The sequence below is a fragment of the Sphingomonas sp. Leaf38 genome (assembly GCF_001421825.1).
In the GTDB taxonomy this organism is placed as follows: Bacteria; Pseudomonadota; Alphaproteobacteria; order Sphingomonadales; family Sphingomonadaceae; genus Sphingomonas.
On sequence record NZ_LMLD01000009.1, the window covers coordinates 174,609 to 232,279 of the forward strand.

51 protein-coding genes (1 of these 51 only partly in view) are annotated in these 57,671 nt (G+C 66.1%); 19 read left to right on the top strand and 32 right to left on the bottom strand.

The window, feature by feature from the left end; all coding sequences use genetic code 11:
- On the bottom strand, positions 1-1,085 hold a 1,085-nt coding region (locus ASE88_RS03130), incomplete at its 3' end, for an NADH:flavin oxidoreductase/NADH oxidase (RefSeq protein ID WP_056476306.1).
- Positions 1,086-1,260: 175 nt separating this feature from the next.
- Here ASE88_RS03130 and glgX point away from each other — a divergent pair.
- From glgX to treY, 4 genes are read left to right on the top strand one after another with little or no spacing between them, the layout of a single operon-like run.
- On the top strand, positions 1,261-3,363 hold the full coding sequence (gene glgX / locus ASE88_RS03135) for a glycogen debranching protein GlgX (protein ID WP_235527787.1): 2,103 nt from the start codon (positions 1,261-1,263) through the stop codon (positions 3,361-3,363).
- Positions 3,360-5,066 (top strand): malto-oligosyltrehalose trehalohydrolase, encoded by a 1,707-nt coding sequence (treZ, locus tag ASE88_RS03140; protein ID WP_056475351.1) that lies wholly within the window; start codon positions 3,360-3,362, stop codon positions 5,064-5,066. Before glgX ends, treZ begins: the two co-directional genes overlap by 4 nt.
- Complete coding sequence (gene malQ / locus ASE88_RS03145) at positions 5,063-7,036, top strand: 4-alpha-glucanotransferase (RefSeq protein ID WP_056475354.1); 1,974 nt, start codon at positions 5,063-5,065, stop codon at positions 7,034-7,036. The genes treZ and malQ overlap by 4 nt, the downstream gene beginning before the upstream one ends.
- On the top strand, positions 7,033-9,474 hold the full coding sequence (gene treY, locus ASE88_RS03150) for a malto-oligosyltrehalose synthase (protein WP_056475357.1): 2,442 nt from the start codon (positions 7,033-7,035) through the stop codon (positions 9,472-9,474). The genes malQ and treY overlap by 4 nt, the downstream gene beginning before the upstream one ends.
- A gap of 106 nt (positions 9,475-9,580) precedes the next feature.
- Here treY and ASE88_RS03155 read toward each other — a convergent pair whose 3' ends face one another.
- The 7 genes from ASE88_RS03155 to aroQ all read right to left on the bottom strand — a co-directional run bounded on the left by ASE88_RS03155 (position 9,581) and on the right by aroQ (position 16,296).
- Positions 9,581-11,176: an isocitrate lyase gene (locus ASE88_RS03155; protein WP_056475359.1), complete on the bottom strand. Its 1,596-nt coding sequence runs from the start codon at positions 11,174-11,176 to the stop codon at positions 9,581-9,583.
- 299 nt (positions 11,177-11,475) lie between these two features.
- A complete protein-coding gene (gene glnA, locus ASE88_RS03160) occupies positions 11,476-12,888 on the bottom strand; it encodes a type I glutamate--ammonia ligase (RefSeq protein ID WP_056475362.1) in 1,413 nt (470 codons plus the stop codon).
- 157 nt (positions 12,889-13,045) lie between these two features.
- Positions 13,046-13,384 (bottom strand): P-II family nitrogen regulator, encoded by a 339-nt coding sequence (locus ASE88_RS03165; RefSeq protein WP_055875939.1) that lies wholly within the window; start codon positions 13,382-13,384, stop codon positions 13,046-13,048.
- Positions 13,385-13,568: 184 nt separating this feature from the next.
- A complete protein-coding gene (locus ASE88_RS03170) occupies positions 13,569-13,904 on the bottom strand; it encodes an arsenate reductase family protein (RefSeq protein ID WP_056475364.1) in 336 nt (111 codons plus the stop codon).
- A gap of 102 nt (positions 13,905-14,006) precedes the next feature.
- Complete coding sequence (gene accC, locus ASE88_RS03175) at positions 14,007-15,359, bottom strand: acetyl-CoA carboxylase biotin carboxylase subunit (protein WP_056475366.1); 1,353 nt, start codon at positions 15,357-15,359, stop codon at positions 14,007-14,009.
- Entirely contained in the window at positions 15,359-15,847 is a 489-nt protein-coding gene (gene accB, locus ASE88_RS03180; RefSeq protein WP_056475369.1) for an acetyl-CoA carboxylase biotin carboxyl carrier protein, read from the bottom strand. The genes accC and accB overlap by 1 nt, the downstream gene beginning before the upstream one ends.
- 14 nt (positions 15,848-15,861) lie before the next feature.
- Positions 15,862-16,296 (bottom strand): type II 3-dehydroquinate dehydratase, encoded by a 435-nt coding sequence (gene aroQ, locus ASE88_RS03185; protein WP_056475371.1) that lies wholly within the window; start codon positions 16,294-16,296, stop codon positions 15,862-15,864.
- A gap of 121 nt (positions 16,297-16,417) precedes the next feature.
- Between aroQ and thiS the strand changes: the two genes are divergently transcribed.
- The 3 genes from thiS to ASE88_RS03200 all read left to right on the top strand — a co-directional run bounded on the left by thiS (position 16,418) and on the right by ASE88_RS03200 (position 18,608).
- The gene (gene thiS / locus ASE88_RS03190; protein ID WP_082466160.1) at positions 16,418-17,410 is read left to right on the top strand and encodes a sulfur carrier protein ThiS; all 993 of its coding nucleotides are present in this window, start codon (positions 16,418-16,420) and stop codon (positions 17,408-17,410) included.
- A 122-nt stretch (positions 17,411-17,532) separates the two neighbouring features.
- Positions 17,533-17,715 (top strand): CsbD family protein, encoded by a 183-nt coding sequence (locus tag ASE88_RS03195; RefSeq protein WP_055875955.1) that lies wholly within the window; start codon positions 17,533-17,535, stop codon positions 17,713-17,715.
- 239 nt (positions 17,716-17,954) lie between these two features.
- Entirely contained in the window at positions 17,955-18,608 is a 654-nt protein-coding gene (locus ASE88_RS03200) for an HAD-IA family hydrolase (RefSeq protein WP_055875957.1), read from the top strand.
- 120 nt (positions 18,609-18,728) lie between these two features.
- Here the strand turns inward: ASE88_RS03200 and ASE88_RS03205 are convergent, their stop codons facing one another.
- Positions 18,729-20,399 carry a formate--tetrahydrofolate ligase gene (locus tag ASE88_RS03205; RefSeq protein WP_056475374.1) on the bottom strand — a complete coding sequence of 557 codons (1,671 nt, stop codon included), beginning with the start codon at positions 20,397-20,399 and terminating at the stop codon, positions 18,729-18,731.
- An 83-nt stretch (positions 20,400-20,482) separates the two neighbouring features.
- Between ASE88_RS03205 and ASE88_RS03210 the strand changes: the two genes are divergently transcribed.
- Positions 20,483-21,700 (top strand): MFS transporter, encoded by a 1,218-nt coding sequence (locus ASE88_RS03210; protein ID WP_056475377.1) that lies wholly within the window; start codon positions 20,483-20,485, stop codon positions 21,698-21,700.
- Here the strand turns inward: ASE88_RS03210 and ASE88_RS03215 are convergent.
- The 3 genes from ASE88_RS03215 to ASE88_RS03225 are packed head-to-tail and all read right to left on the bottom strand — an operon-like array spanning position 21,676 to position 25,924.
- Complete coding sequence (locus tag ASE88_RS03215) at positions 21,676-22,725, bottom strand: lipocalin-like domain-containing protein (RefSeq protein WP_235527791.1); 1,050 nt, start codon at positions 22,723-22,725, stop codon at positions 21,676-21,678. The two genes, ASE88_RS03210 and ASE88_RS03215, sit on opposite strands and share 25 nt — an antisense overlap.
- A gap of 11 nt (positions 22,726-22,736) precedes the next feature.
- A complete protein-coding gene (locus ASE88_RS03220) occupies positions 22,737-25,241 on the bottom strand; it encodes an FtsX-like permease family protein (RefSeq protein ID WP_056475380.1) in 2,505 nt (834 codons plus the stop codon).
- Entirely contained in the window at positions 25,238-25,924 is a 687-nt protein-coding gene (locus ASE88_RS03225) for an ABC transporter ATP-binding protein (RefSeq protein ID WP_055875969.1), read from the bottom strand. The genes ASE88_RS03220 and ASE88_RS03225 overlap by 4 nt, the downstream gene beginning before the upstream one ends.
- A 272-nt stretch (positions 25,925-26,196) precedes the next feature.
- Here ASE88_RS03225 and mazG point away from each other — a divergent pair, with 272 nt between their 5' ends.
- Positions 26,197-26,931: a nucleoside triphosphate pyrophosphohydrolase gene (gene mazG, locus ASE88_RS03230; RefSeq protein WP_055877079.1), complete on the top strand. Its 735-nt coding sequence runs from the start codon at positions 26,197-26,199 to the stop codon at positions 26,929-26,931.
- Here mazG and hflX read toward each other — a convergent pair.
- The 7 genes from hflX to dusB form a co-directional block, all read right to left on the bottom strand.
- Positions 26,912-28,204 carry a GTPase HflX gene (hflX, locus tag ASE88_RS03235; RefSeq protein ID WP_055875973.1) on the bottom strand — a complete coding sequence of 431 codons (1,293 nt, stop codon included), beginning with the start codon at positions 28,202-28,204 and terminating at the stop codon, positions 26,912-26,914. The genes mazG and hflX overlap by 20 nt on opposite strands.
- A complete protein-coding gene (gene hfq, locus ASE88_RS03240) occupies positions 28,201-28,746 on the bottom strand; it encodes an RNA chaperone Hfq (protein ID WP_082463259.1) in 546 nt (181 codons plus the stop codon). The genes hflX and hfq overlap by 4 nt, the downstream gene beginning before the upstream one ends.
- A 103-nt stretch (positions 28,747-28,849) precedes the next feature.
- Positions 28,850-30,226, bottom strand: coding sequence for a sigma-54-dependent transcriptional regulator (locus ASE88_RS03245; protein ID WP_055875978.1), 1,377 nt, complete (start codon positions 30,224-30,226; stop codon positions 28,850-28,852).
- A 4-nt stretch (positions 30,227-30,230) separates the two neighbouring features.
- Positions 30,231-32,501, bottom strand: coding sequence for an ATP-binding protein (locus tag ASE88_RS03250; RefSeq protein WP_056475383.1), 2,271 nt, complete (start codon positions 32,499-32,501; stop codon positions 30,231-30,233).
- A 52-nt stretch (positions 32,502-32,553) separates the two neighbouring features.
- Positions 32,554-34,005 carry a nitrogen regulation protein NR(I) gene (ntrC, locus tag ASE88_RS03255; protein WP_056475385.1) on the bottom strand — a complete coding sequence of 484 codons (1,452 nt, stop codon included), beginning with the start codon at positions 34,003-34,005 and terminating at the stop codon, positions 32,554-32,556.
- Complete coding sequence (locus tag ASE88_RS03260) at positions 34,002-35,066, bottom strand: two-component system sensor histidine kinase NtrB (protein ID WP_235527793.1); 1,065 nt, start codon at positions 35,064-35,066, stop codon at positions 34,002-34,004. Before ASE88_RS03260 ends, ntrC begins: the two co-directional genes overlap by 4 nt.
- Entirely contained in the window at positions 35,053-36,051 is a 999-nt protein-coding gene (gene dusB, locus ASE88_RS03265) for a tRNA dihydrouridine synthase DusB (RefSeq protein WP_056475391.1), read from the bottom strand. Before dusB ends, ASE88_RS03260 begins: the two co-directional genes overlap by 14 nt.
- A gap of 91 nt (positions 36,052-36,142) precedes the next feature.
- Between dusB and ASE88_RS03270 the strand changes: the two genes are divergently transcribed.
- Genes ASE88_RS03270 through ASE88_RS03280 form a run of 3 tightly spaced genes read left to right on the top strand, consistent with a single transcriptional unit; the run spans position 36,143 to position 38,342 of the window.
- Positions 36,143-37,306: a bifunctional 2-C-methyl-D-erythritol 4-phosphate cytidylyltransferase/2-C-methyl-D-erythritol 2,4-cyclodiphosphate synthase gene (locus tag ASE88_RS03270; RefSeq protein ID WP_056475394.1), complete on the top strand. Its 1,164-nt coding sequence runs from the start codon at positions 36,143-36,145 to the stop codon at positions 37,304-37,306.
- On the top strand, positions 37,303-37,827 hold the full coding sequence (locus ASE88_RS03275) for a hypothetical protein (protein WP_055875994.1): 525 nt from the start codon (positions 37,303-37,305) through the stop codon (positions 37,825-37,827). The genes ASE88_RS03270 and ASE88_RS03275 overlap by 4 nt, the downstream gene beginning before the upstream one ends.
- Positions 37,827-38,342: a CinA family protein gene (locus ASE88_RS03280; protein WP_056476312.1), complete on the top strand. Its 516-nt coding sequence runs from the start codon at positions 37,827-37,829 to the stop codon at positions 38,340-38,342. Before ASE88_RS03275 ends, ASE88_RS03280 begins: the two co-directional genes overlap by 1 nt.
- Here the strand turns inward: ASE88_RS03280 and ASE88_RS03285 are convergent.
- A complete protein-coding gene (locus ASE88_RS03285; RefSeq protein WP_055876000.1) occupies positions 38,288-38,761 on the bottom strand; it encodes a type II toxin-antitoxin system RatA family toxin in 474 nt (157 codons plus the stop codon). The genes ASE88_RS03280 and ASE88_RS03285 overlap by 55 nt on opposite strands.
- Positions 38,761-39,687 (bottom strand): lipoyl synthase, encoded by a 927-nt coding sequence (gene lipA / locus ASE88_RS03290; RefSeq protein ID WP_055876003.1) that lies wholly within the window; start codon positions 39,685-39,687, stop codon positions 38,761-38,763. Before lipA ends, ASE88_RS03285 begins: the two co-directional genes overlap by 1 nt.
- A gap of 110 nt (positions 39,688-39,797) precedes the next feature.
- Here lipA and ASE88_RS03295 point away from each other — a divergent pair, with 110 nt between their 5' ends.
- Entirely contained in the window at positions 39,798-40,508 is a 711-nt protein-coding gene (locus tag ASE88_RS03295; protein ID WP_055876006.1) for a carbonic anhydrase, read from the top strand.
- A gap of 4 nt (positions 40,509-40,512) precedes the next feature.
- On the opposite strand, the gene ASE88_RS03300 is transcribed toward ASE88_RS03295, so the two are convergent.
- The 3 genes from ASE88_RS03300 to aspS form a co-directional block, all read right to left on the bottom strand.
- Positions 40,513-41,289 carry a polyphosphate kinase 2 family protein gene (locus ASE88_RS03300; protein ID WP_055876009.1) on the bottom strand — a complete coding sequence of 259 codons (777 nt, stop codon included), beginning with the start codon at positions 41,287-41,289 and terminating at the stop codon, positions 40,513-40,515.
- Positions 41,286-42,695, bottom strand: coding sequence for an APC family permease (locus ASE88_RS03305; protein ID WP_235527795.1), 1,410 nt, complete (start codon positions 42,693-42,695; stop codon positions 41,286-41,288). Before ASE88_RS03305 ends, ASE88_RS03300 begins: the two co-directional genes overlap by 4 nt.
- A gap of 212 nt (positions 42,696-42,907) precedes the next feature.
- Positions 42,908-44,731, bottom strand: coding sequence for an aspartate--tRNA ligase (gene aspS / locus ASE88_RS03310; RefSeq protein ID WP_200910137.1), 1,824 nt, complete (start codon positions 44,729-44,731; stop codon positions 42,908-42,910).
- Between the two features lie 91 nt (positions 44,732-44,822).
- On the opposite strand from aspS, the gene rnd reads away from it, so the two are divergent.
- Entirely contained in the window at positions 44,823-45,998 is a 1,176-nt protein-coding gene (gene rnd / locus ASE88_RS03315) for a ribonuclease D (protein WP_056415007.1), read from the top strand.
- Complete coding sequence (locus ASE88_RS03320) at positions 45,995-46,291, top strand: I78 family peptidase inhibitor (RefSeq protein WP_055876015.1); 297 nt, start codon at positions 45,995-45,997, stop codon at positions 46,289-46,291. Before rnd ends, ASE88_RS03320 begins: the two co-directional genes overlap by 4 nt.
- 148 nt (positions 46,292-46,439) lie before the next feature.
- Here ASE88_RS03320 and ASE88_RS03325 read toward each other — a convergent pair whose 3' ends face one another.
- From ASE88_RS03325 to ASE88_RS03340, 4 genes are read right to left on the bottom strand one after another with little or no spacing between them, the layout of a single operon-like run.
- A complete protein-coding gene (locus tag ASE88_RS03325; RefSeq protein ID WP_056475396.1) occupies positions 46,440-47,951 on the bottom strand; it encodes a Ppx/GppA family phosphatase in 1,512 nt (503 codons plus the stop codon).
- A complete protein-coding gene (locus ASE88_RS03330; protein ID WP_055876021.1) occupies positions 47,948-50,113 on the bottom strand; it encodes an RNA degradosome polyphosphate kinase in 2,166 nt (721 codons plus the stop codon). Before ASE88_RS03330 ends, ASE88_RS03325 begins: the two co-directional genes overlap by 4 nt.
- A gap of 16 nt (positions 50,114-50,129) precedes the next feature.
- Positions 50,130-50,774 (bottom strand): HdaA/DnaA family protein, encoded by a 645-nt coding sequence (locus ASE88_RS03335; RefSeq protein ID WP_056476321.1) that lies wholly within the window; start codon positions 50,772-50,774, stop codon positions 50,130-50,132.
- Positions 50,775-50,785: 11 nt separating this feature from the next.
- On the bottom strand, positions 50,786-52,030 hold the full coding sequence (locus ASE88_RS03340; protein WP_056476324.1) for a heavy-metal-associated domain-containing protein: 1,245 nt from the start codon (positions 52,028-52,030) through the stop codon (positions 50,786-50,788).
- 64 nt (positions 52,031-52,094) lie between these two features.
- On the opposite strand from ASE88_RS03340, the gene purM reads away from it, so the two are divergent.
- The 4 genes from purM to ASE88_RS03360 are packed head-to-tail and all read left to right on the top strand — an operon-like array spanning position 52,095 to position 54,766.
- Positions 52,095-53,231: a phosphoribosylformylglycinamidine cyclo-ligase gene (purM, locus tag ASE88_RS03345; RefSeq protein WP_082466268.1), complete on the top strand. Its 1,137-nt coding sequence runs from the start codon at positions 52,095-52,097 to the stop codon at positions 53,229-53,231.
- Positions 53,224-53,796, top strand: a complete 573-nt coding sequence (gene purN, locus ASE88_RS03350) for a phosphoribosylglycinamide formyltransferase (RefSeq protein WP_056475399.1) — start codon at positions 53,224-53,226, stop codon at positions 53,794-53,796. The genes purM and purN overlap by 8 nt, the downstream gene beginning before the upstream one ends.
- Positions 53,793-54,158 (top strand): MmcQ/YjbR family DNA-binding protein, encoded by a 366-nt coding sequence (locus ASE88_RS03355; RefSeq protein WP_235527797.1) that lies wholly within the window; start codon positions 53,793-53,795, stop codon positions 54,156-54,158. Before purN ends, ASE88_RS03355 begins: the two co-directional genes overlap by 4 nt.
- Positions 54,155-54,766: a hypothetical protein gene (locus ASE88_RS03360; protein WP_056475402.1), complete on the top strand. Its 612-nt coding sequence runs from the start codon at positions 54,155-54,157 to the stop codon at positions 54,764-54,766. Before ASE88_RS03355 ends, ASE88_RS03360 begins: the two co-directional genes overlap by 4 nt.
- Before the next feature lie 160 nt (positions 54,767-54,926).
- Here the strand turns inward: ASE88_RS03360 and ASE88_RS03365 are convergent, their stop codons facing one another.
- From ASE88_RS03365 to ASE88_RS03380, 4 genes are all read right to left on the bottom strand, one after another.
- Positions 54,927-55,445, bottom strand: coding sequence for a GNAT family N-acetyltransferase (locus ASE88_RS03365; RefSeq protein ID WP_056475406.1), 519 nt, complete (start codon positions 55,443-55,445; stop codon positions 54,927-54,929).
- A complete protein-coding gene (gene ndk, locus ASE88_RS03370) occupies positions 55,445-55,867 on the bottom strand; it encodes a nucleoside-diphosphate kinase (protein WP_056058698.1) in 423 nt (140 codons plus the stop codon). Before ndk ends, ASE88_RS03365 begins: the two co-directional genes overlap by 1 nt.
- Before the next feature lie 72 nt (positions 55,868-55,939).
- Entirely contained in the window at positions 55,940-56,377 is a 438-nt protein-coding gene (locus ASE88_RS03375; RefSeq protein ID WP_056476332.1) for a DNA polymerase III subunit chi, read from the bottom strand.
- A 136-nt stretch (positions 56,378-56,513) separates the two neighbouring features.
- Positions 56,514-57,671 carry the 3' portion of a leucyl aminopeptidase gene (locus ASE88_RS03380; protein ID WP_056475408.1) on the bottom strand. The gene runs 318 nt beyond the window's last position, so only the last 1,158 of its 1,476 coding nucleotides appear in the window; its start codon lies off the right edge, out of view; the stop codon is at positions 56,514-56,516.

Here is a 57,671-nt window from a genome sequence, read left to right on the forward strand (position 1 = left end):
TTAAATTGCCGCGGCTGCGATCGCAGATACTGGTTAGGCGCCTTGACCTTCCCGCCAAGGTGCGCCGCCGCATGCCAGGGCCAGCGCGGGTCGTACAAGATGGTCCGGGCGAGCGCGATCATGTCCGCATCGCCCGTCCCGATGATCGCTTCGGCCTGCTCGAAGTCGGTGATCAGCCCGACCGCCACGACCGGGATCGACACCGCCTGCTTCACCGCGCGCGCCAGTGGCACCTGATAGCTCGGCCCGACCGGGATCTGCTGCGCCGGCGTGATCCCGCCGCTCGACACATGGATCGCGCTGCACCCGCGCGCTTCCAGCGCCTTGGCAAACGCGACCGTCTGGTCGGAGTCCCAGCCGCCCTCGGCCCAGTCGGTCCCCGATACGCGCATCGTCACCGCGCGCTCTGCTGGAAACGCAGCCCGAACCGCATCGAACACTTCGAGTGGGAAGCGCATCCGGTTTTCGAGGCTGCCGCCATACGCGTCCTCGCGGCGGTTCGAGAGCGGCGAGAGGAATTCATGCAGCAGATAGCCATGCGCCGCATGCAACTGCACCGCATCGATCCCGAGCCGTGCCGCGCGCACCGCCGCCGCCACGAACGCGTCGCGCACCCGCGCCAGTCCCTCGGCGTCGAGCGCGACCGGCGCATTCTCCTCCGGCAGGAACGGCACGGTCGAGGGGCCCTCGGTCTGCCAGCCGTTCGGCGCGCCCGGCGCGATCTGCGCGCCCCCCTTCCACGGCACCTCGCACGAGGCTTTGCGCCCGGCATGCGACAGCTGGATCGCGATCGGCATGTCCGACCAGCGCCGGATGCTCTCGATCACCCCCGCCATCGCCGCCTCGGTCGCATCGTCGTACAACCCGACATCGCCGTACGTGATACGCCCCTCGGGCAGCACCGCGCTCGCCTCGATCGTCAGCAGCGCCGCGCCCGACAGCGCGAGCTGGCCAAGATGGATCTGGTGCCAGTCATTCATGCAGCCATTGATCGCCGAATATTGGCACATCGGCGCGATGACGATCCGGTTGGCCAGCGTCAGGTTGCCGACCCTGAGCGGCGCGAACAGTTTGGGCCCGCTCATGCGGCGATCGATCGGAAAGTGGAAGGCATGCGGATGTCCCTTGATGCGTGATGCGAGTGCGTAGAAAACTCGCTGTCCGGTGCGGAACATAGGAACCGGCGGACGGGTTTCACGCCAAGGAATGCTGCACCGCGATAAAGTCGCGACCGCAGCGCTAAAACTAGGGGTCTTCGCCTTGCATCTACTGCCCGACACGCTTGACGCCGGCTCCGCCTATCCGCTAGGCGCGACCTTCGATGGCCTGGGCGTCAATTTCGCGGTTTACTCGGCCAACGCCGAGAAGATCGAGCTGTGCGTCTATGACGAGACCGGCCGCCGCGAGCTGAAACGCTATGCGCTTCCCGAATGGACCGACGAGGTCTGGCACGGCTACCTCCCCGACGCGCAGCCCGGTCTAGTCTACGGCTATCGCGCGCATGGCCGCTACGCCCCCGAGGAAGGCCACCGCTTCAACCCGAACAAGCTGCTGCTCGACCCCTATGCCAAGCAGATGATCGGCGAACTGCGCTGGACCGACGCGATGTACGGCTATCAGGTGAAGTCGCCCCGCGCAGACCTAAGCTTCGACAAGCGCGACAGCGCGCTGACGATGCCCAAAGGCGTCGTAACCGACAGCCATTTCGACTGGTCGCGCGACGTTCGGCCAAACACGCCCTGGTCGGAGACGGTGATCTACGAGGCGCATACCAAGGGCCTCACCAAGCTGTTCGACGAGGTTCAGCCTTCCGAACGCGGCACCTTCGCCGCCCTCGGCAACCCCAAGGTCATCGATCATCTCAAACGGCTCGGCGTCACCGCGATCGAGCTGCTGCCGATCCACACGTACATCCAGGATCGCTTCCTCCAGGAAAAGGGGCTGCGCAATTACTGGGGGTACAACACCCTCAACTTCTTTACGCCCGAGCGCTCGTTCTTCGCGACCGATAGTCATAACGAACTGCGCCGCTCGATCCGCCGCCTGCATGCCGCCGGGATCGAGGTGATCCTCGACGTCGTCTATAACCACACCTGCGAGGGCTCGGAACAGGGGCCAACGCTGTCGTGGCGCGGGCTCGACAATGCGAGCTACTACCGACTGGTCAAGGACGATCCGCGCTTCTCGATCAACGACACCGGCACCGGCAACACGCTCAATCTCACCAAGGCGCGCGTGCTCCAGATGGTCGCGGATTCGCTGCGCTACTGGGCGACCAGTTTCGGCATCGACGGCTTCCGCTTTGACCTCGGGCTGACGCTGGGCCGGACGGATACCGGCTTCGATCCCGGTGCAGGGTTCTTTGACGTGCTGCGCCAGGATCCAGTGCTCGGACGCCTGAAGCTCATCACCGAGCCGTGGGACATCGGCCCGGGCGGCTATCAGCTCGGCAACTTCCCCCCCGGCTTTGCAGAGTGGAACGACAAGTACCGCGATACGGTGCGCAAGTTCTGGCGCGGCGATCATGCGCAACGCGCCGATCTCGCCGCCCGCCTGACCGGCTCGGCCGATCTGTTCGACCGCCGTGCGCGCCGCCCCTGGGCCAGCGTCAACCTGCTTGGCGCGCATGACGGCTACACGCTCGCCGACACCGTCGCGTACGAAGAGCGCCACAACGAGGCGAACGGCGAGGACAATAACGACGGCCATTCGAACAATTGCTCGCGCAACTGGGGCGTCGAGGGCCCGACCGAAGACGCCGCGATCTTGGAGACGCGGTCGCGCGTGATGCGCTCGATGCTGACGACATTGTTCGCATCGCTGGGCACGCCGATGCTGGTTGCGGGCGACGAGTTCGGTCGCACGCAGAACGGCAACAACAACGCCTATTGCCAGGACAACGAAATCAGCTGGCTCGACTGGGAGAAGGCGAAGTCCCCCGAGGGTAACGCGCTGATCGACTTCACCGCGCGCCTGATCGCGCTGCGTCGCGACTATCCGATGCTCCGCGCGGGCAACTTCCTCTACGGTGAGGACACGCCGGCCGAGGGCCTAAAGGACATCGAATGGTGGGACGAACGTGGCCTGCAACTCACGCCCGAGGACTGGGAGAACACCAACGGCCGCGCGCTGGTCATGCGCCGAGCGTGCGAGCTGGAGTCCGGTGAAGTGCAGGTGATATCGCTCCTGCTCAACGCCTCGGAAGGCCCGCTGACCTTCCACATGCCCCCCCCGGCAGAGGTCGAGCGCACCGTGCTGATCGACAGCAGCAAACCCGAGCAGCCCGCCACGTCGATCAGGGACAGCTACGAGCTCCCCCCGCAGGGCGCGGCGTTGCTGTCCTGGACGATCGCAGCGGCATGATTTGGGGACCGACGCTCGCCAACGACGGCGCGACCTTCCGCTTATGGGCACCAGACCGCGACCGCGTGACGCTTGAGATCGCCGATGGCGATGCGGTCCCCATGACCCGCGACCCGGAAGGCTGGTTCGAGGCGACCGCTTCGGTGGGCGTCGGCGCCCGCTACCGGTTCCGGCTGGCGGACGATCTGACCGTACCCGACCCGGCCGCGCGGGCGCAAGATGGCGGCGTTCACGGCTGGAGCATGGTGGTCGATCACGATGCCTATGCATGGCGCATCGCGGACTGGCGCGGTCGTCCTTGGGAAGAGATGGTCATCCAGGAGGTCCATGTCGGCACGCTCGGTGGTTTCACCGGCGTCGCGGACCAGCTTCCGGCAATCGCCGCGCTCGGCATCACCGCGATCGAACTCATGCCCGTCAACGCGTTCGGCGGCATGCGCAACTGGGGCTATGACGGCGTGCTGCCCTACGCCCCCGCCGAGAGCTACGGCACGCCCGACGAGCTCAAGGCGCTGGTCGATCGCGCGCATGAGCTCGGCCTCGCGATGTTCCTCGACGTCGTGTACAATCACTTCGGGCCCGACGGAAACTATCTCGGCGCCTATGCGAAGGGCTTCTTCCACGCCGACGTCGATACCCCCTGGGGCGGCGCGGTCGCGGTCGATCAGGCGCCGGTCCACCACTATTTCGTCGACAACGCGCTGATGTGGCTCAACGCCTACAGGTTCGACGGCCTCCGCTTCGATGCGGTCCACGCGATCGAGAACGACGCCTTTCTCGACGCGATGGCGGCCGAACTACGCGAGAAGACCGCAGGGCGCCACGTCCACCTCGTACTCGAAAACGAAGGCAACGACGCTGACCGGCTTCACCCGGCCGCGTTCGACGCGCAGTGGAACGACGACTTCCACAACGTCCTCCACGTCCTGCTCACCGGCGAGACCAGCGCCTATTACGCCGACTTCGCCGACCGCCCCGCCGAACGCCTCGCGCGCTGCCTCGGCGAAGGCTTCATCTACCAGGGGGAGGGCTCCCCCAACCATGACGGCAAGCCGCGCGGCAAGCCCAGCGCGCATCTGTCGCCGACCGCGTTCGTCGCGTTCCTCCAGAACCACGACCAGGTCGGCAATCGCGCAATGGGCGAGCGGCTGACGCTGCTCGCCGACCGCCAGGCGCTGCGTGCCGCCACCGCGTTGCTGTTGCTCGGCCCGCAGATCCCGTTGCTGTTCATCGGCGACGATCACGGCAGCGAGAGCCCGTTCCTGTTCTTCACCGACTTCCACGACGACCTCGCCGATGCGGTGCGTGAAGGCCGCCGCAAGGAGTTCGCCAAGTTCGCCGCCTTCGCCGACCCGGAGGCGCGTGAGGCGATCCCCGACCCCAACGCGCAGGAAACCTTCGAGCGATCACGCGCGCGCGGTGGCCCCGATGCCGCCGATTGGCAGGACCTGTACCGGACGCTGCTGACGATCCGCCACGCGCAGATCATCCCCCGTTTACGCGGCACGACCGCGATCGGCGCCGAAGCGATCGGTGAGGGGGCGGTGGTCGCGCGCTGGACGATGGGAGACGGCGCGATCCTCACCATCGCGCTCAATCTCGGCAAGGAACCTGTTGATTTTCCTGACATAGGGGTCTTGCCGATCTTCAGCGACGGCGAGCCCGGACATGCCGCCAGCGTGGCAGTCTGGCTGGATCGATGAGCAGCCTCCGAAACCTTGCTATCGCCGCGGGCCTGCAACCCGAATGGCAGGACGCGGCAGGCTCGCGTCAGACGGTCCCCGACGATGCGCTGCAGGCGATCCTCGACCGCCTCGGGCACCCGTCCGCCAGCGAGAAGCAGATCGGCGACAGCCTTGCCGCGATCGAAGCGCGAAACGCGCGGAGCCCCCGTTTCGTATCGGTCGACATGGGCGACCCGATCCCACTCGCCACGACGGTATCGGGCAACGCCGAACTCATGCTGGAAGACGGCACGACCCAGTCGGTCGCAATCGATCGCGGCATGGTGAGTCCGATAAACAAGAGCGGCTACCATCGCCTTGAAATGCAGGGCGAAGTGATCGACCTGCTCGTTGCGCCACGTCGCTGTTATACCGTCGTCGATGCGTTACCGGGCCGCAAACTCTGGGCGCCCGTCGTCCAGATTCCGAGCCTCCGCACCGACGCGCCAAACGCGTTCGGCGACTTCGCCTCGCTTGCCGAAGCCGCCCGCGCGTTCGGCGCACGCGGTGCCGACGCGCTTGCGATCAGCCCGACGCACGCGCTGTTCCCCGCCGATGCCAGCCGGTACAGCCCCTACGCACCCTCGAGCCGTCAGTTCCTCAACGGCCTGTACGGCGACCCGTCTGCGTTCGGCGTCGTGTCCGACGATCCTGCGCCCGATCTCATCGCGTGGCAGAGTGCAATCCCGGCAAAGCTCGCACGCTTTCGCAGAGCCTTTTCGGAAGTCTTTGCAGAACTTGCCGAAATGCTGGCAGCGTTCCGCCGCGAGGGCGGTGACGCCCTCGAACGCCACGCCGAGTTCGACGCGCTCCACGCGCATTTCTTCGCCACCACCGGCGCCAAGGGGTGGCAGCACTGGCCGGCCGACTATCACGATCCCGCAAGCCCCACCGTCCGCAGCTTTGTCGCGGAGCACGCCGAAGACGTCACCTTCTACGTCTTCCTCCAGTGGCTCGCCCGCCGCGACCTCGACGTTGCGCAACGTGCGGCCAACGACGCCGGCATGGCGATCGGCCTCATCGCCGATCTCGCGGTCGGCATGGACCCCGGCGGCAGCCACGGCTGGAGCCGCCGCGGCGACCTGCTGACCGGCCTGTCGATCGGCGCGCCCCCCGATCCGCTCGGTCCCGATGGTCAGAACTGGGGCATCACCGGCTTCGACCCGCAAGGCCTGCGGGAGTCCGGTTTCGCCCCCTTCATCGCGACGATCCGCGCCGCGCTCGCGCATGCCGGCGGAATCCGCATCGATCATGCGTTCGGGCTCCGCCGCCTGTGGGTCGTCCCCGAAGGCGCATCTGCTGCGGACGGCGCGTATCTCGACATGCCGTTCGACGACCTGATGCGGATCATCGCGATGGAGTCGCAGCGCGCGAAGGCGATCGTCATCGGCGAAGACCTCGGCACCGTCCCCGACGGGTTCCGCGAGGCGATGGACGCGCGCGCCATGCTCGGCATGCGCGTGCTGTGGTTCGAGCGCGACGCGGACGGCTTCGTTCCCCCCGCCAGATGGTCGCCCGACGCGGTCGCGATGACCGGTACCCACGACCTCGCCACCGTCGCCGGCTGGTGGAGCGGCCGCGATATCGGCTGGACCTGGGATCTCGGCCGCAAGTCCGAAGCGCCCGACGAAGCCGCCGATCGTGCCAGGCGCGCCGAAGATCGTGCTGCGCTCTGGTCCGCCATCGACACGGACACGCCGCAACCCGCGCCCGACGATACCGCCCCCGTCGTCGACGCCGCGATCGCGCATGTCGCCAGCACGCCCTGCGCGCTCGCGATCCTCCCGATCGAAGATCTCGCCGGCCTTATCGAGCAGCCCAATCTCCCCGGCACGATCGACGAGCACCCCAATTGGCGCCGCCGCATGCCCGACACGACCGAGGCGCTGCTGACCCGCCCCGACGTCGCCGCCCGAATCGACACGCTCAACGCCACGAGACCCGCATGATCGCCCCCCATACGCCTCGCGCTACCTACCGCTTCCAGTTCCACAAGGACTTCACCTTCGCCGACGCGGAGGCGCTGGTGCCGTATCTCGACGATCTCGGCATCAGCCACCTCTACGCCTCGCCGATCACCACCGCGCGCCGCGGCTCCACGCACGGCTACGACGTCGTCGACCCGACCCGGATCAACCCCGAGCTCGGTGGCGAGTCCGCCTTTCGCAGCCTTGTCGCGGCGCTCCGCACGCGCGGGATGGGCGTCATCATCGATATCGTCCCGAACCATATGGGTGTCGCCGGCGGCGAGAACGCGTGGTGGAACGACGTCCTCGCCCGCGGCCAGGCCAGCGCGTTCGCGCGCTATTTCGACATCGACTGGCGCGAGAAGCTGGTTCTCCCGATCCTCGGCGATCCGCTCGCCGAAACGCTCGCGAGCGGTGCGCTCAAGGTCGAGCAGGTCGACGGCCGCTATGTCCTCGAAGCCTATGGCGAGCACCGCCTGCCGATCCGCGACGAGGACCAGGCGACGGCCGCCACCGACGACATCGCCGCACTCCTCCACCACCAGCACTACCGCCTGGCGTCATGGCGCGTCGCGAACGACGAACTCAACTGGCGGCGCTTCTTCACGATCAACGACCTCGCCGGGCTCCGCGCCGAGGACTCTGTTGTGTTCGACGCCACGCACGCGCTGTATTTTCGTCTCTATGCCGAGGGTCTGATCGACGGCGTCCGCGTCGATCACGTCGACGGCCTGACCGATCCCGCCGGCTATTGCCGTCAGCTCCGCGCGAGGCTCGATGCGATCGAACGTCCCGCCGATGCGCCGCCCGGCCCGGCCTACATCGTCGTCGAGAAGATCCTCGCCGATGGCGAACCGCTCAGCACCGACTGGGGCGTCGACGGCACCAGCGGCTACGACTTCATGGAACAGGTCACCGCGTTGCTGCACGCCCCGGCCGGCGCCGAACCGCTCGCCGAACTGTGGGCGGACGTCAGTGGACGCTCCGCCGACTTCGCACCCGAAGAACTGCGGGCCCGCCAGGAGCTGCTCGCATGGCAGTTCGACGCGCAACATCGCCGCTGCGTCGAGGCCTTCGTCGCGTTGGCACGGTCCGCCCCTGAGTGCGACGGCTTCACCGCCGGGATGCTCCACCGCGCCATCGAACGCCTGCTCTGGGTTTTTCCGGTCTACCGCACTTACGGAACTGGGGATGCTGCACCCGCATCAGACGCAGCGATCCGGGACACCGTCCGCCAGCGCGTCGCGCGCTTCGTGCCGCCCGGCGAAGGCGCGGTCGTCGACCAGATTCTCGATTGGCTCGCAGGCGGAGGTCCGGGCGTTGCCGCGCTCGCGGCCGACGCCGTGCGACGCTTCCAGCAACTGTCCGCGCCGATCGCCGCCAAGGCGGTCGAGGACACCGCCTTCTACCGCTATGGTCGCTTGTTGTCGCGCAACGACGTCGGCTTCGATGCCGCGCGGATGTCGCTTCCCATCGGTGAGTTTCACGCCGCGATGATCGGCCGCGCGCGCGACTGGCCAGCCGCCATGCTCGCGACGGCCACGCACGACCACAAACGGGGCGAAGACGTCCGCGCCCGGCTCGCGGTATTGAGCGAGGTGCCAGGTCTCTGGCTTGGTCGGGTCGAACATTGGCTCGCTCTGGCCGCGCCTTTTGCCGAGAGGGTCGATCCCGCCGATACCTATATGCTGCTCCAGACGCTGTTCGGCGCATGGCCCGAGCGGCTCTCCGCGTCGGATGCCGACGGTCTTTCCGCCTATGCCGAGCGGGTCGTAGCCTGGCAGGAAAAAGCGTTACGCGAAGCTAAACTCCGCTCGTCGTGGGAAGCACCCGATGAGGCCTATGAGACGCATTGTCACGATGTCGCGCGTGCGCTGCTCAGTCCAGATCGGTCGCGGGCGTTTCTCGATGACATGGTCGCGTTCGTCGTGCAGATTGCGCCCGTCGCGGATGCCAATAGTCTCGCGCAAGTCGTACTGCGCTACACGGTGCCCGGCGTCCCCGATTTGTATCAGGGTACGGAAGCCGCTGATCTCAGTCTGGTCGATCCAGACAACCGCCGACCGGTCGACTATGCACGGCTCCGCAAGGCCGCGGACGTGGATACGCCTAATAAGATGGCGATCATCCAGCGCCTTTTACGGCTGCGTCGCAAGCATCCTGCGCTGTTTGCGACGGGGGATTATACGCCGATCGCCGTTACGGGGCTTCGCTCCGACCAAGTGCTGGCATTTGAGCGGTCCAACAGCCGTACGACCTTGCGGTGCGTCGTCGCCTTGCGCTGCGCGGAACGCTATCTTGATAACGTGGAAGGCCGAACTTGGTGGGGCGATACGGTACTTGGGTCGGGGGAGGCCGTCGCCGACATTCTCGCCGAACAGTCGGTTTTCATCGATGTTTTTGATCCAAGTTCAGCCTGACCAGCCATTGGCGCGACACGGCCAGGCCGCGTCGCTGGACGGGCCTTTCGTCGCGCCATCCGGACAACGCTAGTCAAGCGCCGGAGCTTTCGCTCCGGCCAGATTGTCAGGCAGCGAACTGGTTCATCGTATTATGCGCGCCGCCAGCCTTCAACGCCGCCTCGCCAGCGAAATATTCCTTGTGATCGTCGCCAAGGTCAGAGCCGGACATGTTCTGGTGCTTCACGCAGGCGATGCCCTCGCGGATCTCCTTGCGCTGGACGCCCTTCACATAGCCGAGCATTCCCGCATCGCCGAAATACTCCTTGGCGAGATTGTCGGTGGAGAGTGCCGCGGTATGATAGGTCGGCAGCGTGATAAGGTGGTGGAAGATGCCGGCGCGTTTTGCCGAATCGGCCTGGAAGGTGCGGATGCGCTCGTCCGCCTCATCGCTAAGCGGCGTGCCGTCATACTCGACACTCATCAGGCGTGCGCGGTCATAGGCCGACACATCCTGACCTACCTGGCTCCAGGCATCAAAGACCTGCTGACGGAAGTTTAGCGTCCAGTTGAAGCTTGGCGAATTGTTGTACACCAGCTTGGCGTTCGGAATGACCGCGCGGATGCGGTCGACCATGCCGGCGATCTGCTCGATGTGCGGCTTTTCGGTCTCGATCCAGAGCAGGTCGGCACCATTTTGCAGGCTGGCGATGCAATCCATCACGCATCGATCCTCACCCGTGCCGGCCCGGAACTGGAACAGGTTCGACGGAAGGCGCTTCGGACGCAGCAGCTTGCCGTCGCGGTTGAGGATGACGTCGCCATTCTGCGCGGTGGCGGGGTCGATCTCCTCGCAGTCGAGATACGAGTTATACTGGTCGCCCAGGTCGCCCGCCGTCTTGCTGACCGCGATCTGCTTGGTGAGGCCAGCGCCGAGCGAGTCGGTGCGCGTGACGATGATGCCGTCCTCGACGCCCAGTTCCAGAAACGCGTAGCGGCAGGCACGGACCTTCGCGAGAAAGTCCTCATGCGGGACTGTGACCTTGCCGTCCTGGTGGCCGCACTGCTTCTCGTCGCTGACCTGGTTCTCAATCTGGAGCGCGCAGGCCCCCGCCTCGATCATTTTCCGCGCGAGCAGGTATGTGGCCTCCGCGTTGCCAAAGCCCGCGTCGATGTCGGCGATGATCGGCACGACGTGCGTCTGGTGGTTCTCGATCGCGTTGAGAAGGCGCTGTTCCTCGATCGCATTGCCCGCGGCGCGGGCGGTGTCGACGTCGCGGAACATCATGCCGAGCTCGCGCGCATCGGCCTGGCGAAGGAAGGTGTAGAGCTCCTCGATCAGCGCCGGGACGCTGGTCTTCTCGTGCATCGACTGGTCGGGCAGGGGGCCGAATTCGCTGCGCATCGCGGCGACCATCCAGCCCGAGAGGTAGAGGTAGCGGCGGTCGGTGGTGCCGAAATGCTTCTTGATGCTGATCATCTTCTGCTGCGCGATGAACCCGTGCCAGCAGCCGAGCGACTGGGTGTAGTTCGCCGGATCCGCATCATAGGCGGCCATGTCCTTGCGCATGATCGCGGCGGTGTAGCGCGCGATGTCGAGGCCTGTGGCGAAGCGGTTCTGGAGCCGCATCCGCGCGACCGATTCGGGCGAGATCGCGTCCCATGTGCCGTTCTGGTCGGCGATGAGCGTCGTCATTTGGGCGATATGCGTTTGGTAGGTCATGGGCGATCCTTCGCTGCTGCGTTGATCGTCGTGTAGGGTTGTTGACACCGGCTCTGGTGGAGAATCCGCTCCGCCACGAGGTGGTGATGTCACCTGACCAATGTCGTGGCTGTCGTTGTGTAAAGAAGATTACAGAGGGCGGTGATTGGAAGCGGGACAAAGAAGAAGGGCGCCCGGATTGCTCCGGGCGCCCTCTTGTCGGTCAACGTCGTGGCGAAGCCACGCCGTCGGTCGTCACTTTTCGCGACGCCGGCCGACAGCGGCTGTGCGCTTTCGCGCCCCGCTGCCGGCGCGGCAGCTCAGCCGCTGTAGTACATGTCATACTCGACCGGGCTCGGCGTCATTTCCCAGCGGGCGACTTCGGCGCGCTTGATCTCGACATAGCTCTCGATCTGGTCCTTCGAGAACACGTCGCCCTTCAGCAGGAAGTCGTGATCGGCGAGCAGGCAGTCGAGCGCCTCGCGGAGCGACCCAGCGACGGTCGGGACCTGTGCGAGTTCTGCTGGCGGCAGGTCGTACAGGTTTTTGTCCATCGCTTCGCCCGGATGGATCTTGTTCAGGATGCCGTCCATGCCGGCCATCATCAGCGCCGCATAAGCGAGATACGGGTTGGCCAGCGCGTCGGGGAAGCGCACTTCGACGCGCTTCGCCTTGGGACCGGTGCCGTACGGGATGCGGCACGACGCCGAGCGGTTGCGTGCCGAATAGGCGAGCAGCACGGGCGCTTCGTAGCCGGGGACGAGGCGCTTGTAGCTGTTGGTCGTCGGGTTGGTGAACGCGTTGACCGCCTTGGCGTGCTTGATGATGCCGCCGATGAAATACAGGCACATGTCGGACAGGCCCGCATAGCCGTTGCCGGCGAACAGCGGGGTCTTGCCTTCCCAGATCGAGAAGTGCGTGTGCATCCCCGAGCCGTTATCTTCCTTGATCGGCTTGGGCATGAACGTCGCCGTCTTGCCGTACGCATGCGCGACCTGGTGGACGACGTACTTGTAGATCTGCATGCGATCCGCGGTCTGCGTCAGCGTGCCGAAGGTCAGGCCCAGCTCATGCTGCGCGGCCGCGACCTCGTGATGATGCTTGTCGCACGGCAGGCCCATCTCGATCATCGTCGAGACCATTTCGCCGCGGATGTCGACCGCGCTGTCGACCGGCGCGACCGGAAAATAGCCGCCCTTGGCGCGCGGACGGTGGCCGAGGTTGCCGCCCTCATATTCGCGACCCGAATTGCCCGGCAGCTCGATGTCGTCGATCTTGTAGTAGCTGGTCGAATAGCTGTTCTCGAAACGGACGTCGTCGAACATGAAGAATTCGGCTTCGGGGCCGACATAGACGGTGTCGCCGACGCCGGTGGTCAGCAGATACGCTTCGGCGCGCTTGGCGGTCGAGCGCGGATCGCGCGCGTACAGCTCGCCGGTCGACGGATCGGCGATGTCGCAGATCAGGATCATCATCGGCGTCGCCGAGAACGGATCGACATAGACCGCATCGAGATCGGGCTTGAGCGTCATGTCGCTCTCGTTGATCGCCTTCCAGCCCTCGATCGACGAGCCGTCGAACATCAGGCCGTCGGTCAGCTCGTCTTCGCCGATCAGGCTGGCGACCATCGTGAGGTGCTGCCACTTGCCCTTGGGATCGGTGAACCGCAGATCGACCCACTCGATCTCCTGGTCCTTGATCATATTGAGAACGTCGGAGGCCGAATTCGCCATGATGCTTGCCCTTCGTTTTGAGACTTCCACCGCGTCATGCGGGGAATCTAATTGCGGTATGGAACGTGATTTCCACACAATGTTGCGCTGCGTCAAATGACGATGTCGTCACCCCCCGTCAACAGGAACTGACCAACGCCGTATGCGTGGATCTGAACTAGATTGCGTCGTCGTCGCGCTCGCCGGTGCGGATGCGCAGCGCGCTCTCGACCGGGATGACGAAGATCTTGCCGTCGCCGATCCGGCCGGTCTGCGCGGCCGCGGCGATCGCCTCGACGACGCGCTGCGCAAGGCCGTCCTCGACAACGACCTCGAGCTTCACCTTGGGCAGGAAGTCGACGACATATTCCGCACCGCGGTACAGCTCGGTGTGGCCCTTCTGCCGGCCGAAGCCCTTGGCCTCGGTCACGGTGATGCCGCTGACGCCGATCTCGTGCAGCGCTTCCTTCACCTCATCGAGCTTGAACGGCTTGATGATGGCTTCGATCTTTTTCACAGGTACGCCCCCGGTTGTCGTTGAAAGCCTCGCCCTGGCGAGCGAGCCGTACGCCCTTCCGGGCGCCTTGCACCAAGCGTGCCAGCCACGACGCCCTCGGGCAACCGCGGAATCGCGTTGATTTCACTGCCCGAAATTGCGGCATCTGCTGGGAGCGTGCGCAATGCGAGGGCAGGGGTATCGATCACAGGATCTCGTGAAGCCGGGCAATCGGGCGGCCGAGGCGTACGCCCTTGTCGGTCTCGACCAGCGGGCGCTCGATCAGCAGCGGATCGATCATCATCGCGTCGAGGATCGCCTCGGAATCGCCGTGCTTGACTGCCTTGGCGCCGTCTTCGGCCATGCGCAGGCCCTGGCGCGGCGTCATGCCCGCGCGATCGTAGAGGCGGACCAATTCGGCGCGCGAGGGCGGCGTCTTGAGATATTCGACGATCCTGACGTCGGCACCCGCGTCTTGGAGCAACGCGAGCGCCTCGCGCGACTTGGAGCAGCGTGGGTTGTGGTAGATCGTCGCCTTCACACATGCTCCGTCGTTATCGAACTCGCCCCGGCCAGAACACGTGTCCCGCCCGGTTCGTGTTCTCCCGCCTTCGCGGGAGAACACTCTAGGTAGCAAAGGAGCTTACGCCCCCTGCTTGGCGAGCCACTCTTCCAGCCACTTGATCGTGTACGCGCCTTCCTGGAACTCGGGATCGTCGAGCAGCGCGCGGTGCAAGGGGATCGTCGTCGTGACGCCCTCGATCACCATCTCCTCGAGCGCACGCCGCAACCGACGCAGCGCGCCTTGGCGGGTCGTGCCGTAGACGATCAGCTTGGCGATCATCGAGTCGTAGAAGGGCGGCACGCGGTAGCCGGCATACAGCCCGCTATCGACGCGGACATGCATCCCGCCCGGCGCGTGATAGACCCTCACCAGCCCCGGCGACGGCGCGAAGGTGCGCGGATCCTCGGCGTTGATGCGGCATTCGATCGCGTGACCGCGGAACTGCACGTCTTCCTGGCGCAGTGTCAGCTGATGGCCCTCGGCGACGCGGATCTGTTCGCGCACGAGGTCGAGCCCGGTGATCATCTCGGTCACCGGATGCTCGACCTGGAGCCGGGTGTTCATCTCGATGAAGTAGAATTCGCCCGCTTCCCACAGGAACTCGATCGTCCCCGCACCGCGATAGCCCATGTCGGCCATCGCCTTGGCGACGATGCCGCCCATCCGCTCGCGCTCTTCCGCGGTGATGATCGGCGAGGGGGCTTCCTCGAGCACCTTCTGGTGACGGCGCTGGAGCGAGCAGTCGCGCTCACCCAAGTGGATCGCGTTACCGTTGCCATCGCCGAAGATCTGGAATTCGATATGCCGCGGATTGCCGAGGTATTTTTCCATGTAGACGGTGGCATCGCCGAACGCGGCCTTCGCCTCGCTGCCGGCCTGCTGCATCTGCGTTTCGAGGTCTTCGGCGTCGCTGACGACCTTCATGCCGCGACCACCGCCGCCGGATGCGGCCTTGATGATCACCGGATAGCCGATCGATTCGGCGATCGCCTTGGCCTCGGCGATGTCGCTGATCGCGCCGTCGGAGCCGGGGACGAGCGGCAGCCCGAGCGCGCCCGCGGTGCGCTTGGCCTGGACCTTGTCGCCCATCGTGCGGATATGCTCGGGCTTGGGCCCGACGAACAGGATGTTGTGCAGCTCGACGATCTCGGCGAACTGCGCGTTCTCGCTGAGAAAGCCATAGCCAGGATGGATCGCGTCCGCGCCGCTGATCTCGGCGGCCGAGATGATGTTGGGAATGTTCAGATAGCTGTCGGTGGCCGACGGCGGTCCGATGCAGATCGCCTCGTCCGCGAGCCGCACGTGCATCGCATCGGCGTCGGCGGTCGAATGGACCGCCACCGTCTTGATGCCCATCTCATGGCAGGCACGGTGGATCCGCAGCGCAATCTCGCCGCGGTTCGCAATGAGCAGCTTCTTGATTTGCGGCATTATTCCACCACGACCAGCGGCTGGTCGAATTCGACCGGCTGGCCGTTCTCGACGAGGATCGCGGTGACGGTGCCGGCCGAGGGCGCGACGATCGTGTTCATCACCTTCATCGCCTCGATGATCAGCAGCGTGTCGCCCGCATTGACCTTCTGGCCGATGGTCGAGAACGGCTTGGCCTCGGGGTTGGCGGCGAGATAGACGGTGCCGACCATTGGCGACTTCACCGCGTTCGCGCTGGTCGCGGGGGCGGACGCGCCGACCTCGGCCTGCGGGATCGCGAGCGGGGCGGAGACGGGGGCCGCCGCGGGGGCGGGCGCGTAATGCGCGACGGGCGCGGCCTGGGCGGCCTTTCGCGCAACGCGGATCCGGCGCGCGCCGTCCTCGACTTCGATCTCGGTCAGCTGCGTGGTGTCGAGCAGTTCGGCGAGCTGGCGCACCAGGGTCACATCGACCTGCATCGCGCCCGTGTTTTCTGTAGTGTCGGTCATGGCGGGGCCTCCTGTCAGAACCGTGCGACGGCTTCAAGCGCAAGCAGATACGAAAGCGCGCCGAAACCCGCGATCGTACCCTTCGACGCCTGCCCGACCAGGCTCACATGCCTGAACGATTCACGCTTATGGGGATTGGAAAGATGCACTTCGATCACCGGCGTCTTTACGCCCTTGATCGCGTCATGGACCGCGACCGAGGTGTGCGTGAACGCGCCGGCGTTGAGAATCACCGCCTTGGCACCGCGCGCCTGCGCCTCCTGGATCCAGTCGACGAGGTGCCCCTCGTGATTCGACTGGCGCATGTCGATCGTCAGGTCGAGTTCGCGCGCGCGGTCCTCGAGCATCCCGGCGATATCGTCGAGCGTCTCGTCGCCATAGATCTCCGGCTCGCGCGTCCCCAGCAGGTTGAGGTTGGGGCCGTTCAGGACGAATATCGTATCGGGCAAGGGTGGCCTTTCGGTTGCGGGCGCTGGGGAGCGGTCTCTATATGCGCGTCACGCCATTCCTTACAGGCCCGTCTCGCGACAAGTCGAGCCGCGCCTTCGCTGTATAGTGGATCACACACATATGCCCCATTCCGATGGCACCGTCTCGATCACCGTCAACGGCGAGCACAAGCGCGTCACCGCCGGGCTTTCGCTGGCTGGACTCGCTACCGAACTCGGCCTCGTTCCCGAGAAGATCGCGGTCGAGCGCAACATGGAAGTGGTGTCGCGCTCGACGCTGGCAGACGTCATGGTCGAGGACGGCGACGACCTTGAGATCGTGCATTTCGTCGGCGGCGGCGATCATTCCGACAGCTGGACCGTCGCGGGGCAGACGTTCACGTCACGACTGATCGTCGGTACCGGCAAATATAAGGATTTCGCGCAGAACGCCGCCGCCGTCGCGGCGTCGGGCGCGGAGATCGTCACGGTCGCCGTGCGCCGCGTCAATGTGTCGGATCGCAACGCACCGATGCTCACCGACTTCATCGACCCCAAGAAGATCACTTACCTGCCCAACACCGCGGGCTGCTTCGATGCCGAATCGGCGATTCGCACGCTGCGGTTGGCGCGCGAGGCGGGCGGCTGGGAGCTGGTGAAGCTCGAAGTGCTGGGCGAGGCAAAGACGCTCTATCCCGACATGGTCGAGACGCTGCGCGCGACCGAGATTCTGGCGAATGAGGGTTTCAAGCCGATGGTCTATTGCGTCGACGATCCGATCGCCACCAAGCGGCTGGAGAATGCGGGCGCGGTCGCGATCATGCCGCTGGGCGCGCCGATCGGCTCGGGGCTTGGCATCCAGAACCGCGTGACGATCCGGCTGATCGTCGAGGGGGCAGGGGTGCCCGTGCTGGTCGATGCGGGCGTCGGCACCGCCTCCGATGCAGCGGTCGCGATGGAGCTGGGTTGCGACGGCGTGCTGATGAACACCGCGATCGCCGAAGCGAAGGATCCGCTCATGATGGCGGCGGCGATGAAGGCCGCGGTCGAATCGGGGCGGCTGGCCTATCGCGCCGGGCGGATGGGGCAGCGACGCTACGCTGACCCGTCGAGCCCGCTGGCCGGTTTGATCTGATCGTGCCCTAGCAAACTGGGTCATGACGCAAACGTCACGGAACCCACGGTAAAGACGGCCGTTATACCCTCACAAGTTCAAGCGGCCCGATTGGCGGGCCAGCGAAACAAGTGGAGGCTCTCATGGGCGAGTTCACCGACAAGGTCGCAGCGGCAGGCAACAAGGTTGCAGGCAACGTCAAGGAAGCCGTTGGTAAGGCGACCGATAACGACCGTCTGGTAGCCGAAGGCGAAGCGCAGCAGGCCAAGGGCACCGCGCAGAACGTCAAGGGCAGCGTCAAGGGCGCACTCGGCGACGATATCTAAGCTTTGGCTTGATACAGGAATATTGGCCGCCCCGGGAAATCGGGGCGGCCTTTTCTTTGCGCATCAGTCGGGGCGCAGGGTATCACCTAACACCGTCATCGCCGCGCTGGCGGGGATCCATCATTTATGTCGCCTCGATAGACCCGCGCCGTCAGCCAGTATGGGTTCCCGCCTCCGCGGGAATGACGAACGGATAGTATGGCTTGCCCAACCCGCTAACCTCTCTCACGATCACCCCCATGACCTTCCCCACCCGCAGCTACGCCGCGTTCCTGTTCGACATGGACGGCACGATCCTCACCTCAATCGCGTCGGCCGAGCGCACCTGGACCAAATGGGCGATCGCACACGGTCTCGACGCCGCGACGTTCGTGCCGACGATCCACGGGGTGCAATCGGTCGAGACGGTGCGGCGGCTTGGGCTTCCCGGTGTCGATCCGGTCGCCGAAGCTGCGGCGATCACCGCAGCCGAGATGGAGGATGTGGATGACATCGCGCCGATCGCCGGCGCTGCGGCGTTCCTCGCCAGCTTGCCGCCCGAGCGCTGGACGATCGTCACATCCGCGCCGCGCGCGCTTGCCGAAGTCCGCCTGAAGGCCGCGGGGCTTCCGGTCCCCGCGACGATGATCGCCGCCGACGACATTCCGAACGGCAAGCCAGCGCCGGACTGTTTCCTGGTTGCCGCCGAGCGGCTGGGCGTCGCGGCCGGCGATTGCCTGGTGTTCGAAGACGCGGCTGCGGGGATAACCGCGGGGGAAGCGGCAGGGGCCGATGTGCTCGTGGTTACCGCGACGCACTCGCACGGGGTGAAGACGTCGCATCCGACGGTGGTCGATTATGTCGGGCTCTCGATAACCGTCGGCGAGGATGACCTCGTCGTCACGCGTGACTGACCTGTCCGCCGTCCGTCATCCTGACGGAAGTCAGGATCCAGAGTAACAGTCCGCAACGTTCGTGGCTCTGGATCCTGACTTCCGTCAGGATGACGGGGGGGCAAGGGTGCGTCCGGGGTCTTAAAACAGCCCTTCGATCAGACCTTCGTCGTTTAGATGGATCGCTTCTGCCGCGGGCACTCGCGGCAGGCCGGGCATCGTCATGATCTCGCCGCAGATCGCCACCACGAAGCCGGCACCGGCAGAAAGCCGCACTTCCCGGACGGGCACGATATGCCCGGTCGGCGCACCGAGCAGCGCGGGCTCGGTCGAGAAGCTGTATTGCGTCTTGGCAAGGCAGACGGGGAGGTGGCCATAGCCCGCATCCTCCCACCGCTTGAGTTGCGCCAGCACGCTCGGATCGGCGACCGCATGCTCCGCGCGATAGATGCGCCGCGCGACGGTATCAATCTTTTCGAACAGCGACAGCTCGTCGCCATAGATCGGCGCGAATCCGCCGCCATGCGTCTCGCAGAGTTCGGCGACCGCATCGGCCAGCACGACCGCGCCTGCGCCACCTTCGGCCCAATGCCGGCACAGGATCGCGCGTGAGCCATGCTGCGCGGCGGCCTCGACGATCGCGGCGATCTCCGCGTCGCTGTCGGTGTAGAAATGGTTGATCGCGACGATCGCGGGAACGCCGAACTGGCGGATGTTCTCAATGTGGCGGACGAGATTAACCGCGCCCTTGCGCACCGCCTCGACATTTTCGTGCGCGAGATCGGCCTTGGCGACCCCGCCGTTCATCTTCAGCGCGCGCGCGGTGGCGACGATCACAACTGCGTCTGGCGCGAGCCCCGCCTGGCGGCATTTGATGTCGAAGAACTTCTCCGCGCCGAGATCGGCGCCAAACCCGGCCTCGGTCACGACGTAATCGCCGAGCGACAGCGCTGCACGCGTCGCGATCACTGAGTTGCAGCCATGCGCGATGTTGGCGAACGGCCCGCCGTGCAGGAAGGCCGGCGTGCCCTCGAGCGACTGGACGAGGTTGGGCTTGATCGCTTCCGCCAGCAGCACCGCCATCGCGCCATCCGCCTTCAGGTCGCGCGCGGTGACCGGCTGGCGGTCGCGCGTATAGGCGACGACGATGTCGCCCAGCCGACGCTCCATGTCGGCCAGGTCGGCCGCAAGGCACAAGATCGCCATGACTTCGGATGCGACGGTGATGTCGAACCCGGATTCGCGCGGATACCCGTTGGCGACTCCGCCGATCGACTGGACGATGTCGCGCAGCGCCCGGTCGTTCATGTCGAGCACGCGGCGCCATACCACGCGGCGGACGTCGATCTGGAGCGCATTGCCCCAGTGGATGTGATTGTCGATCATCGCCGCGAGCAGATTATGCGCGGCGGTTATCGCGTGGAAATCGCCCGTGAAATGAAGGTTGATATCCTCCATCGGCGCGACCTGCGCGCGACCGCCACCGGTCGCGCCTCCCTTGGTCCCGAAGCACGGGCCGAGCGAGGGTTCGCGCAGTGCCAGCACCGCCTTGCGCCCGGTATGGCGCAGCGCGTCGGCGAGGCCGATCGAGGTGGTCGTCTTGCCTTCGCCCGCAGGGGTCGGGTTGATCGCGGTGACGAGGATCAGTCGCCCCTGTGCGACGCTCTGCCGCGTCTGGAGCCAGTCGAGCGCGATCTTCGCCTTGTAGCGGCCGTAGGGCTCGAGCGCCGCGTCGGGAATGCCTAGGCCGTCCGCGATAGTAGCGATGGGGCGCAGCGCGACGCTGCGGGCGATAGCGATATCGGTTTCCATGCGCGCGTGCCTAGCGAGAGACACGGCAGGATTCCAGACGCTAAGCTAGCGCAGACGACGCCATCTCCGTAAACGCGGCAGCAATGACGGATATCGACAGCAATAAGCCCGAAGCTTTCACGGGAATGCCCCCCGCTCTGACGATGGTGTTCGCGGTCGCATGCGGGATGATGGTGGCGAACCTTTATTACGCGCAAGCACTGATCGGTGAGATTGCGCCTGCGTTGGGATTGCATGGCAGCACGGCCGGCGCCATCGTGACGCTGACGCAGCTAGGCTATGGCGCCGGCTTATTGCTAATCGTGTCGCTCGCCGATCTGGTCGAGAATCGGCGGCTTATCCTGACAATGGTTGCAGGCACGACACTCGGGCTCATCGGAATCTTCTTCTCACAAGGGGCGCTGGGTTTCCTGGTGTTTTCGTTCGTTACCGGGTTCTGTTCTGTTGGTGCGCAGATAATGGTGCCGCTCGCCGCGCACCTTGTCCCGGATGCCAAGCGCGGCCAGGTGATCGGTAACATCATGGCCGGTCTCATCACCGGGATCATGCTTGCGCGTCCGCTGGCGAGCGGGCTTGCCTCGCTCGCCGGATGGCGCGCGATCTTCGCGGTTTCAGCGGTAGCCATGGTCGCGCTTGCGCTGTTGCTCGCGAAGATGCTGCCAGAGCGGCGGCCGAGCCCCGGCCTGGGCTATGGACAGATCCTAGCCTCGAGCTTTCGCCTACTGGCACGGACGCCGGCGATCCGGCGGCGGACGGCCTATCAGGCGACGATGTTCGCGATCTTCAACCTGTTCTGGACCGCGGTGCCGTTGGTGCTGGCTACGCGGTTCGCGCTCCGGCAGGGGGGCATCGCCTTGTTCGCATTGGCAGGGGCGGGTGGCGCACTAGCCGCACCGATCGCGGGACGGTTGGGCGATCGGGGCTATATTCGGATCGGTACCGGGGTCGCGCTCGGCGGCGCGGTGCTGGCATGCCTCATCGCCGGGTGGGCGGGTGCGACGCACCTGTTGGTGATGCTTGCAGCTGCAGCGATCCTGCTGGATGCGGCGACGCAGTTAAACCAGGTGCTCGGGCAGCGCGTGATCTATTCGATCGCACCCGATGCACGCGGACGGATCAACGCGATCTACATGACCGTCGTGTTTCTTGGCGGCGCGGCAGGATCGATGCTGGCCTCGGTCAGCCTGTATCATGGCGGCTGGACCGCGACGATGGCGGTCGGCGGTGGGCTTGCGGTCGCGGCGTTCGCGCTGTTCCTGACCGAGCCGCGCGGCGATCACATCCTCAGCGGAGCCGCGTAACCCGTCAGCTCGAGATACCCGCTGCCGCCGGCCGTGCGCACCGCACCCTCCCAATAGACGGGCATTCCGCTACGTCGTGCGTCGAGCTCTTGATCGGCGAAGAGCGGGTTCAGGTCGAACCGGCGAATGCCTTCGGGCAAGCGCAGGCTGAGACGCTGCGTCACGGGATAGACCGCCCCGGTGCGCGGCGAGCGCCATTGGTTGAGCGGCTCGAAGCGGACGTCGCCGGGCGCGAAACGGATGACGCGACCGTCGGGACGGCGGAGCGAGCCGCCGGCCCATAACTGTTTGCTGCCAGGACCGCGGATCCGAAACGCCATCAGCGCACCGCCATCGTCGAGATTTAGCCCCGTCCAATCCCAACCGACCGCGCCGCCGCCGAGGTAATCGGAGGACCACTCGCGATCAAGCCAGGCCTGACCGGTGACTGGCTGCACCTGCCCTTTACGGGTGAGCCTTCCAGACACGGCTAGATGTGGGACGGAGTAATAATAGCTCGCCTGCTCGAGGCGGGGGCCCTTCTGGCTGTATCCATCCGACCCCTCGAGCAGTGGCTGCTGGCGTGGTGTGAGCGTTAGCGACAGCGCGAAATCGGGCGTCGAGACGGTCGTGACGAAGCGTCCGTCGGGAAGGCGACGGATCCGCCAGTCGCGCAAACGCACGTCGGTGTCGCCGATCCGCGCCCGGGCAAGTCCGAAACCGGAACGCGCGGCGCGCTCGCCGTGGAGCAGGTGGCCGAGACGCGGGTCCGACAGCGCGGCATGCGCGAACAGGACCTGCTTCGGCGCGAACCGGCTCGTGTTGGCCGGGTTCGTCTTGGGCGTGGTACGGAAGAAGGTGATCTGGAAGCCGAGATCGCGGCCTTCGCGGGTCTTGAGCAGGCCGGTTACGTACCACCATTCGGTACGGAATGCCGGGTGCGCGCCATGCTCGCGCGGGAAAACGAAGCGTGCGCCGGGGCGGACGACGGAATAATCGGAGCCCGCCGATGTCGCGGCGATCAGCGCGAGGGCCGTTAGGATCATGGGCCCGCGCATCACCAATCCTCCCGGACCATACGAACCGCATCGGCGGCGATCGCGCGGCGACCTGCTAGCGTCGCGGTGCCCGCCGCCGCGGCGACGAGCGCGATCGCGACGCTCGCGACTATCGTCCAGGGGACACGCGTCGCCATCGTCCAGTTGAAGGATTGCGGGTTGATCACGTGTACCAGAACCTGCGCCATGACCCCGCCGAGCGCAATGCCGGCAACGCCGCCGACCAGCCCGAGCAGCGCGCCTTCGCTTGCCAGCATCGCGACGATCTGGTGCTTTGACACGCCGATATGGCGGAGCATCCCGAACTCTCGGGTGCGGGCGATCGTCTGTGCGGACATGGTCGCGGCTACGCCTGCAAGACCTACCAGGATCGCCACGCCCTCGAGCAGATACGTCACCGCGAAACTCCGGTCGAAGAGTTCTAGCGCATAACGGCGGAGCGTAGCCGGCCGGGCAATCGATACGAGGTTGGCGAGCGCGCGGGGCGTTCCGGTGATCAGCGCACGTGCGACGCGGTTCGGGTCCGCGCCCGATGCAAGCGTGATCGCAGCCTCCGTTCGGGTGAGATCGCCCGTCACGCGCGCATAGTCGGTATCGCGGATGACGATCGCGCCCTGCTGACGCGCATAGTCACGCCAGATCCCGGCGACGGCGTAGCGACCGGCGAGCGGGAGCATGACCGGCGTTCCAACCGTCCAGCCGTATAGCCGGGCGGCGGGCTCGGAGATCCATACAGGCGTGGTGCCCGCCGGAAAATCATCAGTCGTGTCGAGCAGCTTCAGGCTCGGATCTACTCCCTTTGCGACCGGACGGGCGATCAGCGTCACTGGCGGACGATCGGGCTTGATCGTGAGCGGGATCTGCCGGCTGAATGCAACGCTCGCAACGCCGGGTGTCGCGCGCAATGTGGCCTGCGCGGCAGGGTCGAACCCTGTGCCGCCGTCGACTCGCAGATACAGGTCGTCCGACAGAATTTGGCCGAGCCAGTCATCGACGGCGCCGCGAAAACTGGTCACCATCACTGCCATTGCGATCATCAGCGCGGTGCTGGCGACGATCCCGCACAACGCGGTCGCCGCCTGACCAGGGGCACCGTGGAGATGGCGGACCGCAAGATCGGTCGCGATACCGCGGCCCGGTCGTCGCGCCAGCGGCGCGAGAAGCGTCCGCGCAAACCACGGCATGCCGGCGATGCCGCCCGAGAGGATGAGCGCCATGCTCGCATAGCCGAACAGCGGCAGGCGACCGATCGGGGGAAGCAGCGCCGCACCGCCACCGAACACGATGAGGATGGCGGCAGCACGCCACGGGACGGGCGTCCGGGGATCGATGACATCGCCAGTATTACGGAGCGCAGCCGCGGGTGCCGCACGGGCGGCGATGCGGGCAGGGAGGACGCTACCCGCGACCGCCGCGAGCAATCCGAGCATGAAGAAACCGATCGCGGCGAGCGGGGCGAAACGCATCCGGACGCTGCCGTCGGCGAAATACCCTGCCCCGAGGTCGCCGCCAAACCTCGTCAACGCGCCATAGGCCAGCGCATAGCCGAGGATCAGCCCGAGCGCGGCACCGATCACGCCGATCATCAGCCCTTCGAGCGCGACCGCGGCGATGATCCCACTTTTCGGCAATCCCAATGTCCGAATTAGCGCGAACGCCCGCAGCCGGCGGGCGACCGACAGCGACTGCGCGGAGAAAACCAGAAAGCCACCGGTCAGCAACGCCACGAGCGCGAGCATGTCGAGGTTGACGCGGTATGCGCGCGACAGAGCATCACTGCGTGTCGCATCGTTGGTGGCGGTACCGATTGAAGCGTCACGGGGCAGGATAGCGGTGAGCGCCGCCGCCGGCACATCGTCTTGCTGCTTGACGTCGATCCGGTCGAGTCGACCGAGCCGGCCGAAACGCCACTGCGCGGTCGCGATGTCGATCACACCGATCATCTCATCCTCGGCGATGCCCGGTAGCGCACCGGCAACCACCAGCGGCACGGTGCGACCGTTTGCCGTGACGGTCAGCATGCTGCCAGGACTGGTGCGCAGCGCCAGCATGGCGGCCGACGAGAGGAACAGTGCTTGGCCGTCGAAGGCGGCGTCGGTCCGGCGGTCGATTCCCACTGGCGTCATCCCGACCAGTGACGGCGTGACCTGCGCCGCACGGAGGACATCGAGCCCCAACAGCGTAACGCGGGTCTTGGCGATCGTGGCACGCAGGACAACCACGGGGCTGGCGTCGGCAACGCCGGGAGCATTTGCGACCTTGGCGTAGAATGCTTCATCGAAGCCGAGTGGACTCGTCGCTGTCACGCGGAGGTCGGCACTGCCGTTGACCGTGCGCAGCGCGCCTTCGAAAGACGACAGCGCCGAGCCGTTGACGAGGTGGACGGCAAAGCCGAGCGCGACCCCGATCGCGATTGCCACGGCGGTAAGCGCGAGGCGGGCAGGGTGCGCACGCCACTCACCAGCGATGAGCCAGCGCACCGCCAGACGGGCAGCGAGTATCACTCGACGCCCCGGCGTTCGGTCAAGCCGGTCGCGGTCAGCGTCAGGACGACATCGGCGATCGCCGCTGCAGCTTCGGAATGCGTGACGATGATCGCTGCTACGCCGTCTTCGCGGACGGCGTCGGAAAACAGCGCCAAGATCCTGGCGGCTGTGTCCGGATCGAGATTGCCCGTCGGTTCGTCGGCGAGGATAATCGCCGGGCGATGGACCAGGGCGCGGGCGATCGCGACGCGCTGCAATTCGCCGCCCGAGAGATCGCGTGCGTAGCCGTCGCCGCGCTCACCAAGGCCAACGCGGTCGAGCATAATATCGGCACGCGCGCCGATCGCGCTACGATCGGCGGACACCAGCGCAAGCGGCAACGCTACGTTCTGGCGCAGCGTCAAATAGGGCAAAACGTGGAAGGCCTGGAACACGAAGCCGATCCGGGTCGCGCGCAAGCGCGTCAGCGCGGGCTCATCGAGCGATCCGAGATCAATGTCCTCGACGGCGACATGCCCGGCGTCGGCACCGTCGAGCCCGGCGAAGATATTGAGAAGTGTTGATTTGCCGACACCGCTCTCGCCTACGATTGCGATAAGCTGGCCGGATCGCGCGACAAGGTCGAGGTCACGGAACAGTTCACGGCCGCCGGGTACCGACTTTGCGAGGCCGGTGACGCGTAGAAGAACATCGTCGATCATGGGTCGTTCATGCCACGCGTGCGGCAGCCGGGACAGGGCAGATGAATTGCGGTAGATTGCTTTGTCGGCGTTATGCGCGGTTGATGATCAGGCAATCCAGATACCAATGTCTATTTTACATAATACATATTATCGATCTTAATTTACCTGCGAATTTTTTTGGTCTTTCCCCTGGGTGCACATCGATACGGATAACGGAATGAACCTCGCATTCCCGATCACCCCTGCGCTATGGGGACCAGCGACAGGCTAATGACGCGCAGGTGTTTCCGATGATCGAGCGGTTGGTGTCCATCATGGCGCGGTTGCGCGATCCGGTCGACGGCTGTGCGTGGGATAGCGTGCAGACCTGGGCAACGATCGCACCCTACACGATCGAGGAAGCGTATGAGGTCGCGGACGCGATCGCGCGCAACGATCCCACAGATCTCAAGGACGAACTGGGCGACCTACTTCTGCAGGTCGTGTTTCACAGCCGGATTGCCGAGGAATCGGGCGCCTTCACGCTCGAAGACGTCGTCGCGGCGATCAGCGATAAGATGGAACGTCGTCATCCGCATATCTTTGGCAATGCAGCGTCATCGCCGGGATGGGAAACGATCAAGGCCAGCGAGCGCGCGACAAAATGCGATCGAAGCGCGCTCGCCGGCGTTGCGATCGGCCTGCCCGCCTTGTCGCGCGCCGAGAAACTGCAGAAGCGCGGAGCGCGCGTCGGGTTCGACTGGCCCGACGCAGAGGGCCCTATCGCGAAGATCTTCGAGGAAATTGAAGAGGTTCGTGAGGCGAGTTCAGCTACGGTGGCAGAAGAGATCGGCGATCTCCTGTTTGCCGTTACGAACTGGGCACGGCATCTCGGTGTCGATCCGGAGGCCGCGTTACGCGACGGAAATGCAAAATTCGAGGCCAGGTTCCGGGCGATCGAGGTCAGCGGCGGCGAGGCGTTCGCCGCCATGACGCTCGATCAGAAGGAGGGCCTATGGCAGGAGGTCAAGCGTCGCGGCGGGTGAAGCGATCATAATCGGTTTCGGACAACCGCACATCGTAGGTCGTCTCGAGTTCGTCGTCTTCGCTGTCGAGCACCTCGCCATGCGCATGCAGCCATGCGGCCCCCGCCCCGTCGGTCGCATCGAGCGTGATCCGGTAGCGTCGATGCGCGCCGGTCAGCTTGGCGGCGACCTGAGCGATCAGCATGCCCACCCCTTCCCCGCTCAGCGCCGAGATCGCGACGACGTCGTCGCGATTGGCGGCCTGCGCGGCGATCTCGTCATGCGTCTCGGCATCGAGCAGGTCGAGCTTGTTCCAGACCTCGAACCGCGGCGTGTTCTCGTCGACGCCGATCTCGGACAATACCGATTCTACGTCGGCCCTCTGTGCCTCCGTATCGGGATGCGCAATGTCGCGAATATGGACGAGCAGATCGGCGGATACCACCTCCTCAAGCGTCGCCTTGAACGCAGCGACCAGCTGGGTCGGCAGGTCCGAAACGAAGCCCACCGTGTCCGACAGGATCGCCTTGTCGATACCAGGCAGTTGAATCTGCCGAAGAGTCGGGTCGAGCGTGGCGAACAGCAGATCCTCCGCCATGACGTCGGCACCAGTCAAGCGATTGAATAACGTGGATTTACCCGCGTTCGTATAGCCGACCAGCGCGATCACCGGCCAAGGCGCACGCTGCCGCCGCTCGCGGTGCAGACCACGGGTACGGCTGACCTGCTCCAGTTCGCGCTTCAACCGTGCCATCCGATCGCGGATTAGGCGGCGATCCGCCTCGATCTGCGTTTCGCCCGGGCCGCCGAGAAAGCCGAAGCCACCGCGCTGGCGTTCGAGGTGAGTCCAGCTGCGTACGAGTCGGCCAGCTTGATAATCGAGATGCGCGAGCTCGACCTGCAGCCGACCCTCCGCGGTCGCAGCCCGCTCGCCAAAGATTTCGAGAATCAGGCCGGTGCGGTCGATGACCTTGGTGCCGAGCGCCTTCTCCAAATTGCGCTGCTGGATAGGGCTGAGGCTCGCGTCAAATACGACGAGCCCCGCCTCTTCCATCCGCACCTGGGTGGCGAGAAGCTCGACCTGACCGCTGCCGATCAGCGTTGCCGGCTTTAGTTGGCGGACGCGGTAGGCGATTCGTTCGACGACTTCGACGCCGATCGCCGCTGCCAGACCTGCCGTCTCTGCAAGGCGCGCGTCGACATCGCGCGACGCATCGCCTTGGTCCGGCAGCACGACGATCGCGCGCGTGCCCCGGGTGAACTCGTCGCGATCGCGCTCGAAACCACTACTCAATCGTCATCGTCCCCATCATCATCCGTGTCAGTCGGTTCTTCGGCAAGGTTCAGCGGCCGTGCTGGCTGAATCGTCGAGACCGCGTGCTTGTAAACGAGCTGCGCCATGCCTTCGCGCTGGAGCAGCATGCAGAACAGGTCGAAACCCGCGATCTGACCCTGCAGCATGACGCCGTTGATCAGGAACATCGTCACGCTGTCTTCGGACTTCCGCACCGCGTTCAGGAAGATGTCCTGCAGCAACGGATGTTTCTTCTGCGTCTCGCCAACCGTCTCGACGATGCCCGAGATATCCATCGGTCCAGCGGGCATGATTGTCGAGATCGCATGCTTGTAGATCAATTGGGACTGGCCATCGCGGCGCAGCAGGACGGAAAAATTATCGAACCAAGTGACGATACCCTGTAGCTTCACGCCCTTGACGAGAAACATCGTGACAGGTGTCTTGGAGCGGCGAAGTGCGTTCAGGAATACGTCCTGGAGCGAGCCTGCTTTTTCGGCCAATGGGGTAACCCTTTGTTTTTGGCGAGACTTTGCTCGCAAGGCGCCGTTTCCCGGCGTCGGAGATGCGCCCGATTACCGGGCACAGACAGTGATCTATGATCGCCACCCCCCTACGTCCAGAGGGGGACGAAAATGCGGCATGCTATTCGTCGCGCGTTTCGGTGATACCGAGCAGCTTCAATTTGCGGTGCAGCGCCGAGCGCTCCATGCCGATGAAGCTGGCGGTGCGCGAGATATTGCCCGAAAATCGTCGGATCTGGACGCGGAGATATTCGCGCTCGAACGTCTCGCGTGCTTCGCGCAATGGAGATCCCATGATAGCGGTGCCACCAGCCGCGCCCATTTCGCCTTGGTCGCCGAGTACTTCAGCGGGAAGCAGATCGAGATCGATGCGGCCGATCCGGTCGCCGGGCGCGAGGATGATCGTGCGCTCGACGACGTTGCGGAGCTGGCGGACGTTGCCCGGCCAATCATAGGATTGCAGCGCAACCATCGCATCCGGCGCGATCTCCGGAGTCGGCACGCGCCGCTCGGATGCATAATGCGCGATGAAGTGCTGGACGAGCGCCGGTATGTCCTCGCGGCGATCCGACAAGGGCGGGATCGTGACGGGCACGACGTTGAGGCGATAATACAGGTCTTCGCGAAAGCGTCCTTCGGCGATTTCGAAAACGAGGTCGCGGGCCGTCGCCGAGACGACACGGACGTCGACCTTCACGACCCGCGTGCCGCCGACGCGCGTGAAACTCTGGTCGGTCAGCGCACGGAGGATCCGGGCCTGCGTGGTGATCGGCATGTCGGCGATCTCGTCGAGAAACAACGTCCCGCCATGCGCCTGCTCGAACAAACCGGGACGAACGAGATCGCCCGCTTCCTCGACGCCGAACAGTTCCTCGTCAACGCGCTCCGGAGTCATCCGCGCGGCACTGACGATGATGAACGGCGCGTCGGTGCGCAGGCTCCAACCGTGGAGCAGACGCGCGGCGACCTCCTTGCCGACCCCCGCGCCGCCCATGATGAGCACGCGGCTGCCGGTCGCGGCAACCCGTTTCAGCGTGGCGCGGACGCCGTTGATCGATCCCGAGCTGCCCGTCAGATCGGTCTCGCGACCGACCGTCGCGCGGAGCGAAGCGACCTCACGCCGCAGCCGCTCGGTTTCGGTCGCGCGCGCGACCATAAGCAACAGGCGCTCGGCCTCGAACGGCTTTTCGATGAAGTCGGAGGCGCCGCGGCGGATCGCGGCGACCGCGGTGTCGAGATTGCCGTGGCCCGAGATCACCAGCACCGGGATCGACGGATCGCGGCGCTTGATCTCGTCGAGCAATTCGAGCCCGTCGAGCCGCGAGCCCTGCAGCCACACGTCGAGCAAGACCAGCGATGGTCGCCGGGCGGCAATCGCCTCCAGCGCGGAATCGCTGTCGCCAGCGTCGCGCGTGGCATAGCCTTCGTCCTCCAGGACGCCGGCGACCAGTTCGCGAATGTCACGTTCGTCATCCACGACGAGAATATCGAGCGCCATCAAATCATGTCCGGTTGCGAGTCATGGTGGCGAGTTGGCCGTCCCCTGCCCCCTCGGGTAGCGGCCCTCGTGCGTCGAGCCCGCCTTGATCGAGGCCCCCCTGGTCGAGCGCCGTCAGCGCCCTGGTATCGAAAATCATGGTGACGCACGTGCCGCCACCCGGTCGGTCGGAGAATCCGATCGTCCCGCAATGTTCCTCGATGATCTTTTTGACGATAGCAAGCCCGAGGCCCGTGCCACGCGCGCGCGTGGTGACATAGGGCTCCATGATCCGGTCGCGGTCGGCAGGCAGGCCGATCCCCGTGTCCGCCAGCGCTATCGTCACGCTGCGGCCCGGCTCCTGGCTTAACGTCATCGTCACCGCCCCGCCGGGTTCACCCGTCGCTTCAATGGCTTCGACGGCGTTCTTCACGAGGTTCGTCAGCGCCTGCCCGATCTGGCGACGATCGCACACCAGCGTCAGCCCGGGATCGTCGTTGACGAGATGGAAGCCGATTGCGGGATGCGCCACCTCGTGCAGGAAAAGCGCCTGACGGGCCGCATCGACCAGCGATTCGTCGCGGAAGACGGGTTTGGGCATGCGCGCGAACGACGAGAATTCGTCGACCATCCGGCGCAGATCGCCGACCTGGCGGATGATCGTGTCGGTCAGCCGCGAGAACGTGCCGTCCTGCATCTCGGCCTTGGCGCCGTACCGGCGCTGCAGACGTTCGGCAGCAAGCTGGATCGGGGTCAACGGGTTCTTGATCTCGTGCGCGATCCGCCGCGCGACGTCGGACCAAGCCGCGCGACGCTGATCGAGCAGCTGTTGCGTGATATCGTCGAAGGTCAGAATCGGGCCCGTCGCGGCGCGCGCGATCCGTACCGCCAACGTGCGGACGTCGCCGCTCTGGCCGACCTCGACGATCGCCTCGCGGTCGCCGCCATCGAGCATCGCGTCGAGTTCGGGCGCGACATCGACCAGCCGCCGGCCCACCAGGCCACCGGCGCCGGTGCCGAGCAACGTCGTCGCAGAATCGTTCGCGATCGTAATCGTCCGCTCGCGCCCGGTCGCGACGACGCCCGCGGAGACGCCCGCCATCACCGCCTCGATCAGCGCGCGACGGTTTTCGAGCTGACCGTTCGCGGTGACGAGCTCGGTGTTCTGCGCCTCGAGCTGCCCGGTCATCTGGTTGAACGCATTGGCAAGCGTGCCGACCTCGTCACGGCTGCGCGGATCGGGGACGCGGGCGGTCAAATCGCCACTCGCGACCCGGCGCGCGGCGTCGACGAGCTCGCCGACCGGCCGTACGAGACGATCCGCCACGGCCAGCGCGATCCACACCGCAAAACCAACGATGAGCAGCGAGATCAGCAACAGCGCGGCGTTGAACCGCAGTTGCAAGCTGCGCGAGCGGGCGAGCAGCGACCGGTAGCTCTTCAGCACGTCGTTGGCGCGCACGGTCTGGCTTGAGAGCAGCTTGGTGTCCTCGACGCGACCCGCGTACAGAAACAGCTCGTCGGACCCCGGCATCAGCGTGATCGTCTGGATCCGGTCGCCGGTCACCGCGACGACCGATGGCTTGCCGGCACGGAGTTGGGCGATCGATTGCGGCGTGACCTGGCGGGCGAAATCGATCTTGTAGGGATCGACCACCGCAAAGGTCTGGATTTCGTTCTGCGGCGTGACCTTGAACAACGCGGCTTCCGACAGGCTGCGATAATAGACTTGCTGCAGGAAATAGCCCGAGAAATCGGGGCTTTGGAGCGACTTCGCCTCGAGATAGCCGGACATGTCCGCAGCCATCGTCACGGTCGCTTCCTCCCAGCGGCTAAGCTGGCGCGCATAGGAGGATTGCGCGAGCGCGGTCGCATTCTCGAGCATCCCGCGCGCCTGGTCCGAATACCAGAACTGGACACCATATTGGAACAGCAACGACGCAAAGATCGTCACCAGCAGCATCGGCACCGCGGCGACGATCGAAAACAGCGCGACGAGGCGCACGTGGAGCCGTCCGCCCCCACCGACCGGCGAACGCGCCGCACGCCGCATCGCCACGCGCCGCCCGAGCAGCATGAGCAGTGCTATCCCCGGCACGAGATTGGCGACGAGCAGCAGCGCGACGAGCGGTGGCGCGAGCACACGCTGTGGTGCGTCGGATCCGGTGATGACGAAATAGCTGGTCGCCGCGATCGCGATCGCGATCCCGAGCACCAAAGCCTCGACCGCAGGCGTCACCGCGAACCGGGGCGCGGGCTCGTCATTGTCCAATGGTAGCGTCGCGGAAGCGATCATCGTTGCCCCGATACAACGTCAACCGTTGCCGGGAAACCACATAATGACAGAATCAGCGACGTTCTGTTTCCCGGGCACGCTGCGCATCGGCGCCGTTGTCGATGTCGATGCCAAGTGTGTCGAGCCGTTTGCGCAGCGTATTGCGATTGATGCCAAGCGCGCGCGCCGCCCGCAGCTGGTTCTGGCCATGCCGCGCCAGCATCGCCTCGATCAGCGGGCGTTCGACTTCGCCGATCACGCGCTCGTACAGCGTGCCGTCGTCAAGGGAGGCGGGATTTTCGCGCGCGATCCGGTCGATCATCGCGCGCACCGCCTGGCCTATTTCGACATCGACCGTCTCCTCAGGGCCCGCATGCGTACCGATCATCGTCCGGATCGCATCCGCGCCGATCACCTCGTCGCGCGCGAGAACGGCAATACGGCGCATGAGATTTTCAAGCTCGCGGACGTTCCCAGGCCAATGATGCGCGCCGAGTACCGTGATCGCGTCGGTGGCAAGCTGACGCCGCGGCAACCCCTGCACGGCGGCATGATCGAGAAAGTGGCGGGCCAGCAAGGCGATATCCTGCCGACGCTCGCGCAACGCCGGGAGTGCGATGGGTACGACATTGAGACGATAGAACAGGTCTTCGCGGAACTGGCCGTTGGCGACCTGCGCCGACAGGTCGCGGTTCGTGGCGGCGACGATCCGGACGTCGACACGAATCGTGCGGGCCCCGCCGACGCTCGTGAACTCGCCCGACTGGAGTACCCGGAGCAGCCGGGTCTGCGCCTCCATCGGCATATCGCCGATCTCGTCGAGGAACAGCGTGCCCCCCGATGCCTGTTCGAACCGCCCGGCATTGCGCGTTGCCGCGCCCGTGAACGCGCCACGTTCATGCCCGAACAGGTCAGCCTCGATCAGTTCGCGCGGGATCGCCGCCATGTTGATCGCGACGAACGGGGCTGCACAGCGGGGACCCAGATCATGGATCGCACGCGCGACCAGCTCCTTGCCGGTGCCCGATTCGCCCGAGATCAGCACGGTCAGGTCGTTCGAGACGACGCGTGCGATGATCCGATAGACGTCCTGCATCGCCGCCGATCGCCCGATCAGCGGCAGCGCGCGGTCCGCGTCGTGGAGCGCGTCCTCCGACACCATCCCGCCACGCGCCAGCGCCCCCGCGACCGCGCGGGTCAGCACGTCGAGGTCGAACGGCTTGGGGAGATATTCATAGACACCGACTTCGGCCGCGCGGACCGCGGTGGTCAGCGTGTTCTGCGCGGAGAGGACGATGATCGGCAGCAAGGGAAAACGCGCGGCGACGCTGCGGACATGCTCGATACCGTCGCCATCGGGGAGGATGACGTCCGTGATGAGGACGTCTGGCACTGACACCGCCAACGCGCGCTCGAGTTGCGCGAGGCTGTCGGCGACCGTGACGTCGTGCCCTGCCCGGCGCAGCGCCTGCGCGACGACGGTCCGGATCGCGGCGTCGTCGTCGACGACCAGAACGGTACTCATGACGCGGCTCTGGGGAGCAACAGGCGGAGCGCGGTCATCTCGGGATTTCCTTCGCGGGCGTATTGGACGATGCCACCCATGTCGCGCGTGAGCTTGTCGACCAGTGCGAGGCCGAGCCCCTGCCCTTCGCGACGGCCCGAGACGAACGGATCGAACAGATGGTCGGCGATGTCGGCGGGTGCGCCCGGGCCGTTGTCGAAAATGCAGATCTCGATCGGCAGCGGCAGCCGGGGCTTGCCCGGCGCCGAACTGACGGTGATCCCGTGGCGGTAGGCGGTGGTCATGACGATGCGCGGTTCGCGTTCGTTGCGAACCGCTTCGCGCGCATTCTTGAGAAGATTTATGACGATCTGGAGCAGCGCGTCGCGGTTGATCTGCGCGGGCGGGAGCGACGGATCGAAACGTTCCTCGATCGCGATACCGCGCGCGAATCCGGCCAGCGCGAGCCGGCGGGCATGGCCGAGCAACGGGTAGATGTTCTCGCTGGAGAGCGGCAGGGGCCGGGTGTCGCTGAAATCCTGCATCCGGTCGATCAATGCGGCGATGCGGTCGACCTCGGTTACGATCAGCGTGGTGAGTTCGCCCGCACCGAGCAATTGCGCCGCACCGCGGATGCCCGACAAGGGGTTCTTGATCTCATGCGCCAGCATCGCCGCGGCGCCGACCGCGGCCCGTGCGCCGGCAGCGCGGTCTGCCGAATGGCCGAGGCGGCGCGAGGTCGCGGCGGAATGCAGCGTGATCGCGCGCCAGCCGGGATAATCGGCGATCTGGGTCTCGGCGAAATCGACGCGGATCTTGACGCCGCGCGCGGTCGCGATCTCCGTATCATAGACGGCCAGGCCATGCCCGTCGCGGTTGCGTGAATCATCGGGTGGCGGGATGATCGCGCCGAGCGGCTGCCCGATCATCAAGCGCTCGGAAAGGTTCAGCAACTGCTCGGCGAGCGCGTTGGCGTGCGCGACGCGGTGATCGGGATCGACGACGACGACCGCTACGGGCAGCGCCGCGAACAGCTCCGCAAAGCCCGGCCGTCCGCGTGGACTGGTGTCACGCTGCGGCAAGATCGCGCCAGGGAGCGTAGAACTCGGCCAGCATCGCCTTGACCTGCCTGGGGTCGGGCACCTGGTTCACCTTGTTGCGGAACTCGGCCGAACCCGGCAGCCCCTTGGTGTACCAGCCGATATGTTTCCGCGCCATGTTGACGCCGGTCTCGATGCCATAATGTTCGAGCATCGCCTCGTAATGCCCGGCGATCGCGTCATATTGTTCCGTGATCGACGGGTCTTCGATGCGGCGGCCAGTGGCGAACCATTCCATCACCTGGCCGAGCACCCACGGGCGGCCATAGCTGCCGCGGCCGATCATCAGGCCGTCGGCGCCCGACTGGTCCATCGCCGCTTCGGCATCCTCGATCGTGCAGATATCGCCGTTGACGATCACGGGCACGCTCACCGCGTCCTTGACCTTGCGGACGAAGCCCCAGTCCGCGCTGCCCTTGTACATCTGGTTGCGCGTGCGACCGTGGACGGTGATCAGCTTGATTCCGAGGTCTTCGGCGATCCGCGCGAGATCCGGGGCGTTGAGGCTGTCGTGGCACCAGCCCATCCGCATTTTCAGCGTCACGGGGACGTCGACCGCCTTGACGGTCGCCTCAATGATGGCGCTGGCGAGCTTGGTGTCGCGCATCAGCGCCGAGCCCGCATCGCCGTTGACGACCTTGCGCACCGGACAGCCCATATTGATGTCGATGATCGCCGCGCCGCGATCCTGACTGAGCTTGGCCGCCTCGCCCATTTCGTACGGCGTGCAGCCGATAAGCTGCATCGACACCGGCTCCTCGAGCCGATCCCACGCGGCCTTCTGCAGCGACTGGCGCGTCTCGCGGATCGCCGCCTGGCTCGCGACCATCTCGGTGACGTTGAGGCCCGAGCCATAGCGTCGCACCAACGTGCGGAACGGCATGTCGGTGACGCCGGTCATCGGCGCGAGCACGACGGGACTTTCGATCCGGACGGGACCGATCTGGATAGGGGTCAAGTTACGCATGGATGTGCCTGAAAAAGAGGCATCGCCCTACCCTGTCCTGCGGTGTGCCGCAAGACTGGCGAGTATCGGGACGAACCGCTAGGGCGCGGGGATGGCACATGGACAGCGTATCGTCGCGATCATCGTCGCCGCGGGAACCGGCGTGCGCGCCGGGGGCGCGGTTCCCAAGCAATATGCACGCATCGGCGGACGACCGATGATCGCCTATTCGTATGACGCATTCGCCGCGCATCCGGCGATCGTCGAGACGATCGTCGTGGTGGCCGACGGACAGCAGGACATGGCGGTCGACGCACTCGGGGGCGATGCGACGATCGTCGTCGGCGGTGCGACGCGGCGCGAGTCGGTTGCGAACGGGCTCGCGGCGGTCGGCGCGGCGACGCATGTGCTGATCCACGATGCGGCGCGCCCGTTCCTGTCTGCCGCGGTCATCGCTTCGCTCGTCGCCGCCCTGAAGACCAGGGATGCGGCCATCCCCGTTCTCCCGGTGACCGATACGCTCGCGCGCGGCAGCGTCCTGCTCGGCGACATCGTGCCGCGCGCGGACCTCAACCGCGTCCAGACTCCCCAGGCGTTCGCGGTCGAGGCGCTGCGGGCCGCGCACGCCGTCTGGCCCGCGGACGAAGAGGCGACCGACGATGCGCAGATGGTGCGACGGCTTGGCGTCGGCGTCGCGTTGGTGCAGGGCTCGGCGATGCTCGAGAAAGTCACCCACCCCGAAGATTTCGCGGCCGCCGAAGCGCGCGTCGCCGCCAAGACCTCGTACGAGACCCGCACCGCGATGGGCTTCGACGTCCACCGGCTCGAAACCGGCGAAGAGCTCTGGCTCGGCGGCGTCCTGATCCCGCACGACAAGGGGCTGTCGGGGCATAGCGATGCGGACGTCGCGCTCCACGCGCTGACCGACGCGCTGCTCGGCACGATCGCGGCGGGCGATATCGGCACGCATTTCCCGCCGAGCGACCCGCAGTGGAAGGGCGCCGACTCCGCGCAGTTCCTCCAGCACGCCGCCAAGCTGATCGCCGACAAGCATGGCCGGATCGACTTCGTCGACCTCACGATCATGTGCGAGGCGCCCAAGATCGGGCCGCACCGCGCGGCGATGACCGCGCGGATCGCGGACCTGCTCGGGCTCACGCTCGACCGTGTCAGCGTCAAGGCGACGACCACCGAGCGGCTCGGCTTCACGGGCCGCGGCGAGGGAATCGCGGCGCAGGCAGTCGCGACCGTCCGCGTTCCCGGTGCGCCCGCATGAAGATCATCGCCGCACTCGTCGCGACAGCGCTTCTCGCGAGCCCGGCGGTGGCGCAACCGCGTTGCCTGACCGGCGCGGAGGCCGAATCGCTGACGCTGGTCGCGATGCCCGACATTCTCCGCGAGACAGGACGCGTCTGTGCGGCGCAGTTACCCGCGGCCAGCCTGATCCGGCGCCAGTCGAGCACGCTGATCGGACGGTACGAGACCGAAGCCGAGCGCGCATGGCCGGCGGCGCGCGCGGCGATCGTCAAGTTGAGCGACCCGGCGGTCGACGCGTTGCTCGATTCGGACTTTGCCCGCCCCCTGCTGACGACGTTGCTCGTGCCGCAGATCGTCGGGCGGATCGCGCTGCGCGATTGCGCGACGATCGACCGGCTCGTCGCGCTGCTCGACCCGCTGCCCCCGCGCAATACCGCCGGCATCGTCGTCGAGACGCTGCGCTACCTCAAATCGCAAAAGACGCGTGGGGGTGCTATCTCGGTCGCCTCGCTGCCCCTGTGCCCGGTGGAGACTCGCTGATGGATACCATCCTTCCCGCCGAACTGGTCGACGCCGCGCGGAAAGTCATCGAACAGAACCGGGCGATCGGGCGCCGCGTCGCGGTCGCCGAAAGCTGCACCGGCGGGCTGGTCGCCGCGGCGCTGACCGAGATACCCGGCTCGTCGGATGTGTTCGAGGTCGGCTTCGTCACCTATTCGAACGACGCGAAGCTCGGCGTACTCAAGATCAGCTCGGATGTGCTGGAGACATTCGGCGCAGTGTCGATCGCGGTCGCCTGGAGCATGGCGCAGGCCGCACTCAAGCAATCGGGCGCGGACATCGCCGTCGCGATCACCGGCGTTGCCGGTCCGGGTGGCGGATCGCTCAAGAAGCCGGTCGGTACGGTCGTGTTCGGCCGCGCGGAAAAGGGCGGCGATCCGTCCGACGTCCATGCCGACCGCAAAGACTTCGGCGATCTGGGACGCGGCGGAATCCGGCTTCAGGCGGCGTTGTGGGCGCTCGAACTCTTGCTGCCCGACGCGTCGGCGCCGTAAAGTTCCGCGGCGCGCGTTTCGAACGCGCCGATCATCTTGCGCAGTGCGGCACCAAAGACCTGCCCGGCGATCATCTCGAACATCCGGTTCTTGAACGCGAAGTCGACGGTGAAATCGACCGCGCAGCCCTGCGGCTCGGGCCGGAAATGCCACTCGTTGCGCAGATACTTGAGCGGACCGTCGACATAATCGACGGTGAGTTCGCTCGGCCGGACCTTCTCGACGCGCGACGTGAACGTCTCGCGCAGGCCCTTGAAGCCGACGATCATGTCCGCGAGCGTCTCGGTCTCGCTGTTCGAGCGCACCCGCATCGCGCTGACCCAGGGCAGGAACTCGGCGTAGCGGCCGACATCGGCAACCAGGTCGAACATCTGCTCAGGCGTGTACGGCAAATGACGCGTTTCCGAATGCTTGGGCATCAGATGCGCACAACGCCCAGCTTGGCATCACGGTTGGCACGCAACTGCTCGAAATCGTCGCCGGCGTGATAGCTCGACCGCGTCAGCGGCGACGATGCGACCAGCAGGAAGCCCTTGGCGCGCGCGATCGAGGCATAGGCGTCGAACGCCTTGGGCGGCACGAACTCGGCAACCTTCGCATGGCGCGGGGTCGGCTGAAGATACTGACCCATCGTCAGGAAATCGATGTCGGCGCAGCGCATGTCGTCCATCACCTGATGGATCTCCAGACGCTCCTCGCCGAGCCCGAGCATCACGCCCGACTTGGTGAAGATCGACGGATCATGGCGCTTCACGCTCTCCAGCAGCCGCAACGACGCATAATAGCGCGCGCCCGGGCGGATCGTCGGATAGAGCCGCGGCACCGTCTCGAGATTGTGGTTGTAGACGTCGGGACGCGCCTCGACGATCGACTCGATCGCCGCCTGCGCCTTGTTGCGAAAATCGGGCGTCAGGATCTCGATCGTCGTGGTCGGGTTCGACGCGCGGATCGCCTGGATAACCTTCACGAACTGCGACGCGCCGCCATCGGGCAGATCGTCACGATCGACCGAGGTGATGACGATATGGTTCAGGCCCATCTGCGCGGCCGCATCGGCCACGTTCTGCGGCTCCATCGCGTCGACCGCGCGCGGCATGCCCGTCTTCACGTTGCAGAACGCGCACGCCCGCGTGCAGGTGTCGCCGAGGATCATGACGGTCGCATGCTTCTTCGACCAGCATTCGCCGATGTTCGGGCACGCTGCCTCTTCGCACACCGTCGTGAGGCTTTTGGAGCGCATCAGCTCGCGGGTTTTTGCAAAGCCAGCGGAGGTCGGCGCCTTGACGCGGATCCAGTCGGGCTTGCGCGCACGAACCGGCGCAGCCATCGGGGTCATGTCGTTCATGGACGCCAGATAGCCCCGCCCTGCCCTTGAGACAATGGCGGCCGATCGCCTCGGCGGCTTGGAATCACCGTTCGGCGCGGATAAAACCTTCCCTGGGAACCAGTTCCAACATGACAGGTTTGTCATGTTGCAATGCAACCATCGACGAAAGGCTAACCGTGCCCACTCATTTTCCGGAAATGATCGAAGGCTATCATCGCTTCAAGGACGGCCCCTGGGAGGCGCAGCGCGAGCGCTGGAAGGAACTGCAGGAAGGCCAGAGCCCGAAGGTGATGATCATCGCGTGTTCCGACAGCCGCGTCGAACCCGCGCAGATCTTCGACACGCTCCCCGGTGAGGTGTTCGTCGTCCGCAACGTCGCAAATCTGGTCCCGCCCTACGAAACTGGTGGCGGCCATCACGGCGTGTCGGCGGCCATCGAGTTCGCCGTTACGCAGCTGAAGGTCGAAGAGATCGTCGTGATGGGCCATGAGAAGTGCGGCGGCTGCAAGGCCGCGCTGACGCAGGCTTTTGCCGACGCGGACCATGGCGCCGGCGGCTTCGTGTCCGACTGGGTGAGCTTGCTCGACGGCGCGCGTGAGAAGGTCATCGCCAAGTTTGGCGACAGCGACCAGGCGGGCCGTGAGATGGAACTCGAGTCCGTTCGCACCTCGATCGCCAATCTGCGCACCTTCCCGTTCGTCAGAAGGGCCGAGGCCGCCGGCACGCTGGCGCTCCGCGGCGCCTATTTCGGCATCGACAAGGGCCAGATGCTGCTGCTCAACGCGGACGACGAGTTCATCCAGGCCGATGCACCAGAGGCCAAATCCGCGAAAGCGTAACGGGTCAGCGAAGGCCTAACGCCTTCTTCGCCACCTTCTCGACCTTCGGGTCGAGTGGTGGCGGAACCATCGACACACTCGCTTCAAGGCGGTCCGCGATCAGCGTCAGCGCTGCGATTCGGGCCGCCTTCTTGTCATTACCGTCGATCACCGACCATGGCGCGGTCGCGGTATCGGTGCGCGCGAACATCTCCGCCATCGCCTCAAGATAGTCACCGCGCTTCGACCGGTTGTGATAATCGTCGAGCCCGGTCTTCCAATGCTTCCACGGATCGTCGAGCCGCGCCTTGAGCCGTCGGTCCTGCTCCTTCTGGGTGGTATGGACGAACAGCTTGATCAGCGTCGTGCCGCTCTCGACCTGCTGCGCCTCGAACGCGTTGATCTCGTCATAGCCGTGGTGCCATTCGGCATCGCTCGCAAACCCTTCGACGCGCTCGACGAGCACGCGACCGTACCAGCTGCGATCGAACACCGCGATATGGCCGTTGGCGGGCAACCGGTTCCAGAAGCGCCAGAGGAAATGATGCGCTTTCTCGTCGGCGGTCGGCGCGGCGATCGGCCAGACCTTGTAGTTGCGCGGGTCCCATTCGGCCGACAGCCGCTGGATGATCCCGCCCTTGCCCGCCGCGTCCCAGCCCTCGAACATGACGATCGCGCGCGTACCCCCGACGATGTGCGCGACCTGGATATGCTCGAGACGCTCCTGAAGTTTGGCGAGGTCGCGCTTGTATTTGCCGTCGTAGGCGTCGCCACTTTCGTAATCGGCCAGATGGATCGTCATGCATCTCTCTCCGTCGCTGTCGGAATATGAACGTTCCAGGGGCCACGACGACGCAAGACGAACCAATAATAGGCGATCGAGAGCAGGATTTCGGCCGCGGTCATGATCAGCCCGGGGCGGCCCTCCTCCAGATCGAACCAGCTTGTCCAGCACACATAGCCGAGCGCCAGCAGCGTCACCACGGGCGCAAGCGGGTAGAGCGGCATCTGGTAAGGCGCATGCGCGGTCTTGCCAGAGCGTCTGCCGACCATCGCTGCGACGCAGATTCCCGCATAGATCGCGACGAGGCCGGTGCCGCTGAGCACGAGCAGCAGCGGAAGCGGTAGGAAGCATGCCACGATCCCGAACCCGCCGACCAGTAGCGTGCCGACCCAGGGGGATCCGAAGCGAGGGTGGACCTGCACCAACCACCGGTCGATCGGGCGCCCCCACGATCCGTCACGTGCAGTCCCATAGAAGAACCGTGCGCAGGCCAGAATGCACGCGATCACCGCGTTGACGATCGCGACGACGACGCCGATCGAGATCCAGTCGGCCATCGCCGAGCCGCTACGGAGGACCACGAGGAGCCCGAACGGGTCGCTGGCGGAGAGCGTGGCGTGGAGGTCCGGTGCGCCGACGAGAAGCGCGACGATCGGGATACCCTCGAACAGCAGGGTCAACGCGAGCGACGCCATGATCGCGCGCGCGATCAGCCGGGGGGCGTCGAGCATCTCTTCACCGAAATACACCGCCGCGCCATAGCCGTTGAGCGCGAAGATCGCGATCGAGGTGGCGAGTCCGATCGAGGCGGCGGACGCGGGGACGAGCGCGCCGGCTTGCGGCATCACCGGGTGGAGCAAGAGGTCGCCGAACGGGCGCACGGCATCGGCGAAGCCGAGCCAGACGACCGCGCCGATCGCGAGCATCTCGACCAGCAGGAAAAGCCCCGTCAGCCAGGCGTTGACGCGGATCTGAAGGATCGCGACCAGCGTCGATCCCGCGACCACCGCGACGGCGATGGGGATTTGCGGCAGGCCTGGGACGAGCGTGCCGAGCACCGCGCTGACCCCCAGCCCGGCGACCGGCGGGAAGAGCAGGTTATTGAAGACGTTGACGCCGAGCATCGCGAAGCCCGCCATCGGCCCGAGCGTATGCGCGACCGCGACGTACTCGCCGCCTGCGACCGGCCACGCGGACGAGAGTTCGGCATAGACGAAGGCGGTGGCGACGCAGACGAGCCCGGCGAGCAGCGTCGCCCAGATCGCGCCGGTGCCCGCGACCTGGAGCATCCCGGGGACGATGACGAACACCGACGATGCCGGCGTCGCGACGGAGAGCGTGAGGAACAGGACGCCGATGACGCCGAGGCTGCGGACGAGACTGCGGCCGGGGATCGGCGCCGGTGTCATCTGATCGTCGCGCATGCCATCCCCTTATCGTGCAGGGGTATTTGCATGGTTAACGGGGTTGGAGGAAGTTCATTTGCTCCCCTCGCCCCTCCGGGGAGAGGGAGGGGCCCGCCCGCACTTGCGGGTGGGAGGGTGAGGGGCGGTTCATTTGCGCCAACCTCCCCTCACCCTCCCGTCGCCAAGAGGGTCATCCTTCTCTCTGCCCGAAGGCGCGAGGGACGGTCGGATCACCCGGCGTTCGGCGCGACCACCTTGGCCGGATCCTTCGGACCATCGACCGTCAGGCGGATGTTGAGCTCCTTCAGCTGCTTGGCGCTCACCGGGCTCGGCGCGCCCATCATCAGATCCTCGGCCTTCTGGTTCATCGGGAACAGCACGACCTCGCGGATGTTGGGCTCGCCCGCGAGCAGCATGACCATCCGGTCGATGCCCGGCGCCGAGCCGCCATGCGGCGGCGCGCCGACCTTGAACGCGTTGATCATGCCCGCAAAGTTCGTGTCGACATCGGCCTGCGTGTAGCCGGCGATCTCGAACGCCTTGTACATGATCTCCGGACGGTGGTTCCGTATCGCACCCGACGACAGTTCGACGCCGTTGCAGACGATGTCGTACTGATACGCCAGGATATCGAGCGGGTCCTTGTTTTCCAGCGCGTCCATCTCGCCCTGCGGCATCGAGAACGGGTTGTGGCTGAAGTCGACCTTCTTCGTGTCCTCGTCATATTCGAACATCGGGAAGTCGACGATCCAGCAGAATTCGAAGCGGTTCTCGTCGATCAGGCCAAGATCCGCGCCGATCCGCGCACGCGCGGCGCCGGCGAGCTTGGCGGCGGCGAGTTCCTTGCCGGCGGCGAAGAAGATGCCGTCGTTGGGGCCGAGGCCCAGCTCGGCGATGAGTTTGCGGGTCGCTTCTTCGCCGTGGTTCTTGGCGATCGGACCGCCCAACTCACCGTTCTTCTGCGTGATGTAGCCGAGACCCGCATGACCTTCGGCGCGCGCCCAGTCGTTCATGTCGGTGAAGAATTTGCGGCTCTTCTCGGCGGTGTTCGGCGCGGGGATCGCGCGGACCACGTCACCGCCGGCGACGATCCCGGCGAACAGACCGAAGCCCGAATCGACGAAGTGATGGCCGACGTCGTGGATCAGGATCGGGTTGCGCAGATCGGGCTTGTCGCTGCCGTATTTCAGCATCGATTCGCGGTAGGGGATGCGCTTGAACGGGAGCGCAGACACCTGGCGTCCCTTGCCCTGCCAGTCGGCGAACTCCTCGAACACGCCGTGGAGGACGGGCTCGATCGCGTCGAACACGTCGTCCTGCGTGACGAAGCTCATCTCGAAATCGAGCTGGTAGAACTCGCCCGGCGAACGATCGGCGCGTGCATCCTCGTCGCGGAAGCAGGGGGCGATCTGGAAATAGCGGTCGAAGCCCGCGACCATGAGCAGTTGCTTGAACATCTGCGGCGCCTGCGGGAGCGCGTAGAACTTGCCCGGATGCACGCGGCTCGGCACCAGATAGTCGCGCGCGCCCTCTGGCGACGACGCGGTCAGGATCGGCGTCTGGAATTCGGTGAAGCCCTGATCGTTCATCCGGTTGCGGAGCGAGGTGATGACCTTCGAGCGGAGCATGATGTTCGCGTGGAGCCGTTCGCGACGCAGATCGAGATAGCGATAGCGCAGGCGGATATCCTCGGGATACTCGGCCTCGCCCGCGACCGGCATCGGCAGTTCGCCCGCCATCGACTGGACCGTCGCGGCGGTCGCGCGGACTTCGATCCCGCCGGTCGGCAGGTTCGGGTTCACCGCTTCGGGTGCGCGTGCGGTGACCTTGCCGGTGATCGTGACGACGCTCTCGCTCTTCAGGCCTTCGATGACCGTGAAGACGGGGCCGGACACGTCGGTGACGATCTGCGTGATGCCGTAATGATCGCGCAGATCGATGAAGACGAGGTCGCCGTGATCGCGCTTCTTGTGGACCCAGCCCGACACGCGGACCTCCTCGCCGACCTGTTCGGGACGGAGGGCGGCGCAGTTATGGGTGCGATAGGCGTGCATGATGGGTCTTCTCGGACGATAAACAGGTGTCTCGCGCTTCCCTTCCTCACCCGCCTTTGTCAACCCGGACGACCCTCGCTATGGAAACGTCATGCATATCCACCCGCTTATCTCCGACAGTGCCACGCTCGCCAATCTGTGCGCGCGCATGGCCGACGCCGACTATGTGTGCGTCGACACCGAATTCATGCGCGAGAGCACCTATTACCCGGAGCTCTGCCTGATCCAGATCGCCGACGACAAGGAGGCCGCGGCGATCGACCCGATGGCGCCGGGGATCGACCTGAAGCCGTTGCTCGACCTGCTCGTCGAGAATCACGACGTACTCAAGGTCGTCCATGCCGGCGGGCAGGATATCGAGATCGTCTACAACCTCACGGGCAAGACGCCCTTCCCGCTGTTCGACACGCAGGTCGCGGCGATGGCGCTCGGCCAGGGCGAACAGATCGGTTATTCGAACCTCGTCGACAGCTGGCTCGGCATCGCGGTCGACAAGGGCGCGCGGTTCACCGACTGGGCGCGCCGCCCACTCGACGCACGGCAGATCGAGTACGCGATCGGCGACGTGACGCATCTGTCGAAGATCTTCCCGAAGATGCTCGAACGGCTGCGCAAGACGGGGCGCGGCGTGTGGCTCGACCAGGAGATGGAGCGCCTCGGCGACATCGCCAATTATGCGAACGATCCCGATCTGGCCTGGAAGCGCGTCCGGATCTCGGGCCGCAAGCCCGAGGTGCTCGGACGACTCAAGGCACTCGCCCGGTGGCGCGAGCTCGAGGCGCAGGCGAAGGACCTGCCGCGTGGCCGGATCGTCAAGGACGAGACGCTCGGCGACATGGCGGGCCATCCGCCCAAGAAGCAGGCCGATCTCGCCCGCGTGCGCGGCTTGTCGGCGAGCTGGGCGGGGAACGACATCGGCGGCCGGCTGATGGCGGCGATCGAGGGCGCGCAACCGCTTGGCGAGGACGAACTGCCGCCGCGCGACGATCGCAAGCCGGGGCTCGGCAAGGAGGGGTCACTGGTCGCGGATCTTCTCAAGCTGCTGCTGAAGATCCGCTCGCGAGATATTGATGTCGCGTCGAAATTGCTCGCGCGGACCGATGAGCTGGAGGCGCTTGCCGCTGGCGTGCGCGTCGGGTTGCCGATGCTCGAAGGCTGGCGGTTCGACCAGTTCGGCCGCGACGCGCTCGATCTGGTCGAAGGCCGACTGGCGTTTGCGGTGATCGGCGGTAAGCTCAAGATGACGCGTACGGAGGATGCCGCATGAAGATCGTTCTGGTTGTCGCCCTGCTGGCGTCTGCGGCGTGCACGCCGGTCGAGATGCGTGGCGAGGCGCCCGCTGCGGCCCCCACCCAATCCGCGTGCAATGCAGACTCGCTGGGCGATCTTGTCGGCAAGCGCGCGAGCGATGCGCGGGCGGACGTGATGCAGACGCGGTCGGGAGCACGGACGCTGCGGTGGATCGCGCCGAACACCGCGACGACGAAGGATTTCCGCGTCGACCGGTTGAACGTCTATGTCGATGCCAAGGGCCGGATCGAACGCTTTACCTGCGCTTGAGGGCGCGCTCCTGAATCCTCCCCCGCCAGGGGGGGGCGACGGAGGCGACGGAGGGGGAGGCACGCAACGGCCGTTCCTCCTCCCGCCCCCTCCGTCAGGCTGACGCCTGCCACCTCCCCCTGGCGGGGGAGGATTCGCGAGGGCGACGCTACCCTATCGTCAGCAGCGCCTTGCGGCCGAGCGCGGTGGCCAGCGCGTTGTGGCGACGTTCGACGGCCTCGCCGTACAGCCCCTTGTCCTCGGGACGCAGCTTCAGCGTCAGCGTCAGGCCGTCATCGGTAAGCTGCGAGCGCTGGAGCGGACCCGCGAGCCCACCGCTCATCCGCTGACCAAGTCTCATCGCAAGTCCCCACGCCGTTGCGCTTTTTATCGCCGCGGGCGACGCCAGCCGGCCGACCGGATCCGCCGCTGCGAGATCGCCGCCGAGACTCGCATAGAGCGCTTGGGCCAGCATGCCCCGGCCGGGCGCGTCGATCGCGACCCAGTTCCCGTGCAGTGCGACCTCCACGCCGCGTTCGGCGCGGAACTCCGGATTGGCGCGCCAGCCGACATCGGCAAGCAGGCAGGCGGTGTGCCGTATCCGCGCCATCGCCGCCGGCTCGCCGACGAACAGCGGTGCGATCCAGCGATCGAGCAGATCGCCATGCTCGGGAAACCGCCCGAGCAGCCGCCCTTCCTCGCGTGCGGCAACGATCAGCGGATCGAGCGTGCGGTCCGCGCGCTTCAGATCTTCGTAGAGCAGCCCTTCACGCAGGCCATAGGCGGAGACGATCGTCGTCCGGCTGCCGAGTTGCCGCATGAGCACGCCCAGCAGGGCCGCAGCGTCCGCGAGCGTTGCCGAACGGCCCGACGACAGCCCGGAAATGGCCTTCAGCCGCGGCTTGGAGAGCTGCGGGATCGTGCGGCTGAGACGCGTGATCGTCGCAGCGGTCATCGAATATTGATGGATGATCGGCAGCGGATAGTCCGACAGCTCCATGTCGAGACGCGCGAGCGCCCGCCACGATCCGCCGACGAGATATAGCGGAAGCCCCTGCCCGCGCGCAGTCCAGCCCGCTTCGCGGATCAGGCGGGCGACGAGCCGTTCAAGGACCTTGCCGCGTTTGGCGCGGATCGGACCTATACGCAGCACGCCGAGCGGAAACGAGACGCGATCCTCGATCTTCCCCTGCCGGACGCGGACAAGTTCGAGACTGCCGCCGCCGAGATCGCCGACGATACCATCCGCATCGGGGATCGCGGACAGCACGCCATAGCCCGCCGCACTGGCCTCCTGCTCCCCCGACAATGTCTCGACCTTGAGACCAAGATGCTCCGCGGTTGCAATGAGTTCGCTGCCGTTCTTCGCATCGCGTACCGCCGCCGTCGCGACCGTGCGGAGCGTCGAGCATTCCATCTCGCGCGCCACGGCCGCAAACCGCGCCAACGCAGTCCGCGCGGTCTTCAGCGCAGACTTCTCGATCGATCCGGTCGCAGCTAGCCCCCGACCGAGCCCGGCCAGAACCTTTTCGTTGAACCGGATCGCAGGGAGCCGCGGCGGGCCCTGATACACGACCAGGCGGATCGAGTTCGAGCCGATGTCGATGATCCCCGTACGCGGGTGATCATCGGTTTCGGCCTTGGGCGGTGCGTTGCCGAACAAGCGGTGTGCGACGCTCATCGTTTTCGACGGAGCGACAGGGTCGGCACGGCATTGCTGGTCGCAAGCGAGGCACCACGGCCGGAAAGCGACGGATTAGTCATGAAATACCGATGCAGGTTGAAGGGGCGGTCGCCGGGATCGACGCGATTATACTCGCCATCGGGTTGCAGTTCCCAGCTCTGCTCGTTGTCGATCAGGTTCGCGACCATCACCTGGTCGAGGATCTGGTCGTGGACGGTCGGGTTGAGGATTGGCAGCATATATTCGACGCGACGATCGAAGTTGCGCGGCATCCAGTCGGCCGACGAGATGAATAGCTTGGCCCCGTCATTGGGCAGCGCCTTGCCGTTGCCGAACGCCCAGATCCGGCTGTGCTCGAGGAAACGGCCGATCACCGACTTGACGCGGATCGTCTCGGAGAGGCCGGGCACGCCGGGACGCAGGCAGCAGATGCCGCGGATGATCAGGTCGATCTCGACCCCTGCCCCGCTCGCCTCGTACAGCTTCTCGATCACCGCGGGGTCGACCAGCGAGTTCATCTTGGCCCACACGCCGGCAGGCTTGCCGGCGCGCGCATTGGCGATCTCGACGTCGATCAGGTTCATCAGGTTCTGGCGCAGGTCGCGCGGCGAGAGGCTGACCCGCGCCATGTCGGTCGGTTCGACATAGCCGGTGATGTAGTTGAACATCTGCGCCGCATCGCGCCCCACGGCCGCGTCGGCGGTGAAGAAGCTGAGGTCGGTGTAGATCTTGGCGGTGACCGGGTGATAATTGCCCGTGCCGAAATGGCAGTAGGTGCGGAACGCGGAGCCTTCGCGGCGGACGACCAGCGACACCTTCGCGTGAGTCTTCCAGTCGATGAAGCCGTAGACGACCTGCACGCCCGCACGCTCCAGCGCGGAGGCCCAGACCATGTTCTGCTCCTCGTCGAAGCGCGCCTTCAGCTCGACGACCGCAGTGACCGACTTGCCGGCTTCGGCGGCGGTGATCAGCGCGTTGATCACCGCGGGCTGCTTGCCGGCGCGGTAGAGCGTCTGCTTGATCGCGACGACGTCGGGATCGTTCGCCGCCTGTTTCAGGAAGGCGAGCACCACCTCGAACGTCTCGTACGGATGGTGGACGACGATGTCCTTGGCCTTGATCGCGGCAAAGCAATCGCCGCCGAACTCGCGGATCCGCTCGGGAAAGCGCGGCGTGAAGGGCGGGAATTTGAGGTCGGGCCGGTCCTCGTCGACCAGCCCGTCGAGATCGACGATGCCGAGCAGGTTGCCGCTCTCAGTGATGATCGCATCCGCACCGCCTAGCTCGTCCTTGAGAACGGCCGCGAGCACGTCGGGAATCCCCGTCTCGAGTTCCAGGCGGATCACGCGGCCGCGGCGGCGGCGCTTGATCGCGTTGGCGAAGTAGCGGACGAGGTCTTCGGCCTCCTCCTCGATCTCCATGTCGCTGTCGCGCAGGACGCGGAAGCTCGCCGCGGCGAGGACCTCGTAGCCGGGGAACAGAACCGGCGCGAAGCGCTTGAGCAACGTCTCGATCGCGATGTAGCGCGCGGGCTCGCCGGGCAGGCGGACGAAGCGCGTCATCGTGTGCGGCAGCATCACCAGTTCGCGCACCGGCTCGTTATCCGAAATGCGCACGAGGTCGAAGATGACCGACAGTCCGCGGTTGGGGATGAACGGGAACGGATGCGCCGGGTCGAGCGCCTGCGGGGTCAGGATCGGGAAGATCTGATCGCGGAAATGTGTTTCGAGCCACTCGTCGGCCTCGCCTTCGATCGCCTCGCGGCGCAGGACGAACAGCCCGGCCTCGTCGAGGAGCACGCGCAGGTCGCCCCATACCGCCTGCTGGCTTGCCATCAGCGCATCGGCCTCGCGGACGATCCCGGTCAGCTGCTGGCCCGCGGTGAGCCCGTCTGCAGAGCGGCGATCGACGTCCTGCGTCTGCTGGCCCTTCAGGCCGGCGACGCGGACCATGAAGAACTCGTCGAGGTTCGAGCCCGAGATCGACAGGAAGCGGAGCCGCTCGAGCAGCGGGTGCGCGGGGTTGCACGCCTCCTCCAGCACGCGACGGTTGAACGCCAGCCAGGAGAGCTCGCGATTGAAGAACCGGTCGTTCGGCTCTGCGCCGATGGGATCGTCGTCGTCTTCCGCTTGGCGGACGATATGCGCTGGACGGTTCATCGGTCCTCTTGGGGTCTTATGGTGACGTAAAGAGCGGCAGATCCAGGGCAAGCTGTGGCCGCAGGATCAGCCCGGCCTCGGTGAGTGTGGTTCGTGCCAGAGGAATGGACAAGCGCTTGCGACGTTCCATTGCCTCCTGATCCAGCGCATCGACGGTTCGCGTTACGGTAATATGACTACGCTCAATTCGGGTGGCGAGCCAGTCGACCAGATCGGGCCGCGCATCGAGGCTCCGCCGCTCGAACAGATGCGCCAGCAGCAGCCGCATGAGTTCGTCGTCGGGCGCGCCGATCGCCGCGATCGGGCTTGCCGCCAGACGCGAGCGGAGATCGGGGAGCTTTACCTTCCATTCGGGCGGGGCTGCGTCGGCGACGATCAGCAGCGGCCGGTGCTCCTCCTGCGCGCGGTTCCAGGCGTGGAACAGCTGCGCCTCGGGCACGCGCTCGGCATCGTCGATGATCGTGCCGCCGCTCTTCGCCGCGAAGATACGCGCGAGCAGGCTGCGGCCCGATTTGCGCGGGCCGGTGAGGATGGCGGTCATGACGGGCCACGTCGCGGTATGCTCCAGCGTGTGGACGGCGCGCGCGTTGGAGGGGGTAACTAGGAAGGCGTCGTCGCGAGGGTCCGCCGGCCAACCGAGTGGCAGCGCGATTTGAGTCATCTTGGTCGCGCTCACCCTGTCGTCACGGTATCCGCGGGAAGATCCGGCGGAAGAAGTTGGGAAACCCGGCGGATCCGGATCGTCTGGCCGGAGCCGAAGACCTGATAGCCCCGCGCCTCGAGCGCAGTCTTGAGCGCCGCCGGATCGCCATCATAGGCGACGCGCATCAACGACACGCCACCGAGCGCGAGGCTGGTCGTCGCCGCCGATCGGACGCCGGGGATCGCGCGGAGGGCTGCCTCGGTCGCGGAGACCGCGGTCGCGGCCGGCGTGTCGAACTGGACGATGACCGAAATCCCCTCACCGCCGGTCAGGACCGCGGTATTGGCGTCGGCGGTCTCGTCCGTGGGCAGGTCTTCGATCACTGCGGCTTCGGGGGCCGGTGGTGGCGACAGGCTGTAGTCGACGCGCAGCGACCCGTTGCGCCGCGCCTGCTGGTACAGGTCGTCAATCCGCTTGACGCCGGTATCGAGCAGTTGCGCGATGCCATCCGACGTGCCGACGCGCAGCGTGAAGCTGCCGATCAACTCGTTGTCGGGGCCGTGGCGTGCTTCGAACACGCCGATCACCGGGCCGCCGGGCCATTGGCGATAGAGCTTCACGACGGGCATCAGAACGTCGCTTGCGCCATATTGGTCGAGGATCGTCCGCCACCAGCCGCGGCCTGGGCGCTGCGTCTGGCCGACGTTGAGCAGGAGCGCGTCGGGGCCGGAGCCCGACGGGCGGACATAATCGATGCTGCTGTTGCCGGTGCGATAGCGCGCCCAGGCCTGTTGCCACGGCGTGCTCTGCTCGAACGCCTGGCCGACGCCGCCCGACCACTGGATCGGGATGACCAGCATCGGCTGCGAACGATCGGCATAGGTCGAGATGCCGAGGATCGATCCGGCGCGGGTGCGATCGAACAACACGCCGAGCTTGGCGATATAGCGCTGCGGGCCGATCTGCTCGTTCTCGACGACGATCCCGGACACGAGCGAATCGAGCGTGCCGTCTGAGACGAGGCCACCACCGCCGCCCAACCGGTTCGACAATTGCACCCAGGCTTTTCGTTGCGCGAGCCGCCATCCGGCATAGCGCGCGGCGTCGGCGGTCTTGCCGGCGACATCGACCGTGACGCCGCTCACCTCATAGGCGCTGCCGCTGTCGACCGGCGCGGCGCCGTGGCTGCCGCCCTCGATCTGCGCAAGCACGGCGCCACCGCTCAACAAGAGGGCGGCGCCAGCAAGCGCTGTGGGAAGGGCACGAATACGGATCACGCGGGCCTTTTGGCGAAGCAGACGTGGAAATCCAAGCGCGATGTGGCTAGCAGCACCGATCATGACCGATACGCCAGACTCCGCCACCCCCGCTTCGGGCCCCTACACCCCCACTTCGGGCCCTTATACTTACGCCCAGGCTGGCGTTTCGATCGCCGCGGGCAACGCGCTGGTGCGCGCGATCGCGCCGCTCGCGCGCTCGACGCGGCGGCCGGGGGCGGACGCCGATCTCGGCGGGTTCGGCGGCATGTTCGACCTGAAGGCGGCCGGGTTCGTCGATCCGCTGCTGGTGGCGGCGAACGACGGCGTCGGCACCAAGCTGAAGCTGGCGATCGAATGGGACCGGCATGAAGGCGTCGGCGTCGACCTGGTCGCGATGTGCGTCAACGACCTGATCGTGCAGGGTGCCGAGCCGCTGTTTTTCCTCGATTATTATGCAAGCGGCAAGCTCGATGCGGCGGTCGCGGAGCGCGTCGTCGCCTCGATCGCGGAAGGCTGCAAGACCGCCGGCTGCGCGCTCATCGGTGGCGAGACCGCCGAGATGCCCGGCATGTATGCGGACGGCGATTACGATCTTGCGGGCTTCTGCGTCGGCGCGGTCGAGCGGACCAATGTGCTGACCGGGCGTGAGATCGCGGCGGGCGACGTCATGCTCGGGCTCGCCTCGTCGGGGGTGCATTCGAACGGTTTCTCGCTGGTTCGTCGGCTGGCGACGGACCGCGGGTGGAAGCTCGATCGTCCGGCGTTGTTCGATCAGGACCGGTTGCTGATCGATCATTTGATGGCGCCGACTCGCATTTATGTCGCGAGCCTGTTGCCGTTGCTGCGTGAGCGGCGAGTCAAGGGCCTCGCGCACATTACGGGGGGCGGCCTGCTCGAGAACATCCCGCGCGTGCTGCCCGAGGGCGTGCATGCAGTGGTCGATGCGGATGCGTGGGAGCAGTCGCGGCTGATGGCGTTCCTGCAGGCACAGGGCGCGATCGAGCCGGAGGAAATGGCGCGCACGTTCAACTGCGGGATCGGCATGGTCGCGATCGTCAGCGCCGACGAGGCCGAGGCGGTGACCGCCGCGCTCGAAGCCGCGAACGAGACAGTGTTCACGATCGGGTCGATCGAAGCCGGCGCGCATGGCTGCACCGTGCGCGGCTCGGCCGGTACGTGGAGCGCACGCGAAAACTGGACCGCTACGCATGGCTGACAAGACGCGCGTCGGCGTGCTCATCTCCGGGCGCGGATCGAACATGATGGCGCTGGTCGAAGCGTCGCGCGCGGCCGACTGCCCCTATGCGATCGCGCTGGTCGCCTCGGACAAACCCGATGCGGCCGGACTCCAATGGGCGAGGGCGCAGGGGCTGGCGACGTTCGCGCTGTCGCCAAAGGGGCTCGGCAAGCCCGCCTACGAGGCGGCGATCAATGCGGCGCTGCGCGAGGCTGGCGTCGAGGTGATCGCGCTGGCGGGCTATATGCGGTTGCTGTCCGACGGCTTCGTCGCCGCGTGGCGCGATCGGATCGTCAATATCCATCCGTCGCTGCTCCCCGAGTACAAGGGGCTCGATACGCACGCGCGGGCGATCGCGGCGGGCGATGCGGTAGGCGGCTGCTCGGTGCATGTCGTGACCGAGGAACTGGATGGCGGAGTCGTGCTGGGCCAAGCGGAGGTTCCGATCCTTGCCGGCTACGATGCGGATACGCTTGCGGAGCGCGTGCTGGCGGCCGAACATGCATTGTACCCTAAGATCTTGGCGGAGTTCGTGACGCGATGACCGATATGTCCCCCCTCGACCGCGTCCGCGCGGCTGCGCTTGCGCTGCCCGAGACCGAGGAAACCGTCTCGCACGGCCAGCCGACCTTCTTCGTAGCGGGCAAGCAGTTCGCGCAGTTCCGCGCCGACCATCACGGCGATGGGCTGACTATGGTATGCGTGAAGACCGGTGGCAGCGACGAACAGGCGATGCTGATCGAGGCAAACCCTGCCGTCTATTCGCGCCCCGCCTATCTCGGCGCGACCGGGTGGGTCGGCATGACGGTCGCTGGCGATCCCGACTGGGCGCTGGTCGAGGACCGGATCGCGCGCAGCTGGGAACTCGCCGCCCCTGCCCGCCTGCTCGAGGCCGGTGGGCGATGAGCAGCGAGACTCCGACCGAACGCCGCGAGGCCGCCGCGACGCGCCGCCGCTGGGTGACGCTGGCCGAGGTCGTGGCAGTAGCGGGCGTCTTGATCGCGGCGCTGACGCTGTGGACGAACTGGTCCGAACATCGCGCCGCCGAGGCCGACAAGATCGCGGCACAGTCGAGCGAAGCACGCGAGCGGACGAAGATCGATCTCTCGGCGATCGTGCAGGATGGCGGCGCCACGCTGTTGCTGAAGGATGCGCGGCACGATCTTCAGGATGTGACGATCACCTTCCCGCGCGCGCTCGGCGTATCGCCGCAGCGGCCGCCGGCGGAACCGGTCATCGAAAAATCGTGGTTCTCGAAACCGCTTCTGAAGCTAACCGATGGTGGCGCTGACAATCGATCAGGACGCTTGCCGGTTCTCGTCAGCCTCCACTATTTCGATGGCGACACGACCCGCTCGGCGAGCGGGATCTACGACGTGATCTGGAAGACCGAAGCCGGGTCGATACCCTTTGCGGGTCGGTCATTGAAGCTCGAAGGTTTGCGGGTTCGCCAGCGCGGTGGCGATCAGGCCAGGATCGACGCGATCTGGGCGCGGGAGAAGCCGGCGGTTTGATCGGTCACCCTCCTGTGGGACCACCCCGGCGAAGGCCAGGGCCCAATAGGGGGACGATGCCAACGGAGTACGGCGCGCCGTCAAGACGGCCTTGCCAATTGGCCCCCGGCCTTCGCCGGGGTGGTGGTAGTTGCGCCGGACTGCGTGTCATCTGAGCAGCTCAAACCGAGCGCGCGTAGACCGGGTCTTCGTGGAGCGTGGTGCCGACCGTGAACTGGCGCGCGCCGATCACCGCGAACCCGTGACGGTCGTAGAAGGCGCGTGCCCGCCTGTTGCCTTCCCACACGCCGAGCAGGACTCGGTTGCGGCCGGCGGCAGCGGCAGCCTCCAGCGCCTGCGTCATCAGCGCGGCGCCGAGGCCGGTGCCGTGCGCCTGCTTCATCAGGTAGATGCGGCGGAGTTCGATATCGGCGGGGCCGATCGGAATCGGAAAGTCCGGCGCGGTCAGCACGGTGTAGCCGATCGGCGCGTGGCCGGGCTCCTGCTCCGCGATGGTGACGATCGTCGCGGGATCGTCGAGCCACGCCTCGAACGTGGCGATGTTGTTCTTCGTCGTGCAGTGGGCGACGATGTCGGCCCCGGTCAGTACGGTCGCATAGGTATCGAGAAACGTGGCGGATGCGACGAGCGACAGCGCGGGCGCATCGCCCGGGCCTGCGCGTCGCATCCGCCAGGTCATCAGCCGACGATTTCTTCGGGCTTGAAGAAGTAGGCGATCTCGATTTCGGCATTCTCGTCCGAATCCGACCCATGGACCGAGTTGGCCTCGATCGACTCGGCGAGTTCCTTGCGGATCGTGCCGGCGTCTGCGTTGGCGGGGTTGGTGGCGCCCATGATATCGCGGTTACGCTGCATCGCGTTCTCGCCTTCGAGAACCTGGACCACGACCGGCCCCGAGATCATGAACGAGACGAGCTCACCGAAGAACGGACGCTCCTTGTGGACCGCGTAGAAGCCCTCGGCCTGTTCGCGGGTCATCTGGATGCGCTTCGAAGCGACGACGCGCAGGCCGGCTTCCTCGAGCATCTTGGTGACCGCACCGGTCAGGTTGCGGCGGGTTGCGTCGGGCTTGATGATCGAAAAGGTACGGTTCGCGGCCATGATGGTCACGGGCTCCTGTGTTGACGGAAATAGGATGCGCGGCGCTTAGGCGCGGATCGGTCCTAAAGCAACCTATGCGGCCTGTTCCCACTTCCCGGACTCGGTCTGCTTCCAGTAGCGGCGCTCGACTCCGTCGCGGTCGGCGAGGGCTTTCCAGGCGAGGCGGGCCTCGCGGATCGCGTCGTCGTCGAAGAAGTGGAACGCGCGGTCGAAGGTTAGGGCATCGTCGCGCCATTGGCCGTCGACGATCGCGACGTTGCGCGCGGCGTTGGCGGGCGTGATCTCGGCGGCGATGAGGATCGGCTGCTCGGAGTCGTCGCCAGCGCCCGCCTGCGCATGCGGGAGAAAGCTTTCGGGCGCATAGGACCAGAGCAGCCGGTCGAGCGTGGTACGCTGCGCCTCGGGTTCGGCGACGATCAGCAGGCGTCCGCCGGTTGAGACGACGCGCTCGGCAATCCGCGGGAGGACCCGGTCGAGCGGGCTGGTGAGGTGGTAGAAATCGACCTGCATGTTTTCCACTGATCCTGCCGTTCTCCGTCATCCTGACGAACGTCAGGACCCAGAGCCACGGAGCGCGTCACTTGGTATCCTGGGTCCTGACTTTCGTCAGGATGACGGAGGGGGATTGAGGTCCGCCGTCCTAAACTTACCCCTCGAAATTGTCCGCGACGAACTGGTCGAGAAGACGCACGCCGTAGCCGGTCGCGCCCTTGTCGTGGTTCGTGCCCGGCTTGTCCGACCAGACCATGCCGGCGATGTCGAGATGCGCCCACTTCACGCCCTCGTCGACGAAGCGCTTGATGAACTGCGCCGCGGTGATCGAACCGGCGCCGCGCGGGCCGACGTTCTTCATGTCGGCGATCGGCGAGTCGATCAGCTTGTCATAGGCGGGCGAGAGCGGGAAACGCCACAGCGTGTCGCCGGTGGCCTTGCCCGCCGCGATCAGCTGATCGGCGAGTGCGTCGTCATTGGCGAAGATGCCGCCATTCTCGGTCCCGAGCGCGACGATCATCGCGCCGGTCAGCGTGGCGAGGTCGACGATCGTCGTCGGCTTGTGCGCCTGCTGCACCCAGGTGACGCAATCGCACAGCACGAGCCGCCCCTCGGCGTCGGTGTTGAGCACCTCGATCGTCTGTCCCGACATCGAGGTGATGACGTCGCTCGGGCGCAGCGCGGCGCCGTCGGGCATGTTCTCCACCAGGCCCATCACGCCGACGACGTTCGCCTTCGCCTTGCGCGAGGCGATCGCCTTCATCGCGCCCGCGACCGCGCCGGCACCGCCCATGTCCCACTTCATGTCTTCCATGCCCGCGCCGGGCTTGATCGAGATGCCGCCCGAATCGAACGTCACGCCCTTGCCGACGAACGCGAGCGTCGGCGCATCGGCGCCTGCCCCGTTCCACTTGAGCGCGAGGATGCGCGCCTCACGCCGCGACCCCTGGCTGACGCCGAGCAGCGAGCCCATGCCGAGCTCGGTCATCTGCGCCTCGTCGAGCACGGTGATCTCGAGCCCGAGCCCCTCGACCTCCTTGGTCACCTTCTCAACGAAGCTCTCGGGATACACGACGTTCGGCGGCGACGTGACGAGCCAGCGCGTCAGGTCGAGACCACCGGTAACCGCGGACTGCTCGGCCCAGGCGGCATCGGTGCCCTCGGGTGCGCCGACGACGGTGATCTCCGTCAGCGTCGGCTTCGACTTGTCGGCGAGCTTGGTGCGGTACGTATCGTACCGCCATGCGCGCTGCACGGCAGCGGCAGCGAGGCGCGCGGCGACTTCGGCGGTCGGCGTAGCGCCGGCACACAG

Bases quoted from the DNA above. Each gene is read 5' to 3' on its own strand.
- treZ (WP_056475351.1), top strand. From the start codon at position 3,360: ATGATTTGGGGACCGACGCTCGCCAACGACGGCGCGACCTTCCGCTTA.
- malQ (WP_056475354.1), top strand. From the start codon at position 5,063: ATGAGCAGCCTCCGAAACCTTGCTATCGCCGCGGGCCTGCAACCCGAA.
- treY (WP_056475357.1), top strand. From the start codon at position 7,033: ATGATCGCCCCCCATACGCCTCGCGCTACCTACCGCTTCCAGTTCCAC.
- ASE88_RS03155 (WP_056475359.1), bottom strand. From the start codon at position 11,176: ATGACCTACCAAACGCATATCGCCCAAATGACGACGCTCATCGCCGAC.
- glnA (WP_056475362.1), bottom strand. From the start codon at position 12,888: ATGGCGAATTCGGCCTCCGACGTTCTCAATATGATCAAGGACCAGGAG.
- accC (WP_056475366.1), bottom strand. From the start codon at position 15,359: ATGCCGCAAATCAAGAAGCTGCTCATTGCGAACCGCGGCGAGATTGCG.
- accB (WP_056475369.1), bottom strand. From the start codon at position 15,847: ATGACCGACACTACAGAAAACACGGGCGCGATGCAGGTCGATGTGACC.
- thiS (WP_082466160.1), top strand. From the start codon at position 16,418: ATGCCCCATTCCGATGGCACCGTCTCGATCACCGTCAACGGCGAGCAC.
- ASE88_RS03195 (WP_055875955.1), top strand. From the start codon at position 17,533: ATGGGCGAGTTCACCGACAAGGTCGCAGCGGCAGGCAACAAGGTTGCA.
- ASE88_RS03200 (WP_055875957.1), top strand. From the start codon at position 17,955: ATGACCTTCCCCACCCGCAGCTACGCCGCGTTCCTGTTCGACATGGAC.
- ASE88_RS03205 (WP_056475374.1), bottom strand. From the start codon at position 20,399: ATGGAAACCGATATCGCTATCGCCCGCAGCGTCGCGCTGCGCCCCATC.
- ASE88_RS03210 (WP_056475377.1), top strand. From the start codon at position 20,483: ATGACGGATATCGACAGCAATAAGCCCGAAGCTTTCACGGGAATGCCC.
- ASE88_RS03215 (WP_235527791.1), bottom strand. From the start codon at position 22,725: ATGATCCTAACGGCCCTCGCGCTGATCGCCGCGACATCGGCGGGCTCC.
- ASE88_RS03225 (WP_055875969.1), bottom strand. From the start codon at position 25,924: ATGATCGACGATGTTCTTCTACGCGTCACCGGCCTCGCAAAGTCGGTA.
- mazG (WP_055877079.1), top strand. From the start codon at position 26,197: ATGATCGAGCGGTTGGTGTCCATCATGGCGCGGTTGCGCGATCCGGTC.
- ASE88_RS03245 (WP_055875978.1), bottom strand. From the start codon at position 30,226: ATGGCGCTCGATATTCTCGTCGTGGATGACGAACGTGACATTCGCGAA.
- ASE88_RS03250 (WP_056475383.1), bottom strand. From the start codon at position 32,501: ATGATCGCTTCCGCGACGCTACCATTGGACAATGACGAGCCCGCGCCC.
- ntrC (WP_056475385.1), bottom strand. From the start codon at position 34,005: ATGAGTACCGTTCTGGTCGTCGACGACGACGCCGCGATCCGGACCGTC.
- dusB (WP_056475391.1), bottom strand. From the start codon at position 36,051: ATGCGTAACTTGACCCCTATCCAGATCGGTCCCGTCCGGATCGAAAGT.
- ASE88_RS03270 (WP_056475394.1), top strand. From the start codon at position 36,143: ATGGCACATGGACAGCGTATCGTCGCGATCATCGTCGCCGCGGGAACC.
- ASE88_RS03275 (WP_055875994.1), top strand. From the start codon at position 37,303: ATGAAGATCATCGCCGCACTCGTCGCGACAGCGCTTCTCGCGAGCCCG.
- ASE88_RS03280 (WP_056476312.1), top strand. From the start codon at position 37,827: ATGGATACCATCCTTCCCGCCGAACTGGTCGACGCCGCGCGGAAAGTC.
- ASE88_RS03285 (WP_055876000.1), bottom strand. From the start codon at position 38,761: ATGCCCAAGCATTCGGAAACGCGTCATTTGCCGTACACGCCTGAGCAG.
- lipA (WP_055876003.1), bottom strand. From the start codon at position 39,687: ATGAACGACATGACCCCGATGGCTGCGCCGGTTCGTGCGCGCAAGCCC.
- ASE88_RS03295 (WP_055876006.1), top strand. From the start codon at position 39,798: ATGACAGGTTTGTCATGTTGCAATGCAACCATCGACGAAAGGCTAACC.
- ASE88_RS03300 (WP_055876009.1), bottom strand. From the start codon at position 41,289: ATGACGATCCATCTGGCCGATTACGAAAGTGGCGACGCCTACGACGGC.
- ASE88_RS03305 (WP_235527795.1), bottom strand. From the start codon at position 42,695: ATGCGCGACGATCAGATGACACCGGCGCCGATCCCCGGCCGCAGTCTC.
- aspS (WP_200910137.1), bottom strand. From the start codon at position 44,731: ATGCACGCCTATCGCACCCATAACTGCGCCGCCCTCCGTCCCGAACAG.
- rnd (WP_056415007.1), top strand. From the start codon at position 44,823: ATGCATATCCACCCGCTTATCTCCGACAGTGCCACGCTCGCCAATCTG.
- ASE88_RS03320 (WP_055876015.1), top strand. From the start codon at position 45,995: ATGAAGATCGTTCTGGTTGTCGCCCTGCTGGCGTCTGCGGCGTGCACG.
- ASE88_RS03325 (WP_056475396.1), bottom strand. From the start codon at position 47,951: ATGAGCGTCGCACACCGCTTGTTCGGCAACGCACCGCCCAAGGCCGAA.
- ASE88_RS03330 (WP_055876021.1), bottom strand. From the start codon at position 50,113: ATGAACCGTCCAGCGCATATCGTCCGCCAAGCGGAAGACGACGACGAT.
- ASE88_RS03335 (WP_056476321.1), bottom strand. From the start codon at position 50,774: ATGACTCAAATCGCGCTGCCACTCGGTTGGCCGGCGGACCCTCGCGAC.
- purM (WP_082466268.1), top strand. From the start codon at position 52,095: ATGACCGATACGCCAGACTCCGCCACCCCCGCTTCGGGCCCCTACACC.
- purN (WP_056475399.1), top strand. From the start codon at position 53,224: ATGGCTGACAAGACGCGCGTCGGCGTGCTCATCTCCGGGCGCGGATCG.
- ASE88_RS03355 (WP_235527797.1), top strand. From the start codon at position 53,793: ATGACCGATATGTCCCCCCTCGACCGCGTCCGCGCGGCTGCGCTTGCG.
- ASE88_RS03360 (WP_056475402.1), top strand. From the start codon at position 54,155: ATGAGCAGCGAGACTCCGACCGAACGCCGCGAGGCCGCCGCGACGCGC.
- ASE88_RS03365 (WP_056475406.1), bottom strand. From the start codon at position 55,445: ATGACCTGGCGGATGCGACGCGCAGGCCCGGGCGATGCGCCCGCGCTG.
- ndk (WP_056058698.1), bottom strand. From the start codon at position 55,867: ATGGCCGCGAACCGTACCTTTTCGATCATCAAGCCCGACGCAACCCGC.
- ASE88_RS03375 (WP_056476332.1), bottom strand. From the start codon at position 56,377: ATGCAGGTCGATTTCTACCACCTCACCAGCCCGCTCGACCGGGTCCTC.